This window comes from Azoarcus sp. Soil_N_20 (assembly GCF_057656155.1).
Genome location: NZ_JBDGKX010000016.1, coordinates 1 through 55,878 on the forward strand (window position 1 = coordinate 1; position 55,878 = coordinate 55,878).

At 65.2% G+C, this 55,878-nt stretch carries 57 protein-coding genes (1 of these 57 only partly in view); 37 read left to right on the forward strand and 20 right to left on the reverse strand.

Annotation, left to right across the window (positions count from 1 at the left end):
* Positions 1-182: 182 nt before the first annotated feature.
* Positions 183-1,346 carry a UbiH/UbiF family hydroxylase gene (locus AC3A35_RS23125; protein ID WP_487438819.1) on the forward strand — a complete coding sequence of 388 codons (1,164 nt, stop codon included), beginning with the start codon at positions 183-185 and terminating at the stop codon, positions 1,344-1,346.
* Between the two features lie 51 nt (positions 1,347-1,397).
* Entirely contained in the window at positions 1,398-2,090 is a 693-nt protein-coding gene (locus AC3A35_RS23130; RefSeq protein ID WP_487438956.1) for a DsbC family protein, read from the forward strand.
* A gap of 37 nt (positions 2,091-2,127) precedes the next feature.
* On the opposite strand, the gene mltA is transcribed toward AC3A35_RS23130, so the two are convergent.
* The gene (mltA, locus tag AC3A35_RS23135) at positions 2,128-3,177 is read right to left on the reverse strand and encodes a murein transglycosylase A (RefSeq protein ID WP_487438821.1); all 1,050 of its coding nucleotides are present in this window, start codon (positions 3,175-3,177) and stop codon (positions 2,128-2,130) included.
* 397 nt (positions 3,178-3,574) lie between these two features.
* Between mltA and AC3A35_RS23140 the strand changes: the two genes are divergently transcribed.
* Complete coding sequence (locus AC3A35_RS23140; RefSeq protein ID WP_487438823.1) at positions 3,575-4,438, forward strand: ATP-binding protein; 864 nt, start codon at positions 3,575-3,577, stop codon at positions 4,436-4,438.
* A gap of 3 nt (positions 4,439-4,441) precedes the next feature.
* Positions 4,442-5,383 carry a Nudix family hydrolase gene (locus tag AC3A35_RS23145; protein WP_487438825.1) on the forward strand — a complete coding sequence of 314 codons (942 nt, stop codon included), beginning with the start codon at positions 4,442-4,444 and terminating at the stop codon, positions 5,381-5,383.
* Positions 5,384-5,399: 16 nt separating this feature from the next.
* On the opposite strand, the gene AC3A35_RS23150 is transcribed toward AC3A35_RS23145, so the two are convergent.
* The 11 genes from AC3A35_RS23150 to AC3A35_RS23200 form a co-directional block, all read right to left on the reverse strand.
* Positions 5,400-5,567, reverse strand: coding sequence for a DNA gyrase inhibitor YacG (locus tag AC3A35_RS23150; protein ID WP_487438826.1), 168 nt, complete (start codon positions 5,565-5,567; stop codon positions 5,400-5,402).
* 23 nt (positions 5,568-5,590) lie between these two features.
* A complete protein-coding gene (gene zapD / locus AC3A35_RS23155; protein ID WP_487438828.1) occupies positions 5,591-6,346 on the reverse strand; it encodes a cell division protein ZapD in 756 nt (251 codons plus the stop codon).
* 68 nt (positions 6,347-6,414) lie between these two features.
* A complete protein-coding gene (gene coaE / locus AC3A35_RS23160; protein WP_487438830.1) occupies positions 6,415-7,059 on the reverse strand; it encodes a dephospho-CoA kinase in 645 nt (214 codons plus the stop codon).
* Positions 7,056-7,853 (reverse strand): SPOR domain-containing protein, encoded by a 798-nt coding sequence (locus tag AC3A35_RS23165; RefSeq protein WP_487438832.1) that lies wholly within the window; start codon positions 7,851-7,853, stop codon positions 7,056-7,058. The genes coaE and AC3A35_RS23165 overlap by 4 nt, the downstream gene beginning before the upstream one ends.
* Positions 7,854-7,947: 94 nt before the next feature.
* Complete coding sequence (locus AC3A35_RS23170) at positions 7,948-8,664, reverse strand: type III pantothenate kinase (protein ID WP_487438834.1); 717 nt, start codon at positions 8,662-8,664, stop codon at positions 7,948-7,950.
* Positions 8,661-9,470, reverse strand: a complete 810-nt coding sequence (locus tag AC3A35_RS23175) for a biotin--[acetyl-CoA-carboxylase] ligase (RefSeq protein WP_487438835.1) — start codon at positions 9,468-9,470, stop codon at positions 8,661-8,663. The genes AC3A35_RS23170 and AC3A35_RS23175 overlap by 4 nt, the downstream gene beginning before the upstream one ends.
* A 109-nt stretch (positions 9,471-9,579) precedes the next feature.
* The gene (gene ntrC, locus AC3A35_RS23180; protein ID WP_487438836.1) at positions 9,580-11,007 is read right to left on the reverse strand and encodes a nitrogen regulation protein NR(I); all 1,428 of its coding nucleotides are present in this window, start codon (positions 11,005-11,007) and stop codon (positions 9,580-9,582) included.
* 41 nt (positions 11,008-11,048) lie between these two features.
* On the reverse strand, positions 11,049-12,116 hold the full coding sequence (gene glnL, locus AC3A35_RS23185) for a nitrogen regulation protein NR(II) (RefSeq protein WP_487438838.1): 1,068 nt from the start codon (positions 12,114-12,116) through the stop codon (positions 11,049-11,051).
* A 52-nt stretch (positions 12,117-12,168) separates the two neighbouring features.
* The gene (locus AC3A35_RS23190; RefSeq protein WP_487438840.1) at positions 12,169-12,627 is read right to left on the reverse strand and encodes a DUF4124 domain-containing protein; all 459 of its coding nucleotides are present in this window, start codon (positions 12,625-12,627) and stop codon (positions 12,169-12,171) included.
* A gap of 144 nt (positions 12,628-12,771) precedes the next feature.
* Positions 12,772-14,181 (reverse strand): type I glutamate--ammonia ligase, encoded by a 1,410-nt coding sequence (gene glnA / locus AC3A35_RS23195; RefSeq protein ID WP_487438842.1) that lies wholly within the window; start codon positions 14,179-14,181, stop codon positions 12,772-12,774.
* Between the two features lie 194 nt (positions 14,182-14,375).
* A complete protein-coding gene (locus tag AC3A35_RS23200) occupies positions 14,376-15,548 on the reverse strand; it encodes a cation diffusion facilitator family transporter (protein WP_487438844.1) in 1,173 nt (390 codons plus the stop codon).
* A gap of 58 nt (positions 15,549-15,606) precedes the next feature.
* Between AC3A35_RS23200 and AC3A35_RS23205 the strand changes: the two genes are divergently transcribed.
* The 4 genes from AC3A35_RS23205 to clsB all read left to right on the forward strand — a co-directional run bounded on the left by AC3A35_RS23205 (position 15,607) and on the right by clsB (position 19,184).
* Complete coding sequence (locus AC3A35_RS23205) at positions 15,607-16,059, forward strand: rhodanese-like domain-containing protein (RefSeq protein ID WP_487438846.1); 453 nt, start codon at positions 15,607-15,609, stop codon at positions 16,057-16,059.
* An 85-nt stretch (positions 16,060-16,144) separates the two neighbouring features.
* Positions 16,145-17,245, forward strand: coding sequence for a quinolinate synthase NadA (gene nadA, locus AC3A35_RS23210; protein WP_487438848.1), 1,101 nt, complete (start codon positions 16,145-16,147; stop codon positions 17,243-17,245).
* Positions 17,246-17,274: 29 nt separating this feature from the next.
* Positions 17,275-18,030, forward strand: coding sequence for an endonuclease/exonuclease/phosphatase family protein (locus AC3A35_RS23215; RefSeq protein WP_487438849.1), 756 nt, complete (start codon positions 17,275-17,277; stop codon positions 18,028-18,030).
* On the forward strand, positions 18,027-19,184 hold the full coding sequence (gene clsB, locus AC3A35_RS23220; RefSeq protein ID WP_487438850.1) for a cardiolipin synthase ClsB: 1,158 nt from the start codon (positions 18,027-18,029) through the stop codon (positions 19,182-19,184). The genes AC3A35_RS23215 and clsB overlap by 4 nt, the downstream gene beginning before the upstream one ends.
* An 85-nt stretch (positions 19,185-19,269) precedes the next feature.
* Here clsB and gluQRS read toward each other — a convergent pair whose 3' ends face one another.
* The 4 genes from gluQRS to AC3A35_RS23240 form a co-directional block, all read right to left on the reverse strand.
* Positions 19,270-20,181, reverse strand: coding sequence for a tRNA glutamyl-Q(34) synthetase GluQRS (gene gluQRS, locus AC3A35_RS23225; RefSeq protein WP_487438852.1), 912 nt, complete (start codon positions 20,179-20,181; stop codon positions 19,270-19,272).
* Positions 20,168-21,871 (reverse strand): Na/Pi cotransporter family protein, encoded by a 1,704-nt coding sequence (locus tag AC3A35_RS23230; RefSeq protein WP_487438853.1) that lies wholly within the window; start codon positions 21,869-21,871, stop codon positions 20,168-20,170. The genes gluQRS and AC3A35_RS23230 overlap by 14 nt, the downstream gene beginning before the upstream one ends.
* A gap of 132 nt (positions 21,872-22,003) precedes the next feature.
* Entirely contained in the window at positions 22,004-22,825 is an 822-nt protein-coding gene (locus AC3A35_RS23235; protein ID WP_487438854.1) for a ferritin family protein, read from the reverse strand.
* 99 nt (positions 22,826-22,924) lie between these two features.
* Positions 22,925-23,845, reverse strand: a complete 921-nt coding sequence (locus AC3A35_RS23240; protein WP_487438856.1) for a MerR family transcriptional regulator — start codon at positions 23,843-23,845, stop codon at positions 22,925-22,927.
* A gap of 229 nt (positions 23,846-24,074) precedes the next feature.
* Here AC3A35_RS23240 and AC3A35_RS23245 point away from each other — a divergent pair, with 229 nt between their 5' ends.
* The 15 genes from AC3A35_RS23245 to AC3A35_RS23315 all read left to right on the forward strand — a co-directional run bounded on the left by AC3A35_RS23245 (position 24,075) and on the right by AC3A35_RS23315 (position 36,181).
* Positions 24,075-24,278 (forward strand): hypothetical protein, encoded by a 204-nt coding sequence (locus tag AC3A35_RS23245; RefSeq protein ID WP_487438858.1) that lies wholly within the window; start codon positions 24,075-24,077, stop codon positions 24,276-24,278.
* Positions 24,265-25,602 carry an NAD(P)/FAD-dependent oxidoreductase gene (locus AC3A35_RS23250; RefSeq protein ID WP_487438859.1) on the forward strand — a complete coding sequence of 446 codons (1,338 nt, stop codon included), beginning with the start codon at positions 24,265-24,267 and terminating at the stop codon, positions 25,600-25,602. Before AC3A35_RS23245 ends, AC3A35_RS23250 begins: the two co-directional genes overlap by 14 nt.
* Positions 25,599-26,393: a DUF1365 domain-containing protein gene (locus tag AC3A35_RS23255; RefSeq protein ID WP_487438860.1), complete on the forward strand. Its 795-nt coding sequence runs from the start codon at positions 25,599-25,601 to the stop codon at positions 26,391-26,393. The genes AC3A35_RS23250 and AC3A35_RS23255 overlap by 4 nt, the downstream gene beginning before the upstream one ends.
* On the forward strand, positions 26,393-27,628 hold the full coding sequence (locus tag AC3A35_RS23260) for a class I SAM-dependent methyltransferase (RefSeq protein ID WP_487438861.1): 1,236 nt from the start codon (positions 26,393-26,395) through the stop codon (positions 27,626-27,628). The genes AC3A35_RS23255 and AC3A35_RS23260 overlap by 1 nt, the downstream gene beginning before the upstream one ends.
* A gap of 3 nt (positions 27,629-27,631) precedes the next feature.
* Positions 27,632-28,189: a chalcone isomerase family protein gene (locus AC3A35_RS23265; protein ID WP_487438863.1), complete on the forward strand. Its 558-nt coding sequence runs from the start codon at positions 27,632-27,634 to the stop codon at positions 28,187-28,189.
* Positions 28,186-29,481, forward strand: a complete 1,296-nt coding sequence (locus AC3A35_RS23270) for an MFS transporter (RefSeq protein WP_487438865.1) — start codon at positions 28,186-28,188, stop codon at positions 29,479-29,481. Before AC3A35_RS23265 ends, AC3A35_RS23270 begins: the two co-directional genes overlap by 4 nt.
* Positions 29,475-30,008, forward strand: a complete 534-nt coding sequence (locus tag AC3A35_RS23275) for a DUF3833 domain-containing protein (RefSeq protein ID WP_487438866.1) — start codon at positions 29,475-29,477, stop codon at positions 30,006-30,008. The genes AC3A35_RS23270 and AC3A35_RS23275 overlap by 7 nt, the downstream gene beginning before the upstream one ends.
* Complete coding sequence (locus AC3A35_RS23280) at positions 30,008-30,793, forward strand: SDR family NAD(P)-dependent oxidoreductase (protein WP_487438867.1); 786 nt, start codon at positions 30,008-30,010, stop codon at positions 30,791-30,793. Before AC3A35_RS23275 ends, AC3A35_RS23280 begins: the two co-directional genes overlap by 1 nt.
* On the forward strand, positions 30,793-31,233 hold the full coding sequence (locus AC3A35_RS23285; RefSeq protein WP_487438868.1) for a nuclear transport factor 2 family protein: 441 nt from the start codon (positions 30,793-30,795) through the stop codon (positions 31,231-31,233). The genes AC3A35_RS23280 and AC3A35_RS23285 overlap by 1 nt, the downstream gene beginning before the upstream one ends.
* A 149-nt stretch (positions 31,234-31,382) precedes the next feature.
* Positions 31,383-32,567, forward strand: a complete 1,185-nt coding sequence (gene coxB / locus AC3A35_RS23290; protein ID WP_487438870.1) for a cytochrome c oxidase subunit II — start codon at positions 31,383-31,385, stop codon at positions 32,565-32,567.
* A gap of 102 nt (positions 32,568-32,669) precedes the next feature.
* Positions 32,670-34,319 carry a cytochrome c oxidase subunit I gene (gene ctaD, locus AC3A35_RS23295; protein ID WP_487438871.1) on the forward strand — a complete coding sequence of 550 codons (1,650 nt, stop codon included), beginning with the start codon at positions 32,670-32,672 and terminating at the stop codon, positions 34,317-34,319.
* 89 nt (positions 34,320-34,408) lie between these two features.
* Positions 34,409-34,522, forward strand: a complete 114-nt coding sequence (locus AC3A35_RS23300) for a cytochrome oxidase small assembly protein (protein WP_487438873.1) — start codon at positions 34,409-34,411, stop codon at positions 34,520-34,522.
* Positions 34,519-35,109: a cytochrome c oxidase assembly protein gene (locus AC3A35_RS23305; RefSeq protein ID WP_487438874.1), complete on the forward strand. Its 591-nt coding sequence runs from the start codon at positions 34,519-34,521 to the stop codon at positions 35,107-35,109. Before AC3A35_RS23300 ends, AC3A35_RS23305 begins: the two co-directional genes overlap by 4 nt.
* On the forward strand, positions 35,106-35,306 hold the full coding sequence (locus AC3A35_RS23310) for a DUF2970 domain-containing protein (protein ID WP_487438876.1): 201 nt from the start codon (positions 35,106-35,108) through the stop codon (positions 35,304-35,306). Before AC3A35_RS23305 ends, AC3A35_RS23310 begins: the two co-directional genes overlap by 4 nt.
* Before the next feature lie 23 nt (positions 35,307-35,329).
* Positions 35,330-36,181 carry a cytochrome c oxidase subunit 3 gene (locus AC3A35_RS23315; RefSeq protein ID WP_487438877.1) on the forward strand — a complete coding sequence of 284 codons (852 nt, stop codon included), beginning with the start codon at positions 35,330-35,332 and terminating at the stop codon, positions 36,179-36,181.
* Positions 36,182-36,216: 35 nt separating this feature from the next.
* On the opposite strand, the gene AC3A35_RS23320 is transcribed toward AC3A35_RS23315, so the two are convergent.
* Positions 36,217-36,411, reverse strand: a complete 195-nt coding sequence (locus AC3A35_RS23320) for a twin transmembrane helix small protein (RefSeq protein WP_487438878.1) — start codon at positions 36,409-36,411, stop codon at positions 36,217-36,219.
* Positions 36,412-36,510: 99 nt separating this feature from the next.
* Between AC3A35_RS23320 and AC3A35_RS23325 the strand changes: the two genes are divergently transcribed.
* From AC3A35_RS23325 to AC3A35_RS23345, 5 genes are read left to right on the forward strand one after another with little or no spacing between them, the layout of a single operon-like run.
* Positions 36,511-37,239 (forward strand): SURF1 family protein, encoded by a 729-nt coding sequence (locus AC3A35_RS23325; protein WP_487438879.1) that lies wholly within the window; start codon positions 36,511-36,513, stop codon positions 37,237-37,239.
* Complete coding sequence (locus AC3A35_RS23330; protein ID WP_487438880.1) at positions 37,205-37,849, forward strand: hypothetical protein; 645 nt, start codon at positions 37,205-37,207, stop codon at positions 37,847-37,849. Before AC3A35_RS23325 ends, AC3A35_RS23330 begins: the two co-directional genes overlap by 35 nt.
* Positions 37,846-38,892 (forward strand): COX15/CtaA family protein, encoded by a 1,047-nt coding sequence (locus tag AC3A35_RS23335; protein ID WP_487438881.1) that lies wholly within the window; start codon positions 37,846-37,848, stop codon positions 38,890-38,892. The genes AC3A35_RS23330 and AC3A35_RS23335 overlap by 4 nt, the downstream gene beginning before the upstream one ends.
* A 29-nt stretch (positions 38,893-38,921) precedes the next feature.
* Entirely contained in the window at positions 38,922-39,821 is a 900-nt protein-coding gene (cyoE, locus tag AC3A35_RS23340; RefSeq protein ID WP_487438882.1) for a heme o synthase, read from the forward strand.
* A 22-nt stretch (positions 39,822-39,843) separates the two neighbouring features.
* Positions 39,844-40,425 (forward strand): SCO family protein, encoded by a 582-nt coding sequence (locus AC3A35_RS23345; protein ID WP_487438883.1) that lies wholly within the window; start codon positions 39,844-39,846, stop codon positions 40,423-40,425.
* Between the two features lie 95 nt (positions 40,426-40,520).
* On the opposite strand, the gene rpoH is transcribed toward AC3A35_RS23345, so the two are convergent.
* Complete coding sequence (gene rpoH, locus AC3A35_RS23350) at positions 40,521-41,375, reverse strand: RNA polymerase sigma factor RpoH (RefSeq protein WP_487438884.1); 855 nt, start codon at positions 41,373-41,375, stop codon at positions 40,521-40,523.
* Positions 41,376-41,607: 232 nt separating this feature from the next.
* Here rpoH and AC3A35_RS23355 point away from each other — a divergent pair, with 232 nt between their 5' ends.
* Positions 41,608-43,080 carry a cobyric acid synthase gene (locus tag AC3A35_RS23355; RefSeq protein ID WP_487438885.1) on the forward strand — a complete coding sequence of 491 codons (1,473 nt, stop codon included), beginning with the start codon at positions 41,608-41,610 and terminating at the stop codon, positions 43,078-43,080.
* Between the two features lie 146 nt (positions 43,081-43,226).
* On the opposite strand, the gene AC3A35_RS23360 is transcribed toward AC3A35_RS23355, so the two are convergent.
* Positions 43,227-44,009 carry an enoyl-CoA hydratase/isomerase family protein gene (locus tag AC3A35_RS23360; protein ID WP_487438886.1) on the reverse strand — a complete coding sequence of 261 codons (783 nt, stop codon included), beginning with the start codon at positions 44,007-44,009 and terminating at the stop codon, positions 43,227-43,229.
* 249 nt (positions 44,010-44,258) lie between these two features.
* Here AC3A35_RS23360 and AC3A35_RS23365 point away from each other — a divergent pair, with 249 nt between their 5' ends.
* From AC3A35_RS23365 to paeA, 4 genes are all read left to right on the forward strand, one after another.
* Positions 44,259-44,579, forward strand: a complete 321-nt coding sequence (locus AC3A35_RS23365; protein ID WP_487438887.1) for a DUF485 domain-containing protein — start codon at positions 44,259-44,261, stop codon at positions 44,577-44,579.
* A complete protein-coding gene (locus AC3A35_RS23370) occupies positions 44,579-46,255 on the forward strand; it encodes a cation acetate symporter (protein WP_487438888.1) in 1,677 nt (558 codons plus the stop codon). The genes AC3A35_RS23365 and AC3A35_RS23370 overlap by 1 nt, the downstream gene beginning before the upstream one ends.
* Positions 46,256-46,402: 147 nt before the next feature.
* Positions 46,403-47,818 carry a class II fumarate hydratase gene (fumC, locus tag AC3A35_RS23375; RefSeq protein WP_487438889.1) on the forward strand — a complete coding sequence of 472 codons (1,416 nt, stop codon included), beginning with the start codon at positions 46,403-46,405 and terminating at the stop codon, positions 47,816-47,818.
* Between the two features lie 63 nt (positions 47,819-47,881).
* Positions 47,882-49,171 carry a polyamine export protein PaeA gene (paeA, locus tag AC3A35_RS23380; protein ID WP_487438890.1) on the forward strand — a complete coding sequence of 430 codons (1,290 nt, stop codon included), beginning with the start codon at positions 47,882-47,884 and terminating at the stop codon, positions 49,169-49,171.
* A gap of 52 nt (positions 49,172-49,223) precedes the next feature.
* Here paeA and AC3A35_RS23385 read toward each other — a convergent pair whose 3' ends face one another.
* A complete protein-coding gene (locus AC3A35_RS23385; protein WP_487438892.1) occupies positions 49,224-49,895 on the reverse strand; it encodes a GntR family transcriptional regulator in 672 nt (223 codons plus the stop codon).
* A 309-nt stretch (positions 49,896-50,204) separates the two neighbouring features.
* On the opposite strand from AC3A35_RS23385, the gene scpA reads away from it, so the two are divergent.
* From scpA to accC, 4 genes are all read left to right on the forward strand, one after another.
* Entirely contained in the window at positions 50,205-52,370 is a 2,166-nt protein-coding gene (gene scpA / locus AC3A35_RS23390; protein ID WP_487438894.1) for a methylmalonyl-CoA mutase, read from the forward strand.
* 70 nt (positions 52,371-52,440) lie between these two features.
* Positions 52,441-53,451 carry a methylmalonyl Co-A mutase-associated GTPase MeaB gene (gene meaB / locus AC3A35_RS23395; protein WP_487438896.1) on the forward strand — a complete coding sequence of 337 codons (1,011 nt, stop codon included), beginning with the start codon at positions 52,441-52,443 and terminating at the stop codon, positions 53,449-53,451.
* Positions 53,452-53,526: 75 nt separating this feature from the next.
* On the forward strand, positions 53,527-55,059 hold the full coding sequence (locus tag AC3A35_RS23400) for an acyl-CoA carboxylase subunit beta (RefSeq protein ID WP_487438898.1): 1,533 nt from the start codon (positions 53,527-53,529) through the stop codon (positions 55,057-55,059).
* Between the two features lie 19 nt (positions 55,060-55,078).
* Positions 55,079-55,878, forward strand: the beginning of a protein-coding gene (accC, locus tag AC3A35_RS23405) for an acetyl-CoA carboxylase biotin carboxylase subunit (RefSeq protein ID WP_487438900.1). Its footprint extends 1,186 nt past the window's final position; the window shows 800 of its 1,986 coding nt (coding positions 1-800); the start codon lies at positions 55,079-55,081; its stop codon lies beyond the right edge, outside the window.

The window sequence follows — 55,878 nt, forward strand, 5'->3', positions numbered from 1 at the left end:
GCCGATGATAGTGAGATTCGCTCTCGTGAAAGTAGGTCATCGTCAGACTAACCCCTCAAAACCCCCTCAGCAATCCATGCTGAGGGGGTTTTTACGTCTACTGGCACGCCCCTGCGTGACCGCCTCGCCTCTATCGGGCAGAATCGAGCCCCTTACTTCATTCGGTAGCTGCCCGGACGGACATGAAATTCGACCTCATCATCGTCGGGGGTGGCCTCGCCGGTGCAGCGCTGGCCTTGGCATTGCGCGGCTCCCGACTGTCGATCGCACTGGTCGAGGGTGTTGCGCCACGCCCATCGATGAACTGGGATTCCCGGATCTATGCCTACAGTCCAGCGAGTGTGCAATTCCTGGCCGAGATTGGCGTATGGGATCGTCTGGATGCGGATCGGTTGTGTGCCGTTGAACGCATGGACATCCACGGCGACGGGAATGGCCGGCTGACGTTTACTGCATATCAGGCAGGATTGGCGGAACTGGCATGGATCGGGGAGTCCCGCCTGGTGCACTGCGAGCTGTGGGAGAGTATCAAGCGCCAACATAACGTGACCTTGTTCTGTCCGGCGCGTCCGAAGCAACTGGGAGTGTCGGACGAGGGCGTGGAGCTTGAACTTGATGATGGCCGCCGTTTGGCTGCGGAGCTGATGGTCGGTGCCGATGGCCGTGATTCGTGGGTGCGGCAGCATGCGGGGCTCGATGCGTCAATCCGGCCTTACGGCGAAATGGGGGTAGTTGCCAACGTGCAGTGCGAGCGGACACACCGCAACGGTGCGTTTCAGTGGTTTCGGGAGGATGGCGTGCTAGCTTGGCTCCCGCTGCCCGGGAACAGGGTGTCGATCGTCTGGTCTGCGCCCGACGAGATCGCGGACGAGTTGCTCGCGATGGACGAGCAGGCATTTTGCGATAGGTTGGCTGCCGCCGGAGGGCGCGCACTCGGGGTAATGACGCTTGAATCTGTGCGTACATCCTTTCCACTGAGTTTCATGCGGGTCGGAAGTGTCATCGGTAAGCGTCTTGCGCTCGTTGGGGATGCGGCCCACGCGATTCACCCCTTGTCGGGCCATGGCATCAATCTGGGGTTTCAGGATGTGAAGGTCCTTGCCCGCCTCCTCGGTCAGCTGCAGCCATGGGAAGGTGTCGGCGACACAGCGATATTGCGCCGCTACGCGCGTGCGAGAGCGGAAGAGTCCTTCCTGCTGCAATACGCAACTCACGGACTCAACCGCCTTTTTGCCAGCCGCAATCCAGTGGCCGGGGTGATGCGCAATTTCGGAATGAACCTGACAGATGGTTTGCCGGTCGTAACAAATGCGCTCACCCGCTATGCGGTGGGCGGAAAATTTTGATCCATGGAGATCCTGATGTTGTCAATTTCCCGATTCGCAAGCGTGGTGCCAATGGCGCTCGGTCTTTCCCTGATTGGTAGCGTTGCACATGCCAACGAGGACGTCGTGCGCAAAGGCATGGAAGCCTTCATTGGAGCGCCTGTAGTCGAGTCGGTAAGCCGTACTCCGTATGCCGGCCTCTACGAGATCGTCCTCAAGAGCGGCGAGCTCGTCTATACGGACGAGAAGGTCAGTTTCATTGTCGACGGGCGGGTCATCGATGCCCAGACTCGACGCGACATGACGCAGGCGCGCCTGAACGAACTATCGGCGATCGACTTCGCGACCCTGCCACTGGATCAGGCGATCAAGCAGGTCAAGGGCAACGGCAAGCGCGTCATAGCGTCGTTCGAGGATCCGAACTGTGGCTATTGCAAGCGTCTTGGGAAGGAGCTTGCGCAGATGAAGGACGTGACGATCTACACCTTCCTCTATCCGATTCTGAGTCCGGATTCGACCACCAAGTCGAACAACATCTGGTGCTCCAAGGATCGCGCCAAGGCATGGAGTGACTGGATCGTGGATGCCAAGATCCCGTCGGTTGCCGAGTGCGACACTGCGGTGATCGAGCGTAATGTCGCGTTGGGTCAGAAGCTCAAGATCAACGGCACGCCGACCCTTTTCCTTGCGAACGGTAGCAGGATCGGTGGCTATGTATCGGCTGCCGAACTGGAGAAGGCACTGGCCGCCGTCGCCGCGAAGTAATTGCGATGGGGGACGGGGCGGTGCCCAACTCGTCCTCTCATTTGCTGTTCGGTGTCACGCCCTTGGGCAGCAACACCCATAGGCGTCCGGATTGACGCATTTTTCCGGCCAGCGCACCCGCCTTGGCACCGAACCCCCAGAAGAAGTCCGCCCGTACCGGGCCCTTGATCGCGCTGCCGGTGTCCTGCGCCAACATCAGACGATTGAGGGGCTGATTCCCGAGTGGCGAGGTGGTCGACAGGAAAACCGGCGCTCCTAACGGAATGTGGGCTGGATCGATTGCGATGCTGCGGCCCTCCGACAAGGACACCCCCAAGGCGCCTACCGGACCGCTGCCGCGCAGGGGCAATTCCCGGAAGAACACGTAGCCCGGGTTGCTGTTGAGCAACTCGGCAAGGCGTGCGGGATGGTCGCGTGCCCACTGTTTGATACCTTCCATCGATGCCTGCTCGAGCGCAAGTTCGCCCTCGGCGACCAGCCACCGGCCGATCGACTGGTAGGGATGCCCATTCTGGTCAGCATAGCCGATGCGGACGTGACTGCCGTCGGGGAGTTCGATTCGTCCGGAGCCCTGCACCTGAAGAAAGAACAGATCGATCGGGTCGCTCGCCCAGAACAGCACCTTGGCGGGCACCCGATCACGGTGCTGTTCGAGTTCGGCGCGAGACCAATAGGGCACGACCTTGTTGCCGACCAGGCGCCCACGCAGGCGAAGCGCCTTCAGTTCCGGATAGACGCTTGCGAGATCGATGGTGAGCATGTCCTCGGGTGGGGCATGAATCGGCCACGGCGTCTGCGCTGAGCGGATCCGGCTGCCCTTGATCAATGGCTCGTAGTAACCCGTGATCAGGCCGCTGTCGGAGCCTTTACCATCCAATGACTGCCACGGGATGAAATGCTGCTCGATGAACTGGCGCACTGCGGCAGAGGATGGTGTGGCCGGCAAGCTTGAGCCGAGCTCGCACACTGCCCGCCAGTTCGGCTGACGGGCGATCGCCTTGCACGACTCGCGAAATGCCGGCCATGCCAGGCTGAGGTCATCGGTTGCCCATCCGGGGAGCGTGCTCCACTGCGTCGCGACCAGCACGGGGTCGGCGGTCGGCACAGGCGCGACAGGCGCGGCCGGGCAGACTGGGCAGATTGGGCACGCTGCAGCTTTCGGGCAGGCTGAAGCTTGTGCATCCGATACCGCGACGGAGCGATGCTGAGTGGCGCACCCGGTGGCGAATGCGAGGACAAGCGGGCCGGCAAGTCGCAGCGCGAAGTGGTTGAGAGCCTGAAGCAACATGATGGGATCGGTTAAACTCGGTGCGTCCGGCTCCGCAGTATACAGGGGCCTGCAGTGGATTCCGGTAGCGCGCTGTGTTCGCGCAGGGGGCGTGCGATGTGGGTCATCTTTCTCGAGGCCGGGCTTGCCCTGCTGCTGCTACTGATCATCGTGTGGGCAAGCTGGCCGAAACGCAATAACGACAATGACGATGGACATGAATGAACTGAGCGCCCTGATCACCCGGGCAGAGCATGTGCTCGAGCGCCTCGAAGCGATCCTCCCCGGCCCGGCGGTCGCTCCCGACTGGTCGGCCGCGCAGGCCTTCCTGTGGCGTCGTCGCCACGGGCGCGGCGGGCTGCAGGCAGTCACCGTTCCGCACGGGATCCGGCTCGAGGACCTCCATGACATCGATGACCAGAAGCAGCGCATCGATCGCAATACCCGACAATTTCTCGCCGGCAAGCGTGCCAACAATGTGCTGCTGACCGGTGCGCGGGGCACCGGCAAGTCGTCGTTGATCAAGGCCCTGCTCAACGAATATGCGGCACAGGGACTGCGGGTGGTCGAGGTCGACAAGGCCGACCTGGCGGATCTCCCCGAGATCATGGAAATGGTTGCAGGCCGTCCGGAGCGTTTCATCCTGTTCTGCGACGATCTCTCGTTCGAGGAAGGCGAGGGTGCTTACAAGGCGCTCAAGAGCGTGCTCGATGGTTCGGTGTCAGCGGTGGCGGACAACGTACTTTTGTATGCGACTTCGAACCGTCGGCACTTGATGCCGGAGTTTCATGACGAGAACCTGCAGGTGCGCCACGTCGATGGCGAGATTCATCCGGGGGAGGCGATCGAGGAAAAGGTCTCCCTGTCCGAGCGCTTCGGGCTGTGGATTTCCTTCTATCCTTTTGCACAGGACGAGTACCTCGACATCGTCGGTCACTGGTTGAAGACCTTCGGTGTTTCGAAGCGCAGGATTTCTGCCGCGCGGCAGGATGCATTGCAGTGGGCGTTGATGCGCGGCTCGCGCTCCGGGCGGGTAGCTTGGCAGTTTGCGCGGGACTACGCCGGCCGGCTCGAGGACTGAAGGATGGTGCGCAAGCTCGTCGAGGTGGCAGCAGGCGTGATCACCCGCGCGGACGGCCGGTTCCTGCTCGGGCAACGTGCGCCAGACACCTTCTATCCGGGCTACTGGGAGTTTCCGGGCGGCAAGGTCGAAGCGGGCGAGTCGGCTGCGGAGGCCTTGCGTCGCGAACTGGACGAGGAGCTGGGAATCCAGGTAGGGCGCCTTTATCCATGGCTGGTCCGGGAACACGACTACGAGCACGCACATGTCCGCCTGCATTTCTTCGAGGTGCCGGAGTGGAGCGGTACGGTGAATGACCGGGTCCACAGCGCGCTGGCCTGGGTGCAGGCCGGCCACATCGATCGCGAGCCCATGCTGCCTGCCAATGGCCCCATTCTCAAGTCACTCCGCCTGCCTCGCATGATGGGGATCACCCAGGCGGCAGTCATCGGTGTGGAGGCGCAGCTCGAAGCGCTCGATTATGCGCTGGCCGCCGGTCTTCGACTGGTTCAGGTCCGGGAGGCTGCCCTTGTGGCCGATCGCCGCCGCAGTTTCGCCATGGAGGTCGTACGTCGTTGCCATGCGCACGGCGCCCTGGTGCTGATCAACGACGATGTCGAGATCGCGCTGGCAGTGGGTGCCGACGGCGTGCATGTGCCCGCACGGCGGCTCGCGGCGATGACCGAGCGTCCGCTACTCGAGTGGGTCGGCGCGTCCTGCCATACCCGCGACGAACTCGAACACGTTGCCCGACTGGGACTGGACTATGCGGTGCTCGGTGCAGTGAAGCCGACTGCGACCCATCCCGGGCAGGTGCCACTGGGTTGGGAGGCGTTTGCGGGGCTTGTTGCGGCGCTGCCGTTTCCTCTCCTTGCGCTCGGTGGGCTGGACCGTTCCGATATCGACGATGCACGTCGGGCGGGCGCTCACGGGATCGCGGCCATCCGCGGTTGTTGGTCCAGGTGAGCGTGCAGTCGGGGCTTTACAATGGCGTTTCGTCGCTATTGTCGGGTGGCGAGGCCGGTACGCGATAGCTTTCCGATGCCCACGCACCGAGGTCGATCTGCTTGCAGCGTTCCGAACAGAACGGGCGGAAGCGGTTCTCCGGTCGCCACTCGGACATCTTGCCGCACTGCGGGCAGCGAACCATCCGCACGCGTTCCGGTGTTGTATTCACAGGCTGCAAAATGTCAGTTCGAACGGCACGTCACGCTCCGCAATGCGGGGGCGCGAGATGGTTTCCGGTAGCATGAAACGGATGTTGAGCGCGTACTTGTTCGCGCTGATCTCGGGGATGACTGCCTCGCTGCGGGGGATGCGGATGCGCAGCATCTGCGCCGTGCGACCCGCCATGGTCATCTGGAAGGTGCCGGCCCGGGCCTGCACGTTTTCCGGGCGGCCGCTGCTGCGCAGCAGACGCAACACGATTTCCAGTCCGCTGCGGATCGGAGCCATCGGCCGCGCCCAGGCATCGAGGTCATGACGACGGGCGGTCGCCTCGCGGCTCAGCCAGAAATGGTAGGAAGGCAGGTCGAACTGACACACGCCACCGGGAATCGCGGCGCGACTGCGGATACTCATCAGCCATTCGTTCTCGCGCAGGTACTGACCGATTTTGCCGGCCATTGCGAGCAGCCCGGTGGAGGCCTGTTCGATCTCGTACAGCGCGCCGGCGAGGGCTTCCTCCGAGATGTCGGGATTATTGCGGAATGACACCAGGATCTGCCGTTGGCGTTCGAGTTCCTGGACCAGATCAACCTTGAGGTCGGCCCGCCCCGCCACTTCGAGAATCTCGAACAGGGTCAGCAGGGCAACATGATGATCGAGCGCCACGTCGCTGCCGGAAAAGTGGGTGGTCTTGCGAAACAGGTCCTCGAGGCGCAATAGGGTGCGGATACGCTCGTTGAGAGGATATTCGTAGCTGATCACGCACGTGTTCCGAAGGCTGAAGGGGGTCCCGATTCAGTTTTCGATGATAGCACAGCGATCGAACGCATTCAGGGCTGGCGCCGGACCGTTCGGCCAGTGATGCCGCGGGCAAGAGCCATATAACTTTGGTGCAGTGCCGCAACCTGAATCGACAACGCCTCGAGCGAGCCGCTGTTGTCAATGATGTCATCGGCGGCCGCCAGCCGCGCGTTGCGATCGATCTGTGCGGCAAGAATGGCTTTGATCTGATCCACGGCCAGTCCGCTGCGAGCGCGGACGCGTTCGATCTGCACGGCTTCCGGGCAATCAACCACGCAGATCCGGTCACAGCGCTCGCGAAAATTGCCCGACTCGATCAGCAGCGGTACTGCGAGTATCACATAGGCACTCGTCGCCAGCGCGCATTGGCGGTCACTCTCAATACGGATCATCGGGTGCAGGATGGCCTCCAGCCGCCTTCTTGCGTCCCGATCGGAGAACACCAGCATGCGCATCCGCGCCCGGTCGAGGCGGTGCTCCGCGGTAATCATTGCCGAGCCGAATTCTTCCAGGATGGGGGAGATCGCCGCGCCTTCGGGACCGGTGAGGACATGAGCGATGGCGTCGGTGTCGACGACCGTCGCGCCGTGCGAGGCGAAGCACTCGGCAGCCACGCTCTTGCCGCTGCCGATCCCGCCGGTGAGGCCGACAACGAGTGGTGCGGCCGTACTCACGGCGGGCAGCTCGTATGCCGGCGTGCCAGGCGATCGTCGGCGAGCGCCGATTCGAGTCGGGCGCGCTCCGCATCGGTCTCGATCCGGTAGTCGATCGTGTCCCGAACCGCGATGGATGCGCCGCTGACGCCCCTGGCCTGCAACTGGGCAAGATGCTGGTTGGATGAAGCTTCGGTCTTGAACAGGCCCAGCGAGATCGAGAACTGGTTTGGCCCCGCATCCGGCACGATGAACAGGTCGGATATCCCCTGTGCCCGGAGCTCCCTGACCCGCCGTTCAGCCGCCTCACGACTGCCCAGGGGCGGGATCCTGACCCACCACGACGTGGGCACCTCGCGGATGCTTTGGCGCGGCGACAGTCCTGCCGCGACCAGCAGGGCGGTCAGACGGTCGGCCTCGGATGCAGTCAGGCCCGACCAGGAAAAACACACTGTTTCGGGGGCTGAGGCTGAGGGTGAGGCTGAGGCCGGGGCTGAGGCTGAGGCCGGGGCTGGGGCCGGGGCCGGGGCTGGGGTTGGGGCTGGGGCTGGGGCTGGGGCTGGGACGTCGTCGAGTGGTTCGCGCTCGTCGGACGGCGCTGCGACGGTGTCGGCCGCGACAGGTGCCGGTTCGGGCGCGGGCGTCCTGCCCGGGGCATGGTCGCCGAGAAGTTTGATCCGCTCCGGATGGAGCTGGTTGGTGATGCGTTCCGGCTCGCCGCGGGGCGGCACGAAGCCGAGCCAGCCCCTGATCGCGGCAAAGGCGAGGGCGTTGAACAGCAGCAACAGGATGAGCAGGAAACGCAGTGTCGTCATGCGCAAAGATTACCCGATTGGTGCGCAGCTGTATAAGTCCGAGACCGGAGGGCGATGCGGGCCAAGCGCCGGCGTGTTCGTCACGCAGCTCCGCTCAGTCGCCCTGTGCAATCCGGGCCAGGCCATCGAGAACGAGGTTGTCCACGCGTTGAAGGGGCGGCGAGATCAGATCGGCAAAGCTGTCGGCAGCACCGCCTCCGAGCAAGCAGCACGCGCCCGCGGCGGTTTCGATCTGGCGGAACATGCGTTCCACGGCCCCCGCCTGTGCCTGCAGGCAGCCCGACCGTATCGCATCGGCCGTATTGCGCGGGGTTTCGACGTAGTGGCCGGGGAGAAAGGGGAGTTGCGCGGTGTTCGAGGCGAGCGCTTTCTGCATCAGTTCGACACCGGGGAGGATCAGTCCGCCCTGGAAATTGCCCTCGGCGTCGAGCACATCGACCGTGGTCGCGGTGCCGGCCATGATCACGAGGCAGGCTTGCGGATGTCTTGCGCGGGCACCGATCAGCGCAGCCCAACGGTCCGCGCCGAGCTGCCCGGGTTGTTGGTAAAGATTGCGCACACCGCAGCGTGCCGGACCGGAGGTCAGCCATTCCGGCGTCAGTCCGGCCTTCCGTGCCCGTGCGCTGATCGCTTCCGCCATCTGCGGACCGGCGACATTGGCACCGATGACGCGACGGATGGTCGGTTCGCGCTCGAACACCTCGCCCAGCTGATCGAGCTGATCATGTCCGAGCGCGCCTTCGTCCGCCGCCGATGAGCCCACCAGCCGCCACTTGATCCGGGTGTTGCCGGCATCGATCAGGAGAGTCATGGATGCAGCCTCAAAGACACTTCTCCCGACAGGATACGGACCACGCCCGTGTCGCCACGGATCAGCAGGGCGCCGTCTTCGTCGGTGCCGACACAGGTTCCGTTGATATCCGGCCCTTCACCGCTGATCCGCACCGGCAATCCGGCAAACGCGTTGCGTTGCTCCCACGCGCCGCGCAGGGCGCCGAATCCGGCTGCGGCGTAGGTCTCGAACAGGGTGTGCAAATCCGTGAGCACCGCGCCAAGCAACGCCTCGCGGCCCGGTGCGGTGCCCAGTTCGCGTTTCAGGTCGGTGACTCCCGACTGATCGGGTATCCGCACGCCGTGCGGAATTTCGAGGTTGACGCCGATCCCGATCACCGCGGCCGGGGTGCGGCCGCGACCCGGCAGCAGTTCGACCAGGATGCCGGCGAGCTTGTGACCGTTGACCAGGACATCGTTCGGCCACTTGAGCTGGACGCCCTCGACCCCGAGCTTTTCGAGGGTCAGGGCCAGTGCAAGGCCGGCAACCAGGGACAGTCCCGCCGGCACCGGTGCGCCGGGCGCAAAGCGCCACAGGGCCGAAAAAGTCAGGCTGCGGCCGGGCCACGATAGCCATTCCCGACCGCGCCTGCCGCGTCCCGCGGACTGTCGGGTAGCGACCACCACATGCACCCGGCCGTCGTCCGCCGGAGTGTGCTTCATCAGTTCGGTGTTGGTGGATTCACAGGTGTCGAGCCAGCGCAGTTCGAACTCGGGCGCGAGTCGACCGAGTGCGACGGCAATGGCCGACAGATCGGGCTGGGTGTCGGTAGGGCTGGAGCTCAAGCGGATCGTCCCGGTAAATGGTCTGCACGGGATTATCCGTCATCTGACGGTAACGGACGATAGGCGCGCGGCTGCCCGCGCGCTTCATCCGCTCCCGCCGGCCGCCTCGTCAGCCGGTGTGGTCGGTGTCCGCAGCCGGTGGGCGGTCGTCGTCCATGCCGAGTTCCTGGATCTTCCGGGTGATGGTGTTGCGGCCGATTCCGAGCAGTTGTGCGGCTTCGATCCGCCGCCCGCCGGTGGCGGTCAGGGCACGCCGGATCAGGGTGCGTTCGAACTCACGGGTCAGCCGGTCGAAGACTTCGCCGGGGGTGGCCGCGATCAGGCGATCCGCCTCGAGCCCGAGTCCGTCCACCCAGTTGACCGGCATCTCGCGCATCGGCTGGTCGCGCATTTCCAGCGGCAGATCGGCCACCTCGACAATCTGGCCAGGAGCCATCACGGTGAGCCAGTGACACAGGTTTTCGAGCTGACGCACGTTGCCCGGAAAGGGCAGAGCCTGCAGATACTTTAGGGCCGGCTCGGAGATGCGTTTGCTTTCGACGCCCAGATCCTGCGCGCTGCGCTGCAGGAAATGGCGCACCAGAATGGGAATGTCTTCGCGTCGTTCGCGCATCGGTGGCAAACGCAGCCGGATCACGTTCAGCCGGTGGAACAGATCCTCGCGGAACAGGCCCAGGCGCACACGCTCCTCGAGGTCCTGGTGGGTCGCCGCAATCACGCGGACATTGGCGCGAATCGGCTGATGGCCGCCGACGCGATAGAAATTCCCATCCGACAGCACGCGCAGCAAACGGGTCTGAAGCTCCGACGGCATGTCCCCGATCTCGTCGAGGAACAGGGTGCCGTCCGCTGCTTGCTCGAAGCGCCCGCGGCGCTGCGCGGCGGCGCCGGTGAAGGCGCCGCGCTCGTGGCCGAACAGTTCGGATTCGAGCAGATCGCGCGGGATCGCAGCGGTGTTGATCGCAATGAAGGGGGCGTCGCGGCGCGGGCTGTGGCGATGCAGGGCACGTGCAACGAGTTCCTTGCCGGTGCCGGACTCGCCGTTGATCATCACCGTCGCATGCGATTGCGACAGCCGGCCGATGGCACGAAAAACTTCCTGCATCGAAGGTGCCTGACCGAGGATCTCGGGGGCGACGGTCGTGTCCTCGTTTGCACCTTCCTGGTGCGGACTCTGCTCCAGCGCACGCCGGACGAGTGCAACCGCCTGGTCGACGTCGAAAGGTTTGGGCAGATACTCGAACGCGCCGCCTTGAAAGGCGGACACCGCGCTCTCCAGGTCGGAGTATGCGGTCATGATGATCACCGGCATCTGCGGGAAGCGCGCCTTGACCCGCTGCAACAGGGTCAGGCCCGACTCGCCCGGCATGCGGATGTCCGACAGCAGCACCTTGGGCGGTTGGGCGGTCGAGTCGAGTTCGTCCAGGGCCTCGTTGGCCGAGGCAAAACTGCGGTGCGTGATGTCCTCGCGGCTCAACGCCTTTTCCAGCACCCAGCGGATGGAGCGGTCGTCATCTACGATCCAGACGGTATTCATGGTTGCATGCACTTTATTGGTGCGGATTGTCGAGTGTGTGCTCAGGTCCGCTCGGTAATGGGTATCAGAATGGTGAAGCAGGTACGTCCGGGCTGACTGTCCACGTCGATCATGCCCTGATGCTGCTCCACGAAACTCTGTGCGAGTGAAAGGCCCAGGCCGCTACCGCCGTCCCGTCCGGAAACCAGCGGATAGAAAATCTTGTCGCTGATTTCGTCGGGGATGCCGGGCCCGTTGTCGATCACTTGCAATTCCAGTGCCAGTTTGAATCGACGCTTGGCGAGCGTGACCTGGCGAGCGATACGGGTGCGCAGGCGGATCTCCCCCCGGCCTTCGAGCGCTTGGGCGGCGTTGCGGGTGATGTTGAGAATGGCCTGGATCAACTGCTCGCGGTCGGCAGTGAGTTCCGGCAGGCTGGTGTCGTAATCGCGGCGAATGACCACGTCGGGGAACTCGGCCAGGATGAGTCGGCGCACGCGCTCGAGTACATCGTGCACGTTGAGTTGCGCCGGACGCATCATGCTGTGCGAAGTCAGCAGGCGATTCATCAGGTCCTGCAGGCGGTCGGCCTCGGCGATGATGACTTCGGTGTACTCGCGCAGCAGCGGATCGGCGAGTTCGCGTTCGAGCAACTGGGCCGAGCCGCGGATGCCGCCCAGCGGGTTCTTGATCTCATGGGCGAGATTGCGGATCAGCTCGCGATTGGCTTGTTGTTGCTGCAGAAGCTGTTCTTCGCGGGCGACGCGCAGTTGGGCGTCGATCGGGCGGAATTCGAGCAGCAAACGCACGCCGGCCGCTTCGATCGGGCTTACGGTGCAGTCCAGATGGATCATCTCCGTGTGCGAGCGCTGGATCTTCAGATCCTGCCCGGTGTAACTCCAACTGGTCCGCAGGGCGTTATGCAGGGCGGTTCCCAGGCCGGGCGGGTCGCCGAGCAGGCGCGACAACGGCAGGCCGATGAGCTTGCGCTGGCTGATGGCGAACAGATTCTCGGCGCCGGGATTGATATAGCGCACGATCAGCTTCTCATCCACCAGCACGACGGCTGACGAGAGCAGTTCGAGTCCGGCGAAGGGGCCGGAGACCGGGGGGTGTGGATGGTGTGCCATGGCGAGTATCGGTTGTTTGCGATTTATGACGCAAGAACCACGCCAGGCGGTATTAGCGGAGGCCGGAGAGCTCTCTGCGCAGGGCCTCGACGTTGCGCTGATGCAGTTCGACCTTGTCCTTGAACGGTTGCAGGCGGTCGAGGACCTTCTGGTAATTGCGTTCGTCCCCGAGACGGATCGCCTCCTGTTCTGCCAGCGCCTTGCGCGCTTCCGCCAGCGCCGCTTCCTCGGTTGCGAGTTCCTTCTCGAGTACCTGGCGGCGCGAGTCGTCGCGTGCACGCTGGGAATCGGGCGTCACCCTGGGGAAGGTCGAGGGCGTCGCTTGAGTCGTGGATGGGCGCGGCGCCGGAACGGAGGACACCGACTGGTCGGATGCGAGCGGCTGGCAGCCACGAGTCAGCGTGCGATCGTTGGTGTATGTCGTCCTGCCGTCGGGATCGACGCACTTGTAGATTTGCGCGTGGGCGAAGGAGCTTGCACAGAAGGCAAGGATCAGCAGCAGTGTTCGCATGGGTCTCGTGACATTGTCTAGGCCGGGGCCGCGCGGTGATGACGCCCGGCACAGCCCGTCGTGATGCAGCCTGAGAAAGGATTAGACCCGATAAAAAAGGGACGGGCAATGCCCGTCCCTTTTCAAATCAGCGCAATCCGGAGATTACAGGCTGTAGTACATGTCGAATTCCACCGGGTGGGTGGTGATGCGCATGCGGTCCACTTCTTCCATCTTCAGGGTGATGTAGGCGTCGATGAAATCGTTGGAGAACACGCCGCCACGGGTCAGGAATTCGCGGTCCTTGTCGAGGTACTCCAGTGCCTGTTCGAGGCTGGTGCACACGGTCGGGATCAGTGCATCCTCTTCCGGCGGCAGGTCGTACAGGTTCTTGTCGGCCGGGTCGCCCGGGTGGATCTTGTTCTGGATGCCGTCCAGACCGGCCATCATCAGTGCGGAGAAGCACAGGTAGGGGTTGGCCAGGGGATCCGGGAAGCGCGATTCGATACGACGACCCTTCGGGTTGGCGACGTATGGAATGCGGATCGAGGCGGAACGGTTGCGGGCCGAGTAGGCCAGCTTGGTCGGCGCTTCGTAGTGCGGCACCAGGCGCTTGTACGAGTTGGTGCCCGGGTTGGTGATGGCATTGAGCGCACGGGCGTGCTTGATGATGCCGCCGATGTAATACAGCGCCAGTTCCGACAGGCCGGCATAGCCGTTGCCCGCGAACAGGTTCTGACCATCCTTCCACAGCGACTGGTGCACGTGCATGCCGGAACCATTGTCACCGACGATGGGCTTGGGCATGAAGGTGGCGGTCTTGCCATACTGATGGGCCACGTTGTGGACGATGTACTTCAGCACCTGGGTCCAGTCGGCACGCTGGGTCAGGGTGCTGAACTTGGTGCCGATCTCGCACTGGCCGGCATTGGCCACTTCGTGGTGGTGCACTTCGACCGGCACGCCGGCCGCTTCGAGCGCCAGACACATCGCCGCCCGGACGTCGTTGAGGCTGTCGACCGGCGGGACCGGGAAGTAGCCGCCCTTGATGCGCGGACGGTGGCCGGTGTTGCCGCCTTCGAACTTGTCGCCGGTAGACCAGGCGGCTTCTTCGGAGATGATCTTGCTGGACACGCCCGACATATCGATCGACCACTCGACCGCGTCGAAGATGAAGAATTCGGGTTCCGGGCCGAAGAAGGCGGTGTCGCCGATGCCGGTGCTCTTCAGATAGGCCTCGGCGCGCTTGGCGATCGAGCGCGGGTCGCGGTCATAGCCCTTGCCGTCGGACGGCTCGATTACGTCGCAGGTCAGTACCAGGGTGGTTTCGTCGAAGAACGGGTCGATGTAGGCCGAGCTCGGCTCCGGCAGCAAGATCATGTCGGAAGCCTGGATCCCCTTCCAGCCGGCGATCGACGAGCCATCGAACGGGTGGCCGTGCTCGAAGTGATCTTCCTCGAATGCGGAGATCGGAAGCCCGACGTGCTGTTCCTTGCCGCGGGTATCGGTGAAGCGCAGGTCCACGAAGCGCACTTCGTTTTCCTGGATCATTTTCATGACATCTTGAGCGTTCATTTTTACTCCTGGTGAGCTGATGCGATGTTTGGAGACGATCGGTCGGATAACGGCCAGACTTCCGTTGCCGCGGATGAAAGCAGTATCCGTGCCACTTAAATTCTGTCCTTGCCACATTGTGCCACAAGGGGCCTTCTCGGTTGTGGGTCAGTGGATTGCACCAATATGGTGCAAAGCGACGCCGGAGCGACCCATCATGGTGCAACTCTGACGAAGTACGAGATCTTCCGATACTGCGGGTGGCATGCGATCCAGTCTGCCGTGCGCCGTTTGAGTGCGTCGAGATCGGCGGGCAGGCTGTCCGGTTCGAAGAAGGCCTCGACTTCGAGGCGTTGTCCAAGGTAGTGCACCTGGATGCGGCTGGGTGGCGGCGCCGCAGCGCCGAGCAAGTCCCGAAGCGCCGCGCTGACCTCGGCGCGCGCGGGAAGTCCTTCCGCCGCGGTCTGTATGGTGGCGTCGTTCTCGGGGTCGATATGGACCAGCACGTCCCTGACCTCGGGGTGTGCGTCCCTGACGCCCAGATAGACGCTATCCGAAATCCGATGGCCTTCCGAGACCGTGATGCGAGGATCCACCTGCACGTGCGCATCGCACAACACCCGGTCGGCACTGCGGCGGGTGCGCAGCTCGTGCAGGCCGATGACTCCCGGGATTTCGGTGATCGTCTTGCGCAAGCGCGCCACGTCTTCCTCCGACAGGCCGGTATCGATCAACTCGCGCACCGCCTTCAAGCCGAGTTTGAGCCCCATGTGCAGGATCAGGAAGCCCACCACGGCCGCGGCCAGCGGTTCCAGAAACGGGTAGCCGGCCAGGCTGCCACCAATCCCGGCGGCCACCACCAGGGACGATGCGGCGTCCGATCTCGCATGCCAGGCGTTTGCCTCGAGCATCGGCGCCTTGAGCCGGCGGCTGGCCCCGAGGGTGTAGCGAAACAGGCTCTCCTTGGCCGCAAGGGTGATCAGCGCCATCGCCAGCGCGGCGGGGTGCACCGGCGGAAGGTCGTGCATGTTCTGCAGCCGCAGGCCGGAGCTCCATAGGAAGCCGAGGCCGACGGCCGCGAGCACGGCACCCAGCAGCAACGTGGTCACGGTTTCGATGCGGCCGTGGCCGTAGGGGTGGTCGCGATCGGCGGGGTCGCCGCCGTGCCGTCCGGCGAGCAGCACCAGCAGGTCGGTCACCAGGTCGGACAGGGTATGGGCCGCATCGGCGACCAGGCTGAAGGCGTTGGCGAACAGGCCGATCACGACCTGGCCGACGGTGAGCAATGCATTGGTGATGATCGCGATCCAGGCAGCGCGCTGGACGCCCTTGCTGCGAGTGGCTTCCGCTGTGTCTTGTGGTACCGCGATGTGCTCGGAGGGGGGCATGTCTATGGCCGGATGGAGGGTATACTCGTGACTTGTTGAATTCTAGCCGGATGCCGTCATGGGAACCCTTTCCGCCTTGCTCGAACTCGCTGGTCAGCGCGCTTCGGAGCTGAAGCTGCCCTACCAGGGCGCGCTCACGCCGGCCGAGGCGTATCAGGTGTGGCGACTGGCGCCGGGCGCGAAGCTGGTCGACGTGCGCACGCGCGCCGAGTGGGACTGGGTGGGGCGGGTACCGAATGCGGTAGAGATCGAATGGCTGGGCTACCCGGCAATGCAGCCCAACCCGAACTTCATCACCCAGTTGCGCCATCAGGTCGATCCCGAGGCGCTGGTGATGTTCATGTGCCGCTCGGGCGCACGCTCGGACGCGGCGGCGCGGGCGGCGATCGCGGCCGGCTATAGTAACTGCTATAACGTCCTCGAAGGTTTCGAGGGTGACAAGGACGCCACCGGCCACCGTAACCGTGTCGGCGGCTGGCGCCATGCCGGCCTGCCGTGGCAGCAAGGCTGACCGCACCAGGCGGATCGCCCGATGGCCGTTTGCAACCCGCGGGCCGGCCGGTGGTCCGAGTTCATTTCCAACCGAGTTTTTCGCCATGCAAGTAGCCACGATCAATTTTGACCGCTTCAATGCGCTGGCCGACACCGAGGCGCAGGAACGCATTCGCGCTGCACGTGCGCGTCTGGGTGAGCGCGCGGTGCTGCTATGCCACCACTACCAGCGCGCGGACGTCTACAAATATGCGGACCTTACCGGCGATTCGCTCAAGCTTGCGCGCCTGGCCTCGCAGACCGATGCCGAGTACATCGTGTTCTGCGGTGTGCATTTCATGGCCGAGGTGGCAGACATTCTGTCCAAGCCGAGCCAGATCGCGATCCTGCCCGATCTCGCCGCCGGCTGCTCGATGGCGGACATGGCCAGTCTGGCCAAGGTCGAACGTTGCTGGCGCGAGCTGGCCGAAGTGCTCGACCGTCCCGACGAACTGATCACCCCCGTGACCTACATCAATTCGGCGGCCGATCTGAAGGCCTTCTGTGGCGAACACGGCGGTATCGTGTGTACCTCGACCAACGCGCCGAAAATCCTCGACTGGGCATTCGCCCGCCGCGAGAAGGTGCTGTTCTTCCCCGATCAGCACCTCGGACGGTGGACCGGGTTCAAGAAGGGCATCCCGCTCGAGCAGATGGTGGTGTGGGATCCCGATCTCGAATACGGTGGCCTGACCCCGGCGCAGATCCGCAACGCGAAAGTGCTGCTGTGGAAGGGGCATTGCTCGGTGCATCAGATGTTCCAGGAGAGCCACATCCGCCGCTGGCGCATGGAACATCCGGACGGGCTGGTGATTTCGCACCCCGAGAGCAACCTTGCGGTTTGCCAGCAATCCGATTACGTCGGTTCGACCGAGTACATCATCAATACCATCAGTGCAGCACCGGCCAACACGCGCTGGCTGGTCGGCACCGAACTCAATCTGGTGAACCGTCTCGCTGAAGAGATGAAGCCGCAGGGCAAGACCGTCCAGTTCATGGCGCCGACCGTGTGCATGTGCTCGACCATGCAGCGCATCGACCCGCAGCATCTGGCATGGACGCTGGAGAATCTCGCCGAAGGGAACGTGGTGAATCAGATCCGGGTGCCGGCGCACGAGGCCGGGCTCGCGCGCATTGCGCTCGACCGTATGTTGGCGGTTTCCTGACTGCCGATATGGGCGGGAGCGTTGCGGCGATGACCCTGCGCATCTGTACCTACAATATCCACAAGGGCTTCTCGCAGTTCAACCGGCGCATGATGGTCCATGAACTGCGCGAGCGCCTGCGTGCGCTCGACGTCGATCTGGTATTCCTGCAGGAAGTGCAGGGCTTGCACCTGGGCCATACCCAGCGCCATGCAGACTGGCCGCAGTGTCCGCAGCACGAATTCCTTGCCGAGGACATGTGGCAGCAGACGGCCTATGGCAGTAATGCGGTCTATGACCATGGGCATCACGGCAATGCCATTCTCAGCCGTCATGCCATCCTCAGTACCGACAATCAGGATGTGTCCGATCACCGTTTCGAGCGTCGTGGCCTGCTGCACTGCGAGGTGTTGCTGCCCGGGGTCGAGCTGCCGATCCATTGCGTGTGCGTGCACCTGGGGCTGATGGCCGGCAGCCGGCGGCGGCAGATGGAGGCGCTGGCCGAGCGCATGGAGCGGCTGGCACCCGGCAATGCACCGCTGATCATTGCCGGCGATTTCAACGACTGGCGAAATCGCGCCGACGATCTGCTCGGGCGGCGACTGGGGCTTACCGAGGCCTTTGCTTCGGGCTGTGCCGAGGGGCGGCCGCCCCGGAGCTTCCCGTGTGCCTTGCCCTTCTTTCGTCTTGATCGCATCTACGTACGCGGCTTCCAGGTGCGCCAGGCGCTGGTCCATTTTGGCCTGCCCTGGTCACGGATCTCCGATCATGCCGCACTGACCGCGGATCTGGAGCTGGTGGTTTGACTGCGCCGGTCGGTGGCAATGCAATCGCATTGCTGGAGAACGGCCTGCAGTATTTTCCGGCCCTGGTGGCAGAGATCGAGGCGGCGAACAGCGAAATCCATCTCGAAACCTATATTTTCGACCCTGATGAAACCGGGCGACGTATTGCGGCCGCGCTCAAGAGTGCCGCCGCGCGCGGGGTTGCGGTACGGCTGTTGGTTGACGGTTTCGGCGGGCGCGCCTTTGTCCGCGGCCTGATGCCGGAACTGGTGGCGGAAGGCGTCGAGGTGCTGATCTATCGACGCGAGTTGCGTGCGCTGTCACTGCGGCGTCACCGCCTGCGGCGGATGCATCGCAAGGTGGCGGTGATCGACGGACGGGTGGCGTTCGTCGGCGGGATCAACATCGTTGATGATTTCGAACAGGGTGGTCCGCCGCACCCGCGTTACGACTATGCGGTACGGGTGGAGGGGCCGTTGCTGGAGCCGATCGTGGCTGCGGTGCATCGCTTGTGGTGGCTGGTCACCTGGGCCGGTCTGCGCCACCGGGTGGCGGCGCCGCTGCCGGAGGCGCCGGGTACCGCGGTGGCGGGCGGCATCCGCGCCGCGTTTCTGATCCGGGACAATCTGCGCCACCGCGCGGAGATCGAGGATGCCTACCTCGATGCGATTGCCGGCGCGCGGCACGAGATCGTGATCGCCAACGCCTACTTTTTCCCCGGTCGCCGGTTTCGTCATGCCTTGCTCGATGCCGCCGCGCGCGGAGTCAGGGTAACGCTGCTGTTGCAGGGCCTGGCCGATCATCCGGTGCAGAAGTACGCGACACGAGCCCTGTATCCGGTACTGTTGGCGGGGGGGATTCGCTTGTTCGAGTATCACCGCAGCATCATGCACGCGAAGGTGGCGGTCGTGGATGGGCGGTGGGCGACCGTAGGGTCGAGCAATATCGATCCGTTCAGTCTGCTGCTGGCACGCGAGGCCAATGTGGCGGTGGTGGATGAAGGGTTTGCCGGGACGCTGGGTGCCAGTCTGGAGGCCGCAATGCGCGACGGCGCGAGCGAGTTGCGCCACGAGCACTGGCAACGTCTGCCGCGCGTACGCAGACTGTTGAGCTGGCTGGCGTACCAGGTCGTGCGGCTGACCATCGGGGTCGCGGGCTACGGGGGCAAGCACTGAGCCTCGGGCGGTGACCGCGTGGATGCCCGGTGCCGGTCACGGTCTCCGGTGCAGTTCGGGGGCGGTGGGAAGCGGCGCGTATCGCTCAGCTGAATTCGGGGGCGATTGCGTGGCGCAGGCGGGGCACGCGGTCGAGTTGCCAGTGAGTCGCGGCCCACGACCAGACTTCGGCGAGGGTGGCGCGTGCGAGTTCCGGTGGAGGGTGCTGGCCCAGGAATGCGAGCGCCGCGACCAGCGCGGTCGCAGGCGGGACCGCGTCGATGGCGCGCGCCAGGGTCTGCTTGGAGAGTTTTTCGGCGCGGACGTTGGTCGCCACCGGCAGATGGGCGTAGTTCGGAGCAGGCGTGCCGAGCAGACGCTGCAGATGAATCTGGCGTGCGGTGGAGTCGAGCAGATCGGCGCCGCGTACGACGTCGGTGATGCCGGCGGCGGCATCGTCCACCACCACGGCAAGCTGGTAGGCGTAGAGACCGTCAGCGCGCAGCACGACGTAATCGCCGACGTCGCGCTCGAGGTCTTCATCCTGCGGCCCCTGGATGGCGTCGTCGAAGCGGATCACGCCTTCAGCGCGGACGCGCCAAGCGCGCGCCTTGCGCCCGGGAGGGAGGCCATTGCGACAGGTGCCGGGGTAGCGCCGCGAGCCGTCACGGGCGAGCGCGGAGTCGGCCATTTCGCGTCGTGTGCAGGCACAGGGGAAGGCGTGGCCGGCACTCCGGAGCCGGTCGAGAGCCGCCGCGTAGGCCTCCGTGCGCCGGCTCTGCCACACCACCTCGCCGTCCCACTCGAAGCCGAGACGGTTTAGGGTGGTGAGGATGGCATCGGCGGCGCCCGGTACGATGCGCGGGGTGTCGACGTCCTCGATCCGCAGCAGCCAGCGGCCATGGTTGGAGCGGGCTTCGAGGTAGCTGCCGACCGCAGCGACGAGCGAGCCGAAATGCAGTGGGCCGCTGGGCGAGGGAGCGAAGCGGCCGATGTAAGCGGCCTCAATACCGCTCATCGGTGGCCTGCGTGCCTGCGTCCACGGGGACATCGATGGCGGGCGGATCCAGATTTTCTTCCAGCGCGGCGAGGGTTCGGGCAGATTTGGCGACCTGCTCCATCGCCCGCCGCAGCAGGCTGGCAAGGCGCAACCAGTCCTGCATGCTGCGAATGTCCATGCGGGCGTGGGCGCCCGCGGTGAGCAGGGCTTCCTTCAGCGTCGCGTAGCGCTCCTCGGCGACCGCAAGCAGGCGCTCGATGCTGCCGACGTGAAACGCGGGCTGGCCGGGCGCGCTCGCCTCGGCGAGTTCCGCGACCGCATTGCGGAAGGCATCCAGTGCCCGCGCCAGCCCGTGCTCGGGCAGACGGCCGAGCGCGGCGCCGAGTTCGCTGGCCAGCCGCGTCGTTTCCAGCGCGTTCTCCTGATATTGCAACGCCCGCAGGTTGCGGGCCAGGGCATCGACCAGCGCCGGTGGCAGGCTGGCGCTGGTGACCTTGCGCGTGTAATTGCCGATCGCCAGCGCAAGCGCGGTGAGCGCGTCGCCATTGCGCGCGATGAGGATGGTGTCGGGTGGCGTATGGACGGCGGCGCGCAGGCAGTTTCCGGCCAGCACGTGGGTGCGGCCGATCTCCATGCGCAACGCGCGCAGGGCGAGATCGGGGATGCTCACCGAGTTCGCATCGAGGTGTTGCGGACGGCCGATTTCCTCGTCTTCGCTGCGGAAGCGGGTGGCGAGAAACTCGAGCAGCGCGCGGCTGGCCGGCACCATCAGGGCGACGCCCAGCAGATTGAATACGGTGTGGAACATCGCCACCATCACCGCAGGGGTCGCGGGCTGTTCCAGCCAGCCGCTGAGCGTCCCCAGCAGGCCGATCAGCAACGGCAGCAGGAGCAGGGCCACGGCGCCGGTGATCAGATTGAAGAATACATGGGCCGCGGCCAGCCGCCGGGCGTTGGCGGTGGCGCCGATCGCCGACAGGATGGCGGTGGAGGTGGTCCCGATGTTGGTGCCGATGACCATCGCGCAGGCCGCTTCGGTGCTGATCAGCCCGGTCTGGGCGGCGGTGATGACGATGGCGATGGCCGCACCCGAGGCCTGCATCAGGATCGTGATCAGGGTGCCGATGGCGACCAGCATGACCCAGCCGAGTACGCCCGGAATGATGAACGGCTGGAGGTCGATGCCGGCGCCGAAGGAGGAGAAGGTGTCCTTGAGGACGTCGATGCCGAGGAACAGCACGCCGAAGCCGGCCAGCGCCTGACCGAGTGCGCGCGGTCGCACCCGTGCGGTGGCCAGCATCAGGACCGCCCCCACGCCGACGAAAGGCAGCGCGAAGGCGTCGATCCTGAAGCTGAAGCCGAGCGCCACGACCAGCCAGGCATTCATCGTGGTGCCGACATTGGAGCCGAACACCACCCACAGCGCGTTCTTCAGCGACAGCAGTCCCGCGTTCACAAAGCCGATGCCGGCGACGGTCACCGCGGTGGATGACTGCACCAGGGCGGTGATCAGAATGCCCGCGCCCAGGCCGCGCAGCGGGGTCGAGGTCCAGTGCTCGAGCAGTTCCGCGAGCGCCCGCCCGGCCGCGACCTTGAGCCCTTCGGTCAGCAGGTACATGCCAAGCAGGAACAGGCCCAGGCCGCCGATCAGGCCGCCGATGGCTTCAAACGAGGAAGGGATCGTGGGTTCCAGGTGAGGCTCCGGCAATGACGCGTGGACGAGTATTACCGATTGTCGGCGAGCGGCAGGCGTGAATGCAAGTGCGCGCGCTGCCGCCGGACGCCAGCGCTGCGGCTGGCGGCTTGCCGGCTCCCGGGCGGGGACTCGCCCGCGATGCGCTCAGGCGAGTGACTTGCGGAAGCGGTTGAGTTCGGTGACGGTGTCGAACTTCTGTTCGAACAGGCTCGACAGGTTGCGCAGGATGCCGCCGACGACGCGCGCCTCGCACTCCTTGTCGAACTTGATCTGGGTGTCGAGCCAATGTTCGAGCCAGTCCGGGTCCGGCACCCGCGACTGCACCGTATCGCGCGGGAAGAACTGCTGCGCCACATGCAGATTGGTCGGGTGCAGGGGCCGCGACGAGCGCGACGAGCTGGCCATCAGCACGCCGAGTTTGGCGAATGCGCGCCGGGCCTCGTCGCCGAAGCGCACGATCGCGCGCTTCATGTACTTGAGGTAGGCGCCACCGTGGCGGGCTTCGTCGCGCGAGATGTAATCGTAGATCCGCTTGATCACCGGTTCGGTGTGCCATTCGCTGGCGCGCCGATACCACTGGGTGAGGCGCAGCTCGCCGCAGAAGTGCAGCATCAGGGTTTCCAGTGGCGGAGCGGGATCGAACTCGAAGCGGACCGCGTGCAGTTCGTCCTCGGTCGGCACCAGTTCGGGGCGGAAGCGGCGCAGGTACTCCATCAGCACCAGCGAATGCTTCTGTTCCTCGTAGAACCAGATCGACATGAAGGCCGCAAAGTCGGAGTCGTCGCGGTTGTCGCGCAGGAACATCTCGGTAGCGGGCAGTGCCGACCACTCGGTGACCGCGTTCATCTTGATCGTCACCGCCTGTTCGTCGGTCAGCAGTGCGCGGTCGAAGTCCGCCCACGGAACGTCCTCGGCCATGTTCCAGCGGGCAGATTCGAGCGCGCGGAAGAGTTCGGGATAGAGCATCGGTGTGTCCCTCCTGGTCGTGCCTGTCGGCCTCTTTCTGCAGTCTGGCAGAACATGCGCCCGGCAGCCATCTATGCCGTGCGTCGACCGCGGTGCCGCTCAGCCCGGGTGGGCCGCGCGCCACTCCTTGAGCGCGGCGACCGTGTCGTCGAGGCTGCGGACCACGCGGATGCCCGGCAGGCGGCGCTGTCTATCCTTGACTGCAGCGCCTCCGGCCCAGATTGCAATGTGTGCGGGCAGCGCCGCACGCAGTTCGGTCAGGCCGTCAACGGCCTGGCGGCCCGGGTAGGCGATGCTGAACGACAGGCCGACGATGTCGAACCCGCCGCTGAGCGCCGCGCCGCGGATGTCCGCCAGTGGCGTGCGGGTACCGAGCGACAGGCAGGATGCACCCTCCGGCACCAGGGTCGCTTCCGCCATCAGCAGGCCGAGGATGTGATGCTCGTCGGGGAAGGTGGTGAGCAGGATGCGCGGATGGCCGCCGGCGATCGCGTTGGCGCCGATCGCGCCGCGCAGCACGTTCTGCACCTGTTCGGTGTAGAGGTGCTCGTCCGCCACGTCGATCTCGCCGCGCATCCATGCCTCGCCCACCGCCTCGTTGAGTGGCGCGATCGTCTCCGCCACGAAGCGTTGCAGGCCCTGCTTCATCAAGGTCTTGTGCAGCCCGGTGACCAGCTCGCCGCTGCGGTGGAGACGGACGAGCTGGAGCAGCGCCTGTTCGCTTTCGTCCTGCTCGGGCCCCAAGGATTTGGCGCGATGCGCCTCGAGAATCGCGTTCAACTCGGCGAGGCTCGATCCGACAATGCGTGCGGGACGCTGGCCAAGATCGAGCAGGCGCCGGATCAGGCGCAGCTTGGCCACCTGCTCCTGCGGATACAGGCGCTCATCGTTGGCGTCCCGGTGTGGGGCCGGGAATCCGTAGCGCCGCTCCCACACGCGCAGGGTGTCCTTGGAAAGCCCGGTATCACGCTCGACCGCGGCAATGCTCAGGGCAGATTCCGTACCGGGGGCACTTTTCATTTTGTCGTGGACAAATCGTTGACAACGTATTTCGTTAGATCTATCTTAGGGTCGTCAAACCGATTTGTCTAGGACAATAATCATGAGCACCATAACTCGGCCAATGTCTTCCGGGATCCTTGCCGTTGCGGTACTTGTCGCTGTGGCGGGGGGCTCGTTCGGCGCTCCGGTCGAACGCACGGGGTCTTCGGCTGGATCTGTGGAACGGCGGGCCGAATCCATAGTTGTCGTGGACAAATATCCTGAAAGCAGGCTCGAGCTGATGCTGTTCATCCACCGCGCCGGCCTGCAGCGCGGCCCGGGCGGACGGGATGCGTCCGATCTAAGCGCGCGCGCGGTCGAATCCGCGGTCATCGGGTCGATAGACTTGCACGCTGCCCATGCCCTGAACCAGGGCGAACGCGCGCCGGAGCACATTCATGCGCATGGGTGAAATCGAGGGCGTCGTCACCGGCGGCGGGCGCCGCATCGCGGTGGTGGGGGGCGGGATCGCGGGCCTGGGCACGGCCTGGCTGCTCGGCCGGCGTGACCGGGTGACCCTGTATGACGCGGGCAGGCATATCGGCGGACACACCAACACCATCGAGGTGACCGTCGACCGCGTCACCCACCCGGTCGATACCGGCTTCCTGGTGTTCAATCGGCGGACCTATCCGAACCTGTGCGCGCTGTTCGAGCACCTCGACGTCGACGTGGTCGAGAGCGAGATGTCCTTCGGTGTAAGTCTGGAATCACCTGCAATCGAATGGGCCGGGTCGGACTTCGGTTCCGTTTTCGCCCAGCGCAGCAACCTCGTGCGCCCGGCCTTTCTCGGCATGTTGCGCGACATCATGCGCTTCAACCGCGAAACCACCCGGATGGCGGCGGAGTACAGCGTGCCCGACCTGGGGCTGGGCGAATACCTCGCCCGCGAGCGCTATGGAGATGCTTTTCGCAACTGGTATCTGGTGCCGATGGCGGCCGCGATCTGGTCGTGTCCGACCCGCAGCATGCTGGCCTATCCGCTGACGACCTTCGTCCGCTTCTGTCACAACCATGGTCTGCTGCAGGTTCGTGACCGGCCGCAGTGGCTCACCGTGCGCGGCGGCGGGCGCAGCTACGTGCGCAAGATCACCGCCGCGCTCGACGATGTCCGGGGGAACGCGCCGGTATCTCGGGTGGACCGCGACCCCGACCGGGTGTGGATTCATTCGCGCACTGGGGCCGAGCGCTTCGATGAGGTGGTCTTCGCCTGTCACAGCGACCAGACCCTGGCACTGCTCGGGCCGAGTGCGACCGTGGACGAGCGGCGCATCCTGGGCGCAGTGCGCTATCAGGCCAACACCGCCGTCGTACACACCGACACCGCGCTGCTGCCGCAGCGCCGCCGGGTGTGGTCGGCATGGAACTATCTGGCCGGCGCCGGCCAGGCCGACGACCGGCCGGTTTCGGTCAGCTATCTGATCAACCGCTTGCAGCCGCTGCCGTTCAATACGCCGCTTGTGGTTTCGCTCAACCCCTTCCGTGCGCCGCAGCCGGACAAGATCCTGCGCACCATTCACTATGCGCATCCGGTATTCGATCAGGCGGCGATTGATGCGCAGGCTGCGCTGCCCACGATCCAGGGCCGTAACCGGAGCTGGTTCGCCGGGGCCTGGACCGGCTACGGTTTTCACGAGGATGGGCTCAAGTCGGCGGTGACCGTGGCCGCAGCGCTGGGCGCCAGCATCCCGTGGCACGCACCGGCGTTTGCGCCGGCCGCCGGAGTGCGGGCATGACCCGGGCGGAGCGGACGGCGGTGCCAGGCGCCCTCGATGCGGCCGTCTGTTTCGGTGCCGTGGTGCACGAGCGCCACACCCGGGCGCACAACCGGTTCGTGTATCCGACCGCCTTCCTGCGCCTGCCGCTGGGCCGGATCGATCGACTTCGGGTGCCGCTGCTCGGCATCGAGCGGCGCAACGTGTTCTCCGTGGTGGCGCGCGACCATGGGCAACGGGACGGCTCGCCGCTGCTGCCATGGTTGGGCGACGTGCTCGGGCACCATGGATTGAGCACGGTGTGCGACGGTGAGGTCGTGCTCCATACGATGCCGCGCATCTTCGGTTTCGTGTTCAATCCGGTCAGTTTCTGGCTGTGCCATGACGCCGCGGGTCGGCTCAGGGTGGTGTTGGCCGAGGTCAACAACACCTTCGGCGAACACCACAACTACCTCGTTCGCCACCCCGATGTTCGCCCGATCGAAGCCGGCGACGAGCTGCGCGCGACCAAGGTGTTCCATGTCTCGCCCTTCTTCCCGGTACGCGGTGAATACCGCTTCCGCTTCGAGCGGCGCGGTCCGGTGCATGCGGTGGCCATCGACTACTGGGATGGGGGCGAACGCCAGCTCAGCACCCGGGTGGCCGGACGTGCCGAGGCACTGAGCGGCCGGGCGATGGGCAAATGGCTGCTGCGCTATCCCTTCATGACCGTGGGCGTCGTTGCCCGTATCCACTGGCAGGCCCTGCGCCTTGCGCTCAGACGGGTGAGCATTCACCGCAAGCCTGTGCCGCCGATCGAGGAGACCTCCTGATGACTGCCGTCGACCACGCCCTGCGTCCCCTTGCCCTGGGCAAGCTCGCCCACCTGCCGCGCCCGACCCGGCTGGCGCTGGAGATGCTCGATCGCCTCGAGGGCGGCGCGCTCGCGCTCGAGCTGCCCGACAATCTGCACCTGCGTGCCGGTCACGGCCCGCTCGTCGCCCACCTCCGGGTGCGTGACCATGCGCTGTTCGGTGAAACGCTGGCGCGCGGCGACATCGGCTTCGCCGAGAGCTACATGGATGGGCAATGGGACACCGAAGACCTCACCGGCCTGCTCACGCTGCTGGCGCGCAATCGCGCGCAGTTGCAAAGCGCGGTCCATGGCCGTGTGCTCCGCCTGCTCGGTCACCGCGTGGCGCACATGCTGCGGGCGAATACGCGCAGCGGCTCGAAGCGCAACATCGAGGCCCACTACGATCTCGGTAACGACTTCTACCGCCTGTGGCTCGACCCGAGCATGACCTATTCGGCGGCCGTGTTCGAGCATCCGGACGAGGCGCTCGAGGTGGCGCAGCGGCGCAAGTATCGTCGCATCCTGCATCAGCTGGACGCCCGACCGGGGCAGGTCATCCTCGAGATCGGCTGCGGCTGGGGCGGTTTTGCCGAAGTGGCGGCGACCGAGTTCGGCTGCCGGGTGCTGTGCCTCACGCTGTCGCCGGCGCAGCTGGAGTACGCGCGCGACCGTGCCGAACGCGCCGGCGTTGCCGACCGGGTGCAGTTCGAGCTGTGCGACTACCGCGACGTGAACGGACGGTACGACCACGTGGTGTCGATCGAGATGATCGAGGCGGTCGGCGAGCGCTTCTGGCCGACCTACTTCGGCCAGCTGGCGGCGCTGCTCAAGCCGGGCGGACGCTGCGTGGTGCAGGCGATCACGATCGCCGAACGCCTGTTCTCGCGCTACCGGCGCGGCACCGACTTCATCCAGCGCCATATCTTCCCGGGGGGCATGTTGCCGAGCCCGACGGTGGTGCGGCAGCAGGCTGCGCGGGCCGGGCTGGCGGTCGCGGACGACTTCCGTTTCGGCCCCGACTATGGCCGCACCCTGGGGTGCTGGCATCGGGCGTTCGACGCCCGCCTCGTCGACGTGAGGGCACTGGGCTTTCCCGAACGCTTCGTGCGCATGTGGCGCTTCTACCTAGCGTATTGCGAGGCCGGGTTCAACGCCGGTGACATCGACGTGCACCACTACACCCTTGCCCATGTCGATGTGGCGGAGCGCTGAGCCGTGGTCAAGCTGGCGGTCGTGGCGCTGTGCGGGCTGCTCCAGGCGTGGGGCGGGGTGGCGGGCGCAGTGTCGCTGCCGCCGGAGATACAGGCAGCGACTGCCGGAGCGGGGGGCCACTTTCGCCAGCTCGGCAGCGGCGAGATGCGCTGGTTCGGGCTCAAGATCTACGACGCGGCGCTGTGGGTGCCAGCCGGATCCGCCTGGTCGGCGGATGCAGCCTTTGCGCTCGCCATCCGCTATGCGCGCAACATCGCCGGTGAGCAGTTGGTCGACAGCAGCATCGACGAGATCCGCAGGCTGGGTTTCGGTGACGAGGTCCGGCTCACGCATTGGCGCAGCGAGCTGACCCGGGCGCTGCCGTCGGTGGCGCCCGGTGACGTGCTGGTCGGCGCGCGCATTCCCGGCGCGGGCGCGCGCTTCTGGCACGACGGCCGCCCGACCGCCGAGCTGACCGATCCGGACCTCGCCCGCGCCTTCTTCGCGATCTGGCTCGACATCCGGACGCGCGAACCTGCGCTGCGTGCCCGTCTGCTGGACGAACGACGGGAACCACGATGAGCGCCGCCGACCCGAGTTTCGGCCGTGCAGGGATCGTCGCCTATGGCGCGCTCGGACTTCCGCTCGCCTTCGCTGCGCTTCCCATCTACGTGCATGTGCCGCGCCTCTATGCCGAGACGCTCGGGCTGTCGCTCGCCACCGTCGGTTTGGTGCTGCTGGCGGTGCGCATCTTCGACGCGGTCACCGATCCGCTGATCGGCTGGGTCAGCGACCACCTGAACGGTCGCCGCGGGTTGGTACTGGTGGCGCTGCCGGTGCTCGGGCTGGGGATGGTCGGATTGCTCGCCCCGCCGCACGGCGCGGGCGCGCTGTGGCTGGCGGTGCTGCTCAGCCTGGTCTCGTTGGCCTACTCGATGGCGACCATCGCCTACAACGCGTGGGGGGCGGAGGTGGCGCCGAGTTGCGACCTGCGTACCCGGGTGGTGGCCAGTCGCGAAGGCTTCGCCCTGTTCGGCGTGATCCTGGCGGCGGCACTGCCCGGCGTACTGGCCGGGGACGGCGGCGATGCGGAGGGTCTGGCGCGGATGGGGTGGGCATTCGTTCCGCTGCTGCTGCTCTTTTCCGGGTGGACCTTGCTCGCCGCGCCGGCGCCGGCGCGGGGCGCCCACGCACGACAGCCGTTGTGGCAAGGCCTCGCCGCGGCGCTGGTGTGCCCTCCGTTTGTCCGCCTGCTGGCGGTGTTTGCCGCCAATGGCATCGCTGCGGCGATTCCGTCGGCGACGGTACTGTTCTTCGTTGCCGACGTGTTGCAAACACCCCGCCTCGCCGGGTTGTTCCTGGTGATCTACTTCCTCGGCGCCGCGGCCAGCCTGCCGCTGTGGGCCGCCCTGTCACGGCGTATCGGCAAGCTGCGCGCCTGGTTGCTGGGCATGGCGCTTGCGCTGCTGGTGTTCGTGTGGGCGGCCCTGCTCGGGGCCGGCGAGATCGGCGCCTATGCGGCGATCTGCGTGCTGTCCGGGGTGGCGCTGGGCGCCGACCTTGCGCTGCCGCCCTCGTTGCTGGCCGATCTGCTGGCCTGCGAGGCCAGGCCGGGCGAGGCGCGGGCCGGGGCCTGGTTCGGCTGGTGGAACTTCGTCACCAAGGCCAACCTCGCACTCGCGGCCGGACTCGCCTTGCCCTTGCTCGGCTGGCTCGGCTACGCGCCGGGCGGGCGCAGTGCCGAAGCCCTGTGGGCGCTGACGATCGTCTACGCGCTGCTACCGGTGGCCCTCAAGCTCGGTGCCATCGCCCTGCTGTGGCGGTGGCGCGACGCCATTGAACCGCATTCCCCGAACGGAGAACGATCATGCTGAAGAAACTGTGCCTGTTGCTCGCTGGCGCGCTGAGTCTGGCAGGGTGCGCGTCGATCGATGCGGAAAAGTACCGCAACCAGACGCCGCTGCTCGATCTGCGCGAGTACTTCAACGGCACGCTCGACGCCCACGGCATTTTCCAGGACCGGTCGGGTGAAGTGATCAGGCGTTTTCATGTGTTGATCGACGCCAGCTGGAAGGGCGAAGTGGGCACCCTGGACGAACGCTTCACCTATGCCGACGGCAGCACCCAGCGTCGGGTGTGGACGATTACCCGCAGCGCTGAAGGTCGCTATACCGGCACTGCGGACGACGTGGTCGGCGAGGCTCGCGGCGAGGTCGCGGGCAATGCCCTGCGCTGGCGTTACGTGCTGGCGCTGCCGGTCGATGGCAAGGTGCACCACGTCGATTTCGACGACTGGATGTTCCTGATCGACGACAAGGTCATGCTCAACCGGTCGGCGATGAGCAAGTGGGGCCTCCACCTCGGCGACGTGACGCTGTCGTTCTACAAGCGGAGCCGCTGATGGCCCTGTTCTCTGCGCTCAATCCGCCCATCGGGGACTGGCGCGGTCGGCGCGTGTGGCTGGTCGGGGCTTCGACCGGCATCGGTGCAGCGCTGGCGCGCAAGCTGGCCGCGCGCGGTGCGCGACTGGCACTGTCGGCGCGCACGCGCGACCGGCTGGAGGCGCTCGCCGCCGAGTGCGGTGGCGCGCTCGTCGCCGCGATGGACATGCTCCGTCCGGGCGATTTCGTGCGCGAGCGCGACCGCTTGCTCGACCTGTGGGGCGGCATCGACCTGGTGGTCCTCAACGCCGGCACCTATCGTCCGCTGCGAGCCTGGGAGCTGACCCCTCAGACCATACGCGAAACCATCGAGCCCAATCTGCTCGGGGTGATGGATGGCGTCGCCGCGGTGGTGCCAGGCATGCTGCAGCAGGGGCATGGCGCGATCGCGATCGTCGCTTCGGTAGCGGGTTATGGCGGGCTGCCGATGGCCGCCGCCTACGGCCCGTCCAAGGCGGCGCTGATCAACCTTGCCGAAGTCCTGCACATCGACCTCGCGCCGCGCGGGCTGGGCGTCTTTCTGATCTGTCCGGGCTTCGTCGCCACGCCGCTGACGGCGCGCAACGACTTTCGCATGCCGGCCCTGATCAGCGCCGACGAGGCCGCCGACGAAATCCTGGCCGGCATGGAGAAGGGCGCCTTCGAGATCCATTTTCCGAAGCGTTTCACCCGCTTCGTCAAGCTCTTGCAGTGGCTGCCGCGGCGCTGCTATTTTCCGCTCGTCCGGTGGGCGGCGGGGCGGTGATGGACCGTCTCGACGCCTCCGCCGCCGCGGCCAGTCTTGCGCACTTCTTTGCGACCCTCACCCCGCGCTCACTGACCGGGATCGACGCATTCTATGCGGAGCAAGCGCGCTTCAAGGATCCGTTCAACGAGGTCACCGGGCGGTCCGCGATCATCCGCATCTTCGAACACATGTTTGCCTCCGTCGATGCCCCGCGTTTTGTCGTCATCACGCGCATCGCCCAAGGGCGGCAGGCCATGTTGGGATGGAATTTCCATCTGCGGCTTCGCGGCAGGATGATCGTCATTCGCGGGGTGAGCCATGTGTGCTTCGATGACGACTGGAAGGTCGAGATGCACCGCGATTACTGGGACGCCGCGGAGGAGTTGTATGCCAGATTGGCAGTCGTTGGCGGGCTGATGCGCCTGTTGCGGCGGAAACTCTCGGCCCCGATCCCCTGAAATTCATCATGCTGTGCTGCACCAAAGCAGTCTGCGGGAAAACCCGCAACATGCGTGCAGAAACCGCTGTATGGCTGCTCGTTAGCATCTATTGCGATGCAGCATGTTGATCTTTGTCAAAGATTCATGTTGCGACGGTGATTTTTGCTGTGGCACCATCGATCCACCTGCTCATTGTGTTCTTGCTGGGGGTCGACATGGGTTTTAGCGGTCGTATTGCAGGATTTTTGCTCATTCTCGGCTACGCGACCGGTGCGATCGCCCAGGATGCGCCCAGCCGCTACAACCTTCAGCAGCCGGTCACCCGGATCGCATCAGAGATCTACGGCATGCATACGCTGATGCTGCTCATCTGCCTGGTGATCTTCGTCGGGGTATTCGGCGTGATGTTCTGGTCGGTGTTTCGCCACCGCAAGTCACGCGGCGCGGTCGCGGCCAATTTTCATGAGAATACGGCCGTCGAAATCGCCTGGACGGTGATTCCGGTCCTGATCCTGCTCGGCATGGCGTGGCCGGCGACCAAGACCGTGATCGCGATGAAGGACACCAGCAACCCCGATATCACGATCAAGGCGACCGGTTATCAGTGGAAGTGGGGTTACGACTACCTGCAGGGCGAAGGCGAGGGGGTCCGTTTCCTGTCGAACGCGTCTACGCCCCAGGATCAGATCGTGGGCGCAGCGGTCAAGGGGGAAGCCTATCTGCTCGAGGTGGACAATCCCATGGTGGTGCCGGTCGGCAAGAAGATTCGGGTGCTGACCACGGCCGCGGACGTGATCCACTCGTGGTGGGTGCCGGCGTTCGGGGTCAAGCAGGATGCAATTCCGGGCTTCATTCGCGACACCTGGTTCCAGGCCGACACCGAAGGCATCTATCGCGGCAACTGTGCCGAGTTGTGTGGCAAGGATCATGGATTCATGCCGATCGAGGTGCATGTGGTGTCGGCCGAGAAATACACCGCGTGGGTTGCCGCGCAGCAGCAGCTCACCGCAACCGCGGCCGCCGATGACGTCCGCGAATGGGCTCTGCCGGAAATGATCGAGCGCGGGCAGAAGGTCTTTGCAGCCAATTGCGCGGCATGCCATCAGGCCGACGGCAAGGGCTTGCCGCCTGCGTTCCCGCCCCTCGATGGTTCTCCGGTGGTGACCGGCGATCAGGCCGCACAGATCGCGCTCGTCCTGAACGGCAAGCCCGGCACCGCGATGGCGGCATTTGGCGGGCAGTTGTCCGACACCGATCTGGCCGCCGTCATCACCTATACCCGCAACAGCTGGAGCAACAGCTCGGGCAAGGTCGTCCAGCCGGCCGATGTGGCGTCCGCCCGCAAGGGTTGAAGCGAAGGGCGCTCCGAGCGCCTTTTTTCGATGTTGTCGGGGCGGCTTTGCCCCACATGGAAAGATCCTGTCGCCTGACTCGCGACAAATGGAGGCGTGCGTATGACCACCCTGTCCCACGATCCGATCGGTGCCCACGCCCCGCACGGCCATGCCCACGGTCCCACCGGCCTGATGCGCTGGATCACCACCACGAATCACAAGGACATCGGTACGATGTACCTGATCTTCAGCTTCATCATGTTCCTCTCCGGGGGGGTGATGGCGCTGACGATCCGGACCGAGCTGTTCCAGCCCGGCCTGCAGGTGGTCGAGCCCGAATTCTTCAACCAGCTCACCACCATGCATGGGCTGGTGATGGTGTTCGGCGCGATCATGCCGGCCTTCGTCGGCTTCGCCAACTGGATGATTCCGCTGATGATCGGGGCCAGCGACATGGCCTTCGCGCGGATGAACAACTGGAGCTTCTGGCTGCTGCCACCGGCCGCCATCTTGCTGCTCGGTTCGTTCTTCGTGCCCGGTGGCGCCACCGCAGCTGGATGGACGCTGTATGCGCCGCTGTCGGTACAGATGGGCATGGGCATGGATCTGGCGATCTTCGCCATCCATATCATGGGGATCAGCTCGATCATGGGGGCGATCAATATCGTCGTCACCATCCTCAACATGCGCGCGCCAGGCATGGGCATGATGAAGATGCCATTGTTCTGCTGGACGTGGCTGATCACCGCCTACCTGCTGATCGCAGTGATGCCGGTGCTGGCCGGGGCGGTGACCATGATCCTGACCGACCGCCATTTCGGCACCAGCTTCTTCAACGCCGCGGGCGGCGGTGACCCGGTGATGTTCCAGCACATTTTCTGGTTTTTCGGGCATCCGGAGGTCTACATCATGATCCTCCCGGCCTTCGGCATCGTCAGCCAGATCATCCCGACCTTCGCGCGCAAGCCGCTGTTCGGCTACGCCTCGATGGTGTACGCGACTTCGTCGATCGCGATCCTGTCGTTCGCGGTGTGGGCGCACCATATGTTCACCACCGGCATGCCGGCCGTGGGCCAGCTGTTCTTCATGTACGCGACCATGCTGATTGCGGTACCGACCGGAGTGAAAGTATTCAACTGGGTGGCGACGATGTGGCGCGGTTCACTCAGCTTCGAGTCACCGATGCTGTGGGCGACCGGCTTCATCTTCGTGTTCACCATGGGAGGCTTCACCGGCCTGATCTGCGCGATCGCGCCGATCGACATCCAGATCCAGGACACCTATTACGTGGTCGCCCACTTCCACTACGTGCTGGTGGCGGGTTCGCTGTTCGCGCTCTTTGCCGGGGCGTATTACTGGCTGCCGAAATGGACCGGCCACATGCCGAACGAATTCCTCGGCAAGCTCCACTTCTGGAGTTCGATGGTGTTCTTCAACATCACCTTCTTCCCGATGCACTTCCTCGGCCTCGCCGGCATGCCGCGGCGGATTCCGGACTACGCGCTCCAGTTTGCCGACTTCAATGCGCTTGCCACGATCGGCGCGTTCGGCTTCGGCCTGTCGCAGCTGATCTTCCTGGTGGTGGCGGTGAAATGTGTTCGCGGCGGCGAGAAGGCGGCGGCGCAATCGTGGGAAGGGGCCGAAGGGCTGGAATGGACCGTGCCCTCGCCGGCACCGCATCACACCTTCCAGGATGCGCCGGTTTTCCACGAAACGCCGGCTTTCCACGAGGCGCCGGCTTTCCGGGAGGCGCCCGCTTTCAAGGGCTAGCAGGATGGGGCGGAGCGCGGAGTCGGCAGAGGTAGGCTCCGTTCCCTGCCCCCTCTGCCGACCGGCAATGGGCAACAGTGGATGAGGCGATGACCCGAAACGATCGGCGTGGCGCAAATATCAGGACAGGTCTGATCCTGGCCGCGGTGGCGCTCGTATTCTTTTTCATCATCATCGCCAAGTACAAGGTGTTCGGCCAATGAGCGGCACACCTGATCGCAATCGCCGGAGCGCCCGGATCGCCGCCGACAATCGTCGCTTGCTGCTGCGGCTGGGCATTTCCGCGGTGGTGATGTTCGGCTTCGGATTCTTGCTGGTGCCTTTCTACGAAAAGATCTGCGAAGTGACCGGGATCAATAACCTGTTGCAGCCCGACCTCGCCGCGGTGGCAAACACCCAGGTGGACAGCTCGCGCACCGTGCTCGTGCAGTTCGACGCCAACCTGCACGATCTGCCATGGAACTTCCATCCGCTGCAGCGTTCGGTCAGCGTGCATCCGGGCGAACTGGTCCATATCGCCTACGAGGTCGTCAACACCCGTGCCGAACCGATTACCGGGCAGGCAGTGCCGAGTTACGGGCCGCTGGTCGCTGGCAAGTATTTCCGCAAGCTGGACTGCTTCTGCTTCACCCAGCAGACCCTGGCGGCCGGCGAGCGCCGGACCATGCCGCTGGTCTTCGTGCTCGATCCGGATCTGCCCGCCGAGGTCACGACGATCACGCTGTCCTACACGTTCTTCGAGATCCAGGGGCGGCGCGCCGCGACCGCCGCGGGAGCCGACGGATCATGAGCGGTGATCGACCGCGAGCGGGATTTCTGGCGACGCTGAAGGCGGTGTTGTGGTCCTTCGTCGGCATACGCAAGCGCAAGGATTATCAGGACGATGCCACTTCGCTCGATCCGAAGGCGGTGATTGTCGCAGGGGTGCTGGGTGGCTTGATCTTCGTGCTCACCATCGTGGCGGTGGTGAATTGGGTGGTGGGCTAGATGAACACAAGGGGGATGCAGCGATGAGCGAAGCACTGGGACGCTATTTCGTACCGGAACCGTCGACCTATCCGATCTTCGGTTCGGCCGCGTTGCTGTTGTTCGGCTCCGGCGCGGCACTGTGGCTGAACAAGGTCGGCGCCGGGCCATGGATGTTCTTCGGCGGGATCGCGATCCTGATCTACATGCTGTTCGGCTGGTTCGGCCAGGTGGTGCGCGAGTCGGAAGGCGGACTGTACGGCAAGCAGGTGGACAGGGCCTTTCGCTGGTCGATGGGCTGGTTCATCTTCTCCGAGGTGATGTTCTTCGCCGCCTTCTTCGGGGTGCTGTTTTACGTCCGCGTACTGGCGGTGCCCTGGCTGTCGTCGGGGGACAACGAGGCGCTGCTGTGGCAGGGCTTCACCGGCGCCTGGCCCAGCGCCGGCCCGAGGGTGGACGACACCTTCACGCCGATGGGCGCATGGGGTATTCCGGCCCTCAACACCCTGATCCTGCTCAGCTCGGGAGCGACGCTGACCTGGGCCCACTACGGGCTGCTCAAGGGCAACCGGACCCAGCTCAAGCTCGGCCTGCTCGCGACCATCCTGCTCGGCGCCACCTTCATCGGGTTTCAGGCCTACGAGTACATCCACGCCTATGGCGAACTCAATCTTCGGCTCGACAGCGGGATCTACGGTTCCACCTTCTATCTGCTCACCGGCTTTCACGGGCTGCACGTGACGGTCGGTGCGATCATGCTGACGGTGATGCTGTTCCGCTCGATGGCGGGCCACTTCACCGCCGACAGCCACTTCGGGTTCGAGGCCGCGGCCTGGTACTGGCACTTCGTCGACGTGGTGTGGCTGTTCCTCTTCGTCGTGGTCTATTGGTTATGAATCGGTCGGCCGGGGACCGCGCGATCCATGCCTGATCAGAGCTTGCCGTCGATGAGGCCGCTGGCGAATCCGGCCATCAGCAGGATGAACAGCGCGATCGACAACCCGACCCGGATTGCGAGCGCGCGTGCGGTGCGGGTGCCGCTGCCCTTTTCGCGCAGGAGCGAGGACAGTGCGGCGCCGAGGCTGGCAACAATCAGTACGAGAAACACGATTACGACGATGCGCATGTCCGGACTCCGGGCGGGCGATGGGGTGACGCCCGTATTCTTCCCTGAATCGGTCCGGCTGTCCGCTGTTTTTGCCGTGGGTGGGCCGTGAGACGGGAGGTGCTCGCGTTTGTTCCGCTGGCGGCCGGCCTGCTGGTGTTCGTGGTCACACTGCAACTGGGCAACTGGCAGACCCGGCGAGCGGACGAGAAGATCGGGATTCAGGCCCGGATCGAGGCGTTGGCGCAGACTGCGCCGCTCACACTGCGAGCGGATGCCGCGGCACTGCCCGAATGGCAGCCGCTGCAGCTGGCGGGGCGGTGGCAGGCGCAGGCGACTCGCCTGATCGATAACCGGACTTACCAGGGCCGGGCGGGGTACCACGTACTGACGCCGTTGTTGCTCGACGATGGCTCCGGTGCGGTGCTGGTGAACCGGGGGTGGGTCGCCGCGGGCGACCGACGCAGCCTGCCGGTGGTGCCGACGCCGACTGGCGTGCATCGCGTCGATGGCTGGTTGCGGCACCCGGAAGCGGCGCCGTTCATGCTGGCGGCGGAAATGGCGGAGCTGTCGGCACCGGTATGGCAGCATGCCGACCCGGTACGTCACCGCCAGCTTGTTGCCCCCGTGCACCTCGCCGGCTGGGTGTTGCAGCAGACATCGGCGGCGGCCGACGGGCTGATCCGTGACTGGCCGCTGCCGGCCGCGGGTGCCGATCGCCACCGCGGCTACGCATTCCAGTGGTACGCCCTTGCCTGCCTCGCTGCCGGATTGAGCATCTGGTCGCTGTGGCGACTGTTTTTTCGGAGACGTCATGACGACCGTGCTTGTCGATTCATCCGTGGCTGAGGCGGCCACCACCAGCCGCAGTGCGGACCGCCGCCGGGGCCGCCGCACCCTGCTGCTGCTGGCGTTTGTATGCGTGCTGCCGGTGGTCGCTTCCTACCTCACCTTCTATGTCTGGCCGCCGCAGGGGCGGGTCAATCATGGTGAGCTGGTCACGCCGGTGGCGCTGCCTGCCTCGACCCTGGCCAGCGCCGGCGGGCAGGCGGTGCTCGTCCGGACCGAACTCGAGGGGCGCTGGACCCTGCTGCTGGTGGCGGCGGCCGACTGCGATGCGGCCTGTGAGCGTGCGCTCTACGTGTCGCGTCAGGCCCGGCTGGCGCAGGCGAAGGAGATGGAGCGCGTGGGGCGGGTCTGGCTGGTGACCGGGGCGGCCGATCCGACGCCCGGACAGTTGGCACGGCACGAGGACCTGCGTCTGGCGCGGGCTGGTGCGGACTGGCTCGCCGTACTGCCGTCGCCCGCGCCCGGATCGATCTGGCTGGTCGATCCGCTGGGCAACGTGATGATGCGTTTTGCCGACGAAGCCGATACCACCGGTGCGGCGCGCGATGTGACCAAGGATCTGCAGCGCCTGCTGAAGTACTCGGCGCTCGGGCGCGGAGTCCGCGAATGAAGCTTTATTGCCGGCTGATCGTGCTTGCACTGGTGCTCACCGCGGTCGTCGTGGTGTTCGGCGCCTATGTGCGTCTGGCCGATGCCGGTCTGGGGTGCCCGGACTGGCCGGGCTGCTACGGCCAGTTGAGTCCGCATCACGCAAGCGGAGACATTCTCGGCGCGCAGGCGGCAGATCCCCACGGCCCGGTGAGTCTGCCCAAGGCCTGGAAGGAGATGATCCACCGTTACCTGGCCGCCAGTCTCGGCCTGCTGATCATCGGCATCACGGTGCTCGCCTGGCGGCTGCGTGCGCACCGCGGCAGCGCACCCGGTGTCGCGACGCTGCTGGTCGGGGTGGTGATATTCCAGGGGCTGCTGGGCAAATGGACGGTGACACTGCTGCTCAAGCCCGCCATGGTCACCGCCCATCTACTCGGCGGCTTGACCACCCTGGCCTTGCTCGCCTGGCTGGCGGCACGTGCGGCTGGCGTGCCGCGCGCGCCCGCGTCCGGACGGCTGGCGTGGGCGGCGCGGATCGGGCTGGCGCTGCTGGTGGTGCAGATTGCGCTCGGCGGCTGGACCAGCACCAACTATGCAGCCCTCGCGTGCACCGACTTCCCCGCCTGTCATGGCAGCTGGTGGCCGTCCGCCGACTACGCCAACGCCTTTCATGTGGTGCGTGAACTCGGGATGACTGCCGAGGGCGAACTGCTGTCGATCGCTGCGCTGACCGCCATCCACTGGTCGCACCGGGTCGGCGCGGTGGTCGCCGGCGGCTTCCTGTTGATGCTCGGCTCGGTGCTGATGCGGCGGGCGCCGACCGCAGGTGCAGGGCTGGGCCTGGTCGCGGCCGTGGTGCTGCAGATCGGCCTGGGTGTCGCCAATGTGCTGCTGTCACTGCCCTTGGCGCTGGCTGCGGCGCATAACGCCGGTGCAGCCCTGCTGGTCGGGATGATGGTGTGGATCAATTACCGGCTGTCGGCCCGAAGCTTGTCGGCGTCGTCGTTTGCGACCTCGGGAATGGGCAGGGCGGCGGGCTTTCCGGCACGCGGCCGGGGTTGAATCATGTACTCACAGGAAGGAGTATCTCCATGAAAGCCCTCGCGTTCGCTCAGGTCTCCGCCAGTCGCCGCCTGCACGCCTTCTACGTACTCACCAAGCCGCGGGTGAATGCGCTGATCGTCTTCTGTGCGGTGATCGGGATGTTCCTTGCCGTGCCCGCGGGGCTGCCCGCGGCGGCGACCGTGATTGCCGCGACCATCGGCATCGGCTGCGTGGCCGCTGCGGCTGCAGCAATGAACTGTCTGATCGAGCAGGGCATCGATGCCCGCATGGCGCGGACCCGCGGTCGCCCTCTGCCGCGCGGAGAGCTCGCGCCGGTCGAGGTCGCCGGCTTTGCCGCGGTGCTCGGCGGGTGTGGTCTGCTGATCCTTCACCAGGCGGTGAATCCGCTGACCATGTGGCTGACGCTGGCAACCTTTGTCGGCTATGCGGTGATCTACACCATCTTCCTCAAGCCGCGCACCCCCCAGAACATCGTCATCGGCGGTGCCTCGGGCGCGATGCCGCCGGTGCTGGGCTGGGCTGCGGTCACCGGCGAGGTGAGCGCCGACGCGTTGCTGCTGTTCCTGATCATTTTCGCGTGGACCCCGCCGCATTTCTGGGCGTTGGCCTTGTATCGCACTGCCGACTACGCCCGTGCCGGGCTGCCGATGCTGCCGGTCACCCATGGCTCCGAATACACCCGGCTGTCGGTCCTGCTCTACACCCTGATCCTGTTCGGGGTGACCCTGCTGCCCTTCGCCACCCAGATGAGCGGGCTGATCTATCTCGGCGCGGCAGTGGTGCTGGGAGCGCGCTTCATCCACTACGCCTGGCGGCTGTACCGGGACTACAGCGATGCGCTCGCACGCCGGACTTTCCGCTTCTCCATCCTGTATCTATCATTGCTGTTCGCCGCCTTGCTGGCCGACCACTACCTGCGTTTCTGACCTGGACGAAATTCCCCGCCTGATGCTGCGTTCCCTGCTCCTTGTGGCGGCCGTATTTCTGGCCGCCGCCTGCTCCGACCCCCCGCCGTCGTTTCGTGCCACCGACATCACCGGCGCCGACTATGGCAAGACACTCGCTGTGGACGACCACACCGGCAAGCGGCGCACCCTCGCGGATTTTCACGGCAAGGTAGTGACGATCTTCTTCGGCTACACCCAGTGTCCCGACGTATGCCCGACCAGTCTGTCTACGATGAGCGAAGTGATGCGCCAACTCGGCCCGGACGCGGAGCGGGTGCAGGTGCTGTTCATGACTGTGGATCCGGAGCGTGATACCCCCGCACTGCTGTCGCAGTACGTGCCGTCGTTCGATCCACGTTTTCTCGGCCTCAGTGGCGATCTCGACACGACCGCCGAAGTCGCGAAGGAGTTCCGTGTGTTCTACCGCAAGAGCGGTGACATCGAAGGCGGGAACTACACCATCGATCACTCGGCCGGCACCTATGTGTTCGATCCTGCCGGCAAGTTGCGGCTGTATGTGAAGCACGGCGAAACCGCCGACAGTATCGCGGCGGATATCCGCCAGCTTCTCGCCGGACACTGAGCGCCAGCCGACGTTCCGGCCGACACCAGGCGAACCCCTGACGCAATCAACACCGGCAGCGTTGCCGCTGCCGGTGCCGGGGGGCGTCCGATCGTTCAGGCGGCCACGGCGAGCAGGCCACGCATCTTCTGCATTGCCTTGGCCTCGATCTGGCGGATACGTTCTGCCGACACGCCGTATTCGGCCGCCAGTTCGTGCAGCGTTGCGCTGTCGCCCTCGGTCAGCCAGCGCCGCTGCACGATTGCGCGGCTGCGGTCGTCGAGCGCTCCGAGCGCGTCCCGCAGGCCTTCGTCCTGCAGGCGTGCGGCCTGCGCCTGTTCCAGCACTTCCGAGGGTTCGGCGTGCGGGTCGGGCAGATAGGCGATCGGGGCGAAACGGTCGTCATCGTCGTCGCTACCACCGTCGAGCGGCACTTCTCGACCGCCGAGACGGGTTTCCATCTCCACCACTTCTTCGGGCTTGACCCCGAGCCGGGTCGCGATCGCGCGCACTTCGGACGGGTTCAGCGTGTTGCTGTCCTGCTTCATGCTGCGCAGGTTGAAGAACAGCTTGCGCTGGGCCTTGGTGGTTGCGATCTTGACCAGGCGCCAGTTCCTGACGATATATTCGTGGATCTCGGCCTTGATCCAGTGGATCGCGAACGACACCAGGCGCACGCCGCGCGCCGGATCGAAGCGCTTGACCGCCTTCATCAGGCCGATATTGCCTTCCTGTATAAGGTCGGCATGCGGCAGGCCGTAGCCCAGATAGCCGCGGGCGATGGAAACCACCACGCGCAGATGGGACATCACCAACTCGCGCGCGGCCTCGACATCACCGTCGTCACGCAGCCGGGTGGCCAGATCCACCTCTTCCTGCTCGGTGAGCATGGGCAGCCGATTGACCGACTGGATGTACTGGTCGATGCTGCCGGTGGCGCACGGTACGGGAAACGTTAAAGCTTGAGACATGGATTCAAGTCCTCCTCGAACCGGATATTAGCACTCGCTGCGTGAGAGTGCTAAGGGGTGGAACAGTTCCCGGCGGATTCGATGTGCCCGGGTGGACCCTGCCGCACCGTGGCGCCGGCCGGTATCCTGCGCGCGGCCGCCCGTTGCCGATTTCCCGTTTGCTACAGGGCGAGCGCCGCTTTCCTGCGGATCGGCGATAATCCGGGCCCGATCCAGCAAGGAAATCCGTGCGATGACCCAAGCTTCAGCCCTGATGGTACAGGGCACCACCTCCGATGCCGGCAAGAGCACGCTGGTGGCCGGTCTGGCGCGTGCGCTGGTGCGGCGCGGGCTGCGGGTGGCGCCGTTCAAGCCGCAGAACATGGCGCTCAACTCGGCGGTGACCGCCGATGGCGGCGAGATCGGCCGGGCCCAGGCGCTGCAGGCGGTGGCGGCCCGGGTTGCGCCGCAGACCGACTTCAACCCGGTGTTGCTCAAGCCCTCGTCGGACATCGGTGCCCAGGTCATCATCCATGGACATGCCGTGGCCAACCTGTCGGCACGCGACTATCACAACTACAAGCCGACCGCGATGGCCGCGGTCATGCAGTCGTGGCGGCGCCTGACCGCCGCCTACGAGTGGGTGCTGATCGAGGGTGCGGGCAGCCCGGCCGAGATCAACCTGCGCGACCGCGATATCGCCAACATGGGTTTTGCAGAAGCCGCCGACGTGCCGGTGATCCTGGTCGCCGACATCGACCGCGGCGGCGTGTTCGCTCATCTGGTCGGTACCCTGGACTTGCTGTCGCCCTCGGAGCAGGCTCGGGTCAAGGGTTTTGTGATCAACCGCTTCCGTGGCGACATTGGCTTGCTGCAATCCGGCCTGGACTGGCTGGAGGCGCGCACCGGACGCCCGGTGTTCGGGGTCGTGCCCTATCTGCACGGCCTGTTTCTGGATGCCGAGGATGCGCTCGCGGATACGGCTGCCGATGTCGGCTGCGAGATGCCGGTGCTGCGGGTGATCGCGCCGGTCTACCCGCGGATTTCCAACCACACCGATCTGGATGCCTTGCGATTGCATCCGCAGGTGGATTTCCGCTGGATCGGGCCGGGCGAGGCGATACCGGCGGCCGACCTGATCGTGCTCCCGGGCTCGAAGAGCGTGCAGGCCGATCTCGCCTGGTTGCGAGCGCAGGGCTGGGAGTCCGCGATCCGGCGCCACCTCCGCTATGGCGGCAAGGTGGTCGGGATCTGCGGCGGGTTCCAGATGCTGGGGCAGCGGCTCGGCGACCCGCATGGGGTGGAGGGCAAGCCGGATACCGTGGCGGGGCTGGGCGTGCTCGACATGGAAACGGTGCTCGAGCGTGAAAAACAGCTGCTCAACGTCGAAGGCAGGCTATGTCTTGCGGACGCGCCGGTGGTGCGTGGCTACGAGATTCATATGGGGGTCTCGAGCGGGCCGGCGCTCGCCAGCCCGGCACTCAGGTTTGCCGATAACCGGCCGGATGGTGCCCTGTCGGCAGATGGCCAGGTGCTGGGTAGCTATCTGCACGGCCTGTTCGATACACCGGATGCGCTGACGGCCTTGCTCGCATGGGCGGGGGCCGAAGGCGAAATCGTGCGGGTCGATCTTGCCGTGCGCCGCGAGGCCGATCTCGACCGGCTGGCCGATGCCGTCGAGGCGGCCATCGACATCGATGCCTTGTTGCTTGCGGCGCGCGCGTAGATTCGGTTATCCAAGTCAAGCACCCAGCACGGACGCCACCGTGAAGGGCGGGCTTCAGTCCGCCGCAGGCGGTGATCCGGGTGCCCTGTGCCGGACGCGGGCACCGGCGGCCGGCTGAACGGCCGCACTGGTCTGGCTGAAGCCGATCAGCGCCCCGCGAACCGTGGCTTGCGTTTGGTGAGGAAGGCGTCCAGTCCCTCGCGGTAGTCGTCGGTGGCGAGAAAGTCGAAGGCGCTGCGTCTTTCCGCGTCGGTCAGCGGCGCTCCCGTGATCAGGCGGCGCACCCATTGCTTGTGCCAGCGCGCAACCAGGGGGGCGCCGGCAGCAATGCGCGCCGCTGATGCCTGTGCCTCGTCGATGACGGTCTCGTCATCGGTCACCCGTGTCAGCAAGCCCTTGCCGAGTGCCTCGTGTGCATCGAGGATGCGGCCCTCGAGCAGTATCTCCAGCACCACTGCAGGTCCGACCAATGCCAGCAGCCCGGCCATTTCGCCCGGATACATCGAGAAACCGAGCTTGTTGATCGGGGCGCCGAAGCGCGCCGATGCGCCGGCGATGCGGATGTCGCAGCAGCCGGCGATCTCGAGCCCGCCGCCGATGCACGCGCCCTGAATGGCGGCTACGGTCGGCAGCGGGCAGTCGCGGATGGCGTTCAGCGCGGCGGCAACAAGTTCCTCGTGGTAGTGCACCGCATCGTCCACGGTGGCCCGCACGCTCAGAAACTCCTCGATGTCGCCACCTGCCGCGAAGGCCTGGTCCCCCGCCCCGCGCAGGATGACGCAGCGGATGTCGGGCTGCGCGGCAAGAGCGTCCATGGCCGAGCGCAGGTCGCGCCACATCGCGGCATTGATCGCGTTGAGCTTGTCCGGGTTGGAGAGTGTGACCGTGGCGATCCGGTCGGCGAGGCTGACAATGATCTGACTATCCATGTTGCATTTGACCTCCGTCAACGTGGGCGCAAGGAAAGTGGGCGACAACGCGGGCTTGTCCGTATGAGGAAAACCACAATTGCCTTGAACACACTAAGTAAAACAGATTTTTCCATACGGGTTAGTATGGAGTCCTGTAGATGATATATCATCTACAGGTTCGGCACGCTGCGCAGAAGACGGAGCGGTCGACCAGGGGGAGGGTGGAGGAAGCGACGGTTTTCTGTTGTTTTCTCGAGGAGGATGGAAGTGTCTATTTCAATGTACGCACACATCAGGCGCAATCCGCGGTTTGTGGAACTGGTGGAAAAGCGCACCCGCTTTGCAGGCCGGCTGTCGGCGGTCGTGCTGGTGGTTTTTTATGGTTTCGTGCTGACCGTGGCCTTTGCGCCGGAGGTCATCGCGATGCGCCTGTTCGAAGGCAGCAACCTGACCCTTGGGATCGCGCTGGGGCTGTTCCAGTTCATCCTGTTCTGGGTGTTGACGCTGGTGTACGTGCGCCGCGCCAACGGTGAGTTCGATACGATCAACAACGAGATCGTACGGTCGGCATGGAAGGACGAAAAATAATGAACGCCTCCATTCTTTCCCGTATCGGCGCCGGTTCGCTCGCCCTTGCGCTGTCGGCCCCGGTGCTGGCCGGCCCGGCGGTCGAGGCCACCACCAAGCAGCCGCTCAATCTCCACGCGATCGGCATGTTCTTCGTGTTCGTGCTGATGACCCTCGGCATCACCTACTGGGCGGCCAGTCGCACCAAGACGACATCCGACTTCTACACCGCCGGCGGCGGCATCACCGGCTTCCAGAACGGCCTCGCGATCGCGGGCGACTACATGTCGGCGGCCACCCTGCTCGGCCTGACTGCGATGATGTACACGCAGGGCGTCGATGCCTATATCTACATGATCGCCTTCTTCGTCGGCTGGCCGATCATCCTGTTCCTGATGGCCGAACGCCTGCGCAACCTGGGCAAGTTCACCTTCGCCGACATCACTTCGTACCGCCTCAATCAGGGCAAGGTGCGGACCATGGCCGCGGTCAGCTCGCTCACGGTGGTGTGCTTCTACCTGGTGGCACAGATGGTCGGTGCCGGCCAGCTGATCAAGCTGCTGTTCGGTCTCGACTACAACATCGCGCTGTTCGTCGTCGGTGCGCTGATGATGGTGTATGTAACCTTCGGCGGCATGGTCGCCACCACCTGGGTACAGATCATCAAGGCCTGCATGCTGCTGATCGGCGGGACCACGGTGATGCTGCTGGCGTTCAGCCAGTTCGGCTTCAGCTTCGACGAACTGACCACGCGGGCGATGGAGATCCACAAGCTGGGCACCCGCCTGCTGGCGCCGGGCAGCCTGCTGGCCGATCCGGTGACCGCGATCTCGCTCGGCGTCGGCCTGATGTTCGGCACCGCCGGCCTGCCGCACATCCTGATGCGCTTCTTCACCGTGACCGACGCCAAGGAGGCGCGCAAGTCGGTGTTGTACGCGTCGGGGATCGTCGCCTACTTCTTCAACGTCATTGCCATCATGGGCCTGTGCGCGATCCTGATCGTCGGCACCGACCCGGCCTACTTCGAAGGCGGCGAGATCGGCGGCAAGGTGATCGGTGGCGGCAACATGATCGCCATGCACCTGGCGCAGGCGGTCGGCGGCAACCTGCTGCTCGGCTTCCTGTCCGCAGTGGCGTTCGCGACCATCCTCGCAGTGGTCTCGGGGCTCGCGCTGGCCGGCGCGTCGGCCATCTCGCACGACATCTACTCGCGCGTGATCATGAAGGGCAAGGCGTCCGAAACCACCGAGCTGCGGGTGTCGAAGTTCGCCACCATCGGTCTGGGCATCGTCGCGGTGCTGCTCGGCATGGTGTTCGAGAAGATGAACGTGGCCTTCATGGTGGCGCTGGCCTTCGGGGTGGCGGCTTCGGCCAACTTCCCGGTGCTGATCCTGTCGATGTACTGGCGCGGCCTGACCACTCGGGGCGCGCTTGCCGGTGGCTACCTCGGCCTGTTCAGTGCGGTGAGCTTCGTCGTGCTGTCGAAGTCGGTGTGGGTGGATGTGCTGGGCTTTGCCTCACCGATCTTCCCCTACACCCAGCCGGCGCTGTTCTCGATGCCGCTCGCCTTCCTCGCCACCTTCATCGTGTCGAAGCTGGACCGCAGCGTTTCCGCGCGGAAGGAGATCGAAGCCTTCGAAGATCAGTACGTCCGGGCACAGACGGGCGTGGGTGCGGAGACCGCCGCCGCGCACTGATCCAGCCTGAGACGGGCGGGGCCGTGAACCGCCCTGCGTCTGACCCGACCCTGCCCGATGCCCGTCATCGGGCGGGGTCGTTTTTTTCCAGGATCGAATCGGGCGCGCGGCGTTCCAATGCCTACCAGCCACAACGGGGAGACCGGCATGACTGCATCACGTACCGAAACGGATTCGATGGGCTCGATCAAAGTCGCCGCCGATCGTTACTGGGGCGCGCAGACCGAGCGCTCGCTGCACCATTTCGCCATCGGCACCGACCGTTTCCGCTGGCAAAGACCCATGATCCGCGCGCTCGGATTGCTCAAACGGGCGGCGGCCGAGGCGAACATGGCGCTGGGTGAGCTCGACCCGGTGGTCGGTGAGCTGATCGTCGATGCCGCGGACGAAGTCATCGCAGGCAGGCTCGACGGCCATTTTCCGTTGGTGGTGTTCCAGACCGGCTCCGGGACACAGTCGAACATGAATGCCAACGAGGTGATCGCCAATCGTGCGATCGAGATCGCCGGCGGCAGGCTCGGCAGCAAGCAACCGGTGCACCCCAACGATCACGTGAATCGCGGACAGTCTTCGAACGACACTTTTCCGACCGCAATGCATCTCGCCGTGGTCGCTGAACTGAACGAGCGCCTGATCCCGGCAGTGGGCCGATTGCGCGATACCCTCGCCGGGCGGGCGGTCGCCTTCAACGACGTGGTCAAGACCGGGCGCACCCATCTGCAGGATGCCACCCCGGTGACCCTCGGACAGGAGATCGGCGCCTGGGTGAGCCAGATCGATTTCGGCCTCGAGGGCGTGCGCACGGCCCTGCCCGGCCTCTACGCGCTGGCGATCGGCGGTACCGCGGTGGGCACCGGCCTCAACGCGCACCCGGGCTTCGGCGCCGCGACCGCCGAGCGCCTCGCGCAACTGACCGGCCATCCCTTTGTCAGCGCCCCGGACCGCTTCTTCGCGCTGGCCGCGCATGATGCCTTGGTGCAGACCTCGGCCGCGCTGCGCACCCTGGCGGGGGGGCTGATGAAGATGGCCAACGACGTGCGCTGGCTTGCCAGCGGGCCGCGGTGCGGGATCGGCGAGCTGCGCATTCCCGAGAACGAACCGGGTTCGTCGATCATGCCGGGCAAGGTCAACCCGACCCAGTGCGAGGCGCTGACCATGGTCTGCGCGCAGGTGTTCGGCAACGACGCCACGGTCGCGTTCGCCGGCACTCAGGGCAATTTCCAGCTCAATGTGTACAAGCCGGTGATGGCGCACAACGTGCTCGAGAGCGTCGCCCTGCTGGCCGACGCCTGCGACTCCTTCGAGCAGCATTGTGCGCGCGGCATCGAGCCCGACCGCGAGCGCATCCGCGCGCATCTCGAAGCGAACCTGATGCTGGTGACCGCATTGAACCGGCATATCGGCTACGACCGGGCGGCCGAGATCGCCAAGCGCGCCCATCACCAGGGGCTCGGTCTGCGCGAGGCGGCGATCGCCAGCGGATACCTGAGTGCCGACGACTATGATCGCTGGGTCGTTCCCGCGGCGATGACGGGGCCGGAGGCGGGCAGCACGGGACGATGATAGACTCGACAGCGAGCGCTCCCGCCGGCCGGATTGCCGGCGGCTGTCGAATCCGGAGTCATCGTGACCTTGCTCAACAATCTCTTCGTCATCTTCGTGCTGATTGCGATCAGCGCCTTCTTCTCGTTTTCCGAGATTGCGCTGGCGGCGTCACGCAAGATCAAGCTGCGCATGCTGGCCGATGCGGGCGATCTCGGCGCGCAGCGGGTGTTGCAGTTGCAGGACAGCCCGGGCAACTACTTCACCGTGGTCCAGATCGGGCTCAATGCGGTGGCCATTCTCGGCGGTATCGTCGGCGAACAGGCGCTGTCGCCCCACGTGGCCGCGGCGTTGAGGCTGATCTATGACGGCCCGATGCTGGGGACACTGAGTTTCGTGCTCGCCTTCGTGTTCGTGACCTCGCTCTTCGTGCTGTTCGCCGACCTCATGCCCAAGCGTCTGGCCATGGTCGAGCCCGAGCGCATTGCGGTGGCCGTGGTGCGGCCGATGCAGCTGTGCATGAGCATCTTCGCGCCCTTGGTGTGGGTGTTCAACGGTCTTGCGAACCGCATTTTTCGCCTGCTTGGCGTGCCGAGCGCACGGATCGAGGAAATTACCGCCGCCGACATCGTCGCCATGGCCGACGCCGGCGCCCAGGCCGGCGGTCTGTTGCGCCAGGAGCAGCACCTGATCTCGAACGTGTTCGAACTCGATTCGCGCTTCGTGCCTTCGGCGATGACCTCGCGCGAAAGCATCGTGTTCCTGACCCTGAGCGAAACCGAGGACAGTATCCGGCGCAAGATCGCCGAACATCCCCACGGCAAGTTCCCGGTATGCGAGAACGGCATCGACAGCGTGATCGGCTACGTCGATGCGAAGGACATCCTGCCGCGCATCCTGCAGGGTCAGGACTTGTCGCTGCGTACCGAGCCAATCGTACGCAAGGTTCTGGTGTTGCCCGATACGCTGACCCTGTTCGAGTCGCTCGAGCATTTTCGCGACGCGAAGGAGGACTTCGCCCTGATCGTGAACGAATATGCGCTGGTGGTGGGGCTGCTGTCGCTGCAGGACGTCATGAATACGGTCATGGGCGATCTCGGCAGTTCCTTCCAGGAGGAACTCATCGTGCGCCGTGACGACCATTCGTGGCTGGTCGACGGGGTCACCCCGATCGAGGATGTCATGCAGGCGCTGGACATCCCGGCGTTCGAAGGCTTCGAGAACTACGAGACGGTGGCCGGTTTCCTGATGTACCGCCTGCGCAAGGTACCGAGACGCACCGATTTCGTGGTGTATGCGGGCTACAAGTTCGAGGTCGTCGACATCGACCACTACCGGATCGATCAGGTGCTGGTGACGCGGGAATCGGGCTGAGCGCCGACAGATGCGGCCCGGGCGCCGTGATGGTGGCGCCGGTATGCTCCGTTCAGGCCGCGCGGCTACGGGCGTCGGCGATGCGGGCGAGGGCTTCGCGGCCGCTGCGGATGTGTTCGCGCATGCGCTGCTCGGCACCATCCGGATCGCGTGCCATCAGGGCATCGAGAATGGCGCGGTGTTCGTCCAGCGACTGCTCCAGACGTCCTTCAGAGAACAGCGAATGATGGCGCGACAGCTTGATCACCTTGCGCAGGTCTTCGATCACGTGCAACAGCCAGCGGTTGTCGGCCAGGCGCTGCAGTTCGTGGTGAAAGGCCTGGTTGGCTTCGAAGAAGCTGTTGATGTCGCGGGCGGTGGCGGCGCGCTCGAGTTCGGCGTGGATGGCCTTGAGCTGGACCAGATCGGCGTCGTTGGCGCGGTTGGCGGCGATCCGCGCGCACTCGCCTTCGAGCATCGCCATGACCGTGAACACCTCGTCGAGATCACGCTCCGATATTTCGGTCACGTAGCAGCCGCGGCGCGGCTTGAGGGTGACCAGCCCCTCGGAAGCCAGCACCTTGAGCGCCTCGCGCAAGGGCGTGCGCGAGATGCCGTAATGTTCGGCCAGCGCCTGCTCATCCACCCAGGTGCCCGCGGGCAGCTCGTGGGAAAAGATACGCTGCCGCAGTCGTTCTGCGACTTCCTGATATAGCGCGAGCGGAGCGATGCGGGACGCGGTCATGGCCTGTGTGGTTTTTCGGGGTGAGAAAGCATAACCGGTTTTCCGATCCGCTTCGCGCCCATTGCATTCATAATTATGGATAAAGTATTATGTCACCACTTCAACAAGTCAACTTCCTTGGCGCGGCGTAGCATGGGAGGCTTCGGGTCGGTGATCCGGGGAGCATGAGAGGGACTACGCCGCGCTGTGGAGCGCCGGCGACCGCCCGCGAACGAACGCGGGCGGTCTCGTCGTCGCACCGAGTGCAGCGTCACGCCACCAAACAACGCAATGCCGCTTGCGCGGCCAATGTGTCAGAGAGGGTTTTTCATGTCGAACGCCAACGAGCCCACCTATCCCCAGCCCGATCTGGACGTCTGGAAGAAGGCTGCGACCCGGCACGCGCCGGACAGCGATCTGGGCCGGTTGAACTGGGTCACGCCCGAGGGACTCACGGTCAAGCCGCTCTACACCGCCGCCGATACCGTCGATCTGCCGCACGCCGATACCCTGCCGGGCTTCGAGCCCTTCCTGCGCGGCCCGCAACCGACGATGTACGCGGTCAAGCCGTGGACCATCCGCCAGTACGCAGGCTTTTCCACCGCCGAGGCCTCCAACGCCTTCTACCGCAAGGCGCTCGCCGCCGGCGGCCAGGGCGTGTCGGTGGCCTTCGACCTCGCCACCCATCGCGGCTATGACTCCGACCATCCGCGCGTCACCGGCGACGTCGGCAAGGCCGGGGTGGCGATCGACTCGGTCGAGGACATGAAGATCCTGTTCGACCAGATCCCGCTCGACAAGGTGTCGGTGTCGATGACCATGAACGGTGCGGTACTGCCCATCCTCGCCGGCTACATCGTCGCCGCCGAAGAGCAGGGGGTGGCGCAGGACAAGCTGTCGGGCACGATCCAGAACGACATCCTCAAAGAATTCATGGTGCGGAACACCTATATCTATCCGCCCACCCCGTCGATGAAGATCATTGCCGACATCTTCGGCTACACCGCGCAGCACATGCCGAAGTTCAACAGCATCTCGATCTCCGGCTACCACATCCAGGAAGCGGGCGCGAACCAGGCGATCGAGCTGGCATTCACGCTGGCCGACGGCCTCGAGTATGTGCGTACCGGGATCAATTCCGGCATGGACGTCGACACCTTCGCCGGCCGTCTGTCCTTCTTCTGGGCGGTGGGGATGAACTTCTACCTCGAGATCGCCAAGATGCGCGCCGCACGCCTGCTGTGGTGGCGGATCATGAAGGGCTTCAACCCGAAGAGCGCGAAGTCGATGATGCTGCGCACCCACAGCCAGACCTCGGGCTGGTCGCTGACCGAGCAGGACCCGTACAACAATGTCGTGCGCACCACCATCGAAGCGATGGCCGCGGTGTTCGGCGGCACCCAGTCGCTGCACACCAATGCCCTCGACGAAGCGATCGCGCTGCCGACCGAGTTCTCGTCGCGGATCGCGCGCAACACCCAGATCATCATCCAGGAAGAGACCCACATCTGTAACGTGGTCGACCCCTGGGCCGGCTCCTACATGATGGAAAAGCTCACCCAGGACATGGCCGACAAGGCCTGGGCGCTGATCGAGGAGATCGAGTCCATGGGCGGCATGACCCGCGCGGTGGAGTCCGGCTGGGCCAAGATGAAAGTCGAGGAGTGCGCCGCCGACAAGCAGGCCCGCATCGACTCCGGCAAGGACGTCATCGTAGGCGTGAACAAGTACAAGCTGGCCAAGGAAGATCCGATCGAGATCCTCGACATCGACAACCACGCGGTGCGCGAGTCGCAGATCGTGCGCCTGAAGCAGATCCGCGCAACGCGCGACAGCGCAGCGGTCAGCGCCGCGCTCGATGCGCTCACCCGGTGCGCGGAAGGCGGCGGGGGCAACCTGCTCGACCTCGCGGTCAAGGCGGTGCGCCTGCGCGCCACCGTGGGCGAGATTTCCGACGCGCTCGAAAAGGTCTTCGGCCGCTACCGTGCCAACCCGCAAGCCGTGTCCGGCGTCTATGGAGCCGTGGTGGAAAACGACACCGACTGGAAGGAATTGAAAGCCGATATCGACGCCTTCGTCGCCGAGGAAGGACGGCGTCCGCGGATCATGATCGCCAAGCTTGGCCAGGACGGTCACGACCGTGGCGCCAAGGTGGTGGCATCGGCCTTCGCCGACCTCGGCTTCGATATCGACGTCGGCCCGCTGTTCCAGACCCCCGAGGAAGTGGCACGCCATGCGGTGGAGAACGACGTGCATGCCGTCGGCTGCTCGAGCCTGGCCGCCGGCCACAAGACCCTGGTTCCCGCCGTCATCAACGGACTCAAGGCGCAGGGCGCGGACGACATCATCGTCTTCGTCGGTGGCGTGATTCCGGCGCAGGATTACGACATGCTCTATGCCGCCGGTGCCAAGGGCATCTTCGGCCCGGGCACGCCGATCCAGAAGTCCGCACGCGAAGTGCTGAAGCAGATCCGCGCCGCGCGCGCCAAAGCCTGACGGGCCGGGGGGCGGCCGCTCCGCCCCCGTCTCGTCCGATTTCGCCGCCCACGCACCCGTTCCGAAAACAATGAACGTATCCGAGACCCCGCCTGGAGACTTGCCCCACCTCGACGCCCACGACCGTGCCCTGGTCGAGGGCGTGCTCGCGTGCCAGCTGCGCCCGCTGGCCAAGACCATCACCTTGATCGAGTCGCAGCGTGAGGATCACAAGCTGCGCGCGCAGGCGGTGCTCGAGGCCCTGCTGCCGCATACCGGCAGGGCGATGCGGGTGGGCATCTCGGGCGTGCCGGGCGTCGGCAAGTCGACCTTCATCGAAGGGCTCGGCCTGTATCTGATCGGGCAGGGCTTGCGCGTCGCCGTGCTTGCGGTCGACCCATCGTCATCGGTCACCGGCGGATCGATCCTCGGCGACAAGACGCGCATGGAGCAGCTCAGCCACAATCCGCAGGCTTTCATCCGCCCCAGCCCGTCGGCCTGCAGCCTGGGCGGGGTGGCGGAGAAGACGCGCGAGACCATGCTGGCATGCGAGGCCGCGGGCTTCGACGTCATCATCGTCGAGACCGTGGGCGTGGGGCAGTCGGAGACGGCGGTCGCCGGCATGACCGACATCTTCTGCCTGCTGCAGCTGCCCAATGCCGGCGACGACCTGCAGGCGATCAAGAAGGGCATCATGGAGATCGCCGATCTGGTCGTCATCAACAAGGCCGACATCGACCCGTCGGCGGCGATGCGCGCCAAGTCGCAGATCAAGACCGCACTGCACATGCTGCGACCGATGAGCCCGAACTGGGCGGTGCCGGTGCTGACGATCTCGGCGCTGAAACAGGATGGCGTGGCCGAGTTCTGGGAACAGGTGACAAAATACCGGGCTGCGCTCTCGTGCACGGGGGAGTTCGAGGCCAAGCGCCGCCACCAGGCCCTGGCCTGGATGTGGGACATGATCGACGCGGGCTTGCGCAGCCGCTTCCGCAACCATCCGCAGGTGAAGCAGGCCTTGCCCGAACTGGCGCGGGCGGTGGAGCAGGGCTCCACCACGCCGTCGGTCGCGGCGCTGAAACTCCTCGGATTTCTGAATTGAACGACGCAGCACCGGATTGAACGGCCGCCAGCTTGCGGCGCGCCGGACAACGAAAACCCGTAAAGGAGCTCATCAATGCAAGACATCATCCGCCAGCTCGACGAGAAGCGCGCCAAGGCCCGGTTGGGCGGAGGGCAGAAGCGCATCGACGGCCAGCACGCCAAGGGCAAGCTCAGCGCGCGCGAGCGCATCGAACTCTTTCTCGACGACGGCAGCTTCGAAGAGTGGGACATGTTCAAGGAGCACCGCTGCAACGACTTCGGCATGAACGCCGATCACATCCCGGGCGATGGCGTCGTCACCGGCTATGGCACCGTCAACGGCCGCCTGGTGTTCGTGTTCTCGCAGGACTTCACCGTGTTCGGCGGCTCGCTGTCCGAGACCCACGCCGAGAAGATCTGCAAGGTCATGGATCACGCGATGAAGGTCGGCGCACCGGTGATCGGCCTCAACGACTCGGGCGGCGCGCGCATCCAGGAAGGCGTGGATTCGCTCGGCGGCTATGCCGACGTGTTCCAGCGCAACGTGCTCGCATCCGGCGTGGTGCCGCAGATTTCGCTGATCATGGGGCCCTGCGCCGGCGGCGCGGTGTACAGTCCGGCGATGACCGACTTCATCTTCATGGTCAAGGATTCGTCCTACATGTTCGTGACCGGCCCCGAAGTGGTGAAGACGGTGACGCACGAGGAAGTCACCGCCGAGGAGCTGGGCGGTGCCATCACCCACAATACCAAGTCCGGCGTGGCCGATCTGGCCTTCGAGAACGACGTTGAGGCGCTGATGATGACCCGGCGCCTGGTCGGCTACCTGCCGTCGAGCAACCGCGAAAAGCCGCCCTGCATTCCGGCAGTCGACCCGGCTGACCGCATGGACTATTCGCTCGACACCCTGGTGCCGAACAATGCCAACCAGCCTTATGACATGAAGGAACTGATCGTCAAGATGGTCGACGACGGCGACTTCTTCGAACTCCAGCCCGACTACGCCAGGAACATCATTATCGGCTTCGCCCGCATGGAAGGTTCGCCGGTGGGCATCGTCGCCAACCAGCCGCTGGTGCTGGCCGGCTGCCTCGACATCAAGAGCTCGATCAAGGCGGCGCGCTTCGTGCGCTTCTGCGACGCGTTCAACATCCCGGTGGTGACCCTGGTCGACGTTCCCGGCTTCATGCCCGGCACCAGCCAGGAATACGGCGGCATCATCAAGCACGGCGCCAAGCTGCTGTATGCCTACGCCGAGTGCACCGTGCCCAAGGTCACCCTGATCACGCGCAAGGCCTACGGTGGCGCCTACGACGTGATGAGTTCCAAGCATTTGCGCGGCGACGTGAATTTCGCCTGGCCGTCGGCCGAAATCGCGGTGATGGGACCGAAGGGCGCGGTCGAGATCATCTTCCGCGAGGAGAAGAACGACCCGGCCAAGATCGCCGAGCGCGAATCCGAGTACAAGGCCCGCTTCGCCAACCCCTTCGTCGCTGGCGCACGCGGCTTCATCGACGATGTGATCATGCCGCACGAGACCCGCAAGCGCGTGTGCCGTTCGCTGGCCATGCTCAAGCACAAGGAACTCGAGAACCCGTGGCGCAAGCACGGCAACATTCCGCTCTGATTGCCGCGAGGAAGAAAACATGTTCAAGAAGATACTGATCGCAAACCGCGGTGAAATCGCCTGCCGCGTCATCAAGACCGCCCGCAAGATGGGTATCGCCACCGTGGCGGTGTACTCGGAAGCCGACAAGGACGCGCTGTTCGTCGAGATGGCCGACGAGGGCGTGTGCATCGGACCGGCGGCGTCGAAGGAATCCTATCTGGTGATCGACAAGATCATCGCCGCGTGCAAACAGACCGGGGCGGAGGCGGTGCATCCGGGCTACGGATTTCTGTCCGAGAACGCCGAATTCTCGCGCCGGCTGGAAGAGGACGGCATCGTCTTCATCGGCCCCAAGCATTACTCGGTCGGTCAGATGGGCGACAAGATCGCCTCCAAGAAGCTCGCCAAGGAAGCAAGGGTCAATACCATTCCGGGCTACGCCGACGCGATCGACACCGCCGAGCAGGCGGTCGAGATCGCCAAGGGCATCGGCTATCCGGTGATGATCAAGGCCTCGGCCGGCGGTGGCGGCAAGGGGCTGCGCGTGGCCTTCAACGACCAGGAGTGCTTCGAAGGTTTCACCTCCTGCCGTAACGAAGCCAAGACCGCATTCGGCGACGACCGCATCCTGATCGAGAAGTACGTACTCGAGCCGCGCCATATCGAGATCCAGGTGCTGGGCGACGCACACGGCAACTGCGTCTATCTGCACGAGCGCGAATGTTCGATCCAGCGCCGTCACCAGAAGGTGATCGAAGAGGCGCCCAGCCCCTTCCTCGACCCGGCCACGCGCAAGGCCATGGGCGAGCAGGCGGTGGCGCTGGCGAAGGCGGTCAA

What these genes read in the sequence shown, in the direction of transcription:
- AC3A35_RS23385 (WP_487438892.1), bottom strand. Translation starts at nt 49,895, where the DNA reads ATGACCGCGTCCCGCATCGCTCCGCTCGCGCTATATCAGGAAGTCGCA.
- AC3A35_RS23190 (WP_487438840.1), bottom strand. Translation starts at nt 12,627, where the DNA reads ATGCGAACACTGCTGCTGATCCTTGCCTTCTGTGCAAGCTCCTTCGCC.
- AC3A35_RS23140 (WP_487438823.1), top strand. Translation starts at nt 3,575, where the DNA reads ATGAATGAACTGAGCGCCCTGATCACCCGGGCAGAGCATGTGCTCGAG.
- ctaD (WP_487438871.1), top strand. Translation starts at nt 32,670, where the DNA reads ATGACCACCCTGTCCCACGATCCGATCGGTGCCCACGCCCCGCACGGC.
- AC3A35_RS23205 (WP_487438846.1), top strand. Translation starts at nt 15,607, where the DNA reads ATGGGAACCCTTTCCGCCTTGCTCGAACTCGCTGGTCAGCGCGCTTCG.
- AC3A35_RS23260 (WP_487438861.1), top strand. Translation starts at nt 26,393, where the DNA reads ATGACTGCCGTCGACCACGCCCTGCGTCCCCTTGCCCTGGGCAAGCTC.
- AC3A35_RS23145 (WP_487438825.1), top strand. Translation starts at nt 4,442, where the DNA reads ATGGTGCGCAAGCTCGTCGAGGTGGCAGCAGGCGTGATCACCCGCGCG.
- AC3A35_RS23400 (WP_487438898.1), top strand. Translation starts at nt 53,527, where the DNA reads ATGCAAGACATCATCCGCCAGCTCGACGAGAAGCGCGCCAAGGCCCGG.
- AC3A35_RS23250 (WP_487438859.1), top strand. Translation starts at nt 24,265, where the DNA reads ATGCGCATGGGTGAAATCGAGGGCGTCGTCACCGGCGGCGGGCGCCGC.
- cyoE (WP_487438882.1), top strand. Translation starts at nt 38,922, where the DNA reads ATGAAAGCCCTCGCGTTCGCTCAGGTCTCCGCCAGTCGCCGCCTGCAC.
- fumC (WP_487438889.1), top strand. Translation starts at nt 46,403, where the DNA reads ATGACTGCATCACGTACCGAAACGGATTCGATGGGCTCGATCAAAGTC.
- glnL (WP_487438838.1), bottom strand. Translation starts at nt 12,116, where the DNA reads ATGGCACACCATCCACACCCCCCGGTCTCCGGCCCCTTCGCCGGACTC.
- AC3A35_RS23360 (WP_487438886.1), bottom strand. Translation starts at nt 44,009, where the DNA reads ATGGATAGTCAGATCATTGTCAGCCTCGCCGACCGGATCGCCACGGTC.
- AC3A35_RS23345 (WP_487438883.1), top strand. Translation starts at nt 39,844, where the DNA reads ATGCTGCGTTCCCTGCTCCTTGTGGCGGCCGTATTTCTGGCCGCCGCC.
- AC3A35_RS23170 (WP_487438834.1), bottom strand. Translation starts at nt 8,664, where the DNA reads ATGACTCTCCTGATCGATGCCGGCAACACCCGGATCAAGTGGCGGCTG.
- meaB (WP_487438896.1), top strand. Translation starts at nt 52,441, where the DNA reads ATGAACGTATCCGAGACCCCGCCTGGAGACTTGCCCCACCTCGACGCC.
- AC3A35_RS23335 (WP_487438881.1), top strand. Translation starts at nt 37,846, where the DNA reads ATGAAGCTTTATTGCCGGCTGATCGTGCTTGCACTGGTGCTCACCGCG.
- AC3A35_RS23300 (WP_487438873.1), top strand. Translation starts at nt 34,409, where the DNA reads ATGACCCGAAACGATCGGCGTGGCGCAAATATCAGGACAGGTCTGATC.
- nadA (WP_487438848.1), top strand. Translation starts at nt 16,145, where the DNA reads ATGCAAGTAGCCACGATCAATTTTGACCGCTTCAATGCGCTGGCCGAC.
- AC3A35_RS23255 (WP_487438860.1), top strand. Translation starts at nt 25,599, where the DNA reads ATGACCCGGGCGGAGCGGACGGCGGTGCCAGGCGCCCTCGATGCGGCC.
- AC3A35_RS23215 (WP_487438849.1), top strand. Translation starts at nt 17,275, where the DNA reads ATGACCCTGCGCATCTGTACCTACAATATCCACAAGGGCTTCTCGCAG.
- AC3A35_RS23275 (WP_487438866.1), top strand. Translation starts at nt 29,475, where the DNA reads ATGCTGAAGAAACTGTGCCTGTTGCTCGCTGGCGCGCTGAGTCTGGCA.
- AC3A35_RS23285 (WP_487438868.1), top strand. Translation starts at nt 30,793, where the DNA reads ATGGACCGTCTCGACGCCTCCGCCGCCGCGGCCAGTCTTGCGCACTTC.
- AC3A35_RS23355 (WP_487438885.1), top strand. Translation starts at nt 41,608, where the DNA reads ATGACCCAAGCTTCAGCCCTGATGGTACAGGGCACCACCTCCGATGCC.
- AC3A35_RS23370 (WP_487438888.1), top strand. Translation starts at nt 44,579, where the DNA reads ATGAACGCCTCCATTCTTTCCCGTATCGGCGCCGGTTCGCTCGCCCTT.
- rpoH (WP_487438884.1), bottom strand. Translation starts at nt 41,375, where the DNA reads ATGTCTCAAGCTTTAACGTTTCCCGTACCGTGCGCCACCGGCAGCATC.
- AC3A35_RS23305 (WP_487438874.1), top strand. Translation starts at nt 34,519, where the DNA reads ATGAGCGGCACACCTGATCGCAATCGCCGGAGCGCCCGGATCGCCGCC.
- AC3A35_RS23310 (WP_487438876.1), top strand. Translation starts at nt 35,106, where the DNA reads ATGAGCGGTGATCGACCGCGAGCGGGATTTCTGGCGACGCTGAAGGCG.
- AC3A35_RS23200 (WP_487438844.1), bottom strand. Translation starts at nt 15,548, where the DNA reads ATGCCCCCCTCCGAGCACATCGCGGTACCACAAGACACAGCGGAAGCC.
- AC3A35_RS23165 (WP_487438832.1), bottom strand. Translation starts at nt 7,853, where the DNA reads ATGACGACACTGCGTTTCCTGCTCATCCTGTTGCTGCTGTTCAACGCC.
- AC3A35_RS23130 (WP_487438956.1), top strand. Translation starts at nt 1,398, where the DNA reads ATGGCGCTCGGTCTTTCCCTGATTGGTAGCGTTGCACATGCCAACGAG.
- glnA (WP_487438842.1), bottom strand. Translation starts at nt 14,181, where the DNA reads ATGAACGCTCAAGATGTCATGAAAATGATCCAGGAAAACGAAGTGCGC.
- AC3A35_RS23235 (WP_487438854.1), bottom strand. Translation starts at nt 22,825, where the DNA reads ATGCTCTATCCCGAACTCTTCCGCGCGCTCGAATCTGCCCGCTGGAAC.
- scpA (WP_487438894.1), top strand. Translation starts at nt 50,205, where the DNA reads ATGTCGAACGCCAACGAGCCCACCTATCCCCAGCCCGATCTGGACGTC.
- AC3A35_RS23125 (WP_487438819.1), top strand. Translation starts at nt 183, where the DNA reads ATGAAATTCGACCTCATCATCGTCGGGGGTGGCCTCGCCGGTGCAGCG.
- AC3A35_RS23270 (WP_487438865.1), top strand. Translation starts at nt 28,186, where the DNA reads ATGAGCGCCGCCGACCCGAGTTTCGGCCGTGCAGGGATCGTCGCCTAT.
- AC3A35_RS23240 (WP_487438856.1), bottom strand. Translation starts at nt 23,845, where the DNA reads ATGAAAAGTGCCCCCGGTACGGAATCTGCCCTGAGCATTGCCGCGGTC.
- AC3A35_RS23315 (WP_487438877.1), top strand. Translation starts at nt 35,330, where the DNA reads ATGAGCGAAGCACTGGGACGCTATTTCGTACCGGAACCGTCGACCTAT.
- gluQRS (WP_487438852.1), bottom strand. Translation starts at nt 20,181, where the DNA reads ATGAGCGGTATTGAGGCCGCTTACATCGGCCGCTTCGCTCCCTCGCCC.
- ntrC (WP_487438836.1), bottom strand. Translation starts at nt 11,007, where the DNA reads ATGAATACCGTCTGGATCGTAGATGACGACCGCTCCATCCGCTGGGTG.
- AC3A35_RS23280 (WP_487438867.1), top strand. Translation starts at nt 30,008, where the DNA reads ATGGCCCTGTTCTCTGCGCTCAATCCGCCCATCGGGGACTGGCGCGGT.
- AC3A35_RS23150 (WP_487438826.1), bottom strand. Translation starts at nt 5,567, where the DNA reads ATGGTTCGCTGCCCGCAGTGCGGCAAGATGTCCGAGTGGCGACCGGAG.
- AC3A35_RS23330 (WP_487438880.1), top strand. Translation starts at nt 37,205, where the DNA reads ATGACGACCGTGCTTGTCGATTCATCCGTGGCTGAGGCGGCCACCACC.
- AC3A35_RS23320 (WP_487438878.1), bottom strand. Translation starts at nt 36,411, where the DNA reads ATGCGCATCGTCGTAATCGTGTTTCTCGTACTGATTGTTGCCAGCCTC.